This is a genomic window from Thioclava sp. NS-SX20 (assembly GCF_057380695.1).
This window is the reverse complement of record NZ_CM170816.1, coordinates 1,888,145-1,943,084: the sequence shown is the minus strand read 5'-3', so window position 1 is coordinate 1,943,084 and position 54,940 is coordinate 1,888,145. Positions and strand designations below refer to the sequence as shown.

56 protein-coding genes, 4 tRNA genes and 1 other RNA gene (2 of these 61 cut by a window edge) are annotated in these 54,940 nt (G+C 61.6%); 32 read left to right on the top strand and 29 right to left on the bottom strand.

Annotated elements, in window-relative coordinates:
* From AC2ISB_RS09410 to AC2ISB_RS09370, 9 genes are all read left to right on the top strand, one after another.
* A protein-coding gene (locus AC2ISB_RS09410; RefSeq protein ID WP_339107956.1) for a nucleoside deaminase crosses the window boundary here: on the top strand, positions 1-279 show its 3' portion. Its footprint begins 168 nt before the window's first position; only the last 279 of its 447 coding nucleotides appear in the window; its start codon lies off the left edge, out of view; it ends in the stop codon at positions 277-279.
* 125 nt (positions 280-404) lie between these two features.
* Positions 405-814: RNase P RNA component class A (rnpB, locus tag AC2ISB_RS09405), an RNA gene on the top strand.
* A gap of 191 nt (positions 815-1,005) precedes the next feature.
* On the top strand, positions 1,006-1,173 hold the full coding sequence (gene rpmG, locus AC2ISB_RS09400; RefSeq protein WP_339107955.1) for a 50S ribosomal protein L33: 168 nt from the start codon (positions 1,006-1,008) through the stop codon (positions 1,171-1,173).
* A 101-nt stretch (positions 1,174-1,274) separates the two neighbouring features.
* Positions 1,275-1,679 (top strand): DUF2268 domain-containing putative Zn-dependent protease, encoded by a 405-nt coding sequence (locus tag AC2ISB_RS09395; protein WP_486574804.1) that lies wholly within the window; start codon positions 1,275-1,277, stop codon positions 1,677-1,679.
* Between the two features lie 9 nt (positions 1,680-1,688).
* Positions 1,689-1,913: a hypothetical protein gene (locus AC2ISB_RS09390; RefSeq protein WP_486574803.1), complete on the top strand. Its 225-nt coding sequence runs from the start codon at positions 1,689-1,691 to the stop codon at positions 1,911-1,913.
* Positions 1,914-1,989: 76 nt separating this feature from the next.
* Positions 1,990-3,273 (top strand): imelysin family protein, encoded by a 1,284-nt coding sequence (locus AC2ISB_RS09385; protein WP_486574801.1) that lies wholly within the window; start codon positions 1,990-1,992, stop codon positions 3,271-3,273.
* Positions 3,274-3,383: 110 nt separating this feature from the next.
* Positions 3,384-4,802 (top strand): di-heme oxidoreductase family protein, encoded by a 1,419-nt coding sequence (locus tag AC2ISB_RS09380; RefSeq protein ID WP_486574799.1) that lies wholly within the window; start codon positions 3,384-3,386, stop codon positions 4,800-4,802.
* Positions 4,802-5,791, top strand: a complete 990-nt coding sequence (locus AC2ISB_RS09375; RefSeq protein ID WP_486574797.1) for an imelysin family protein — start codon at positions 4,802-4,804, stop codon at positions 5,789-5,791. The genes AC2ISB_RS09380 and AC2ISB_RS09375 overlap by 1 nt, the downstream gene beginning before the upstream one ends.
* Position 5,792: 1 nt before the next feature.
* Positions 5,793-6,869, top strand: coding sequence for a DUF1513 domain-containing protein (locus AC2ISB_RS09370; protein WP_486574795.1), 1,077 nt, complete (start codon positions 5,793-5,795; stop codon positions 6,867-6,869).
* On the opposite strand, the gene AC2ISB_RS09365 is transcribed toward AC2ISB_RS09370, so the two are convergent.
* The 4 genes from AC2ISB_RS09365 to choX form a co-directional block, all read right to left on the bottom strand.
* Positions 6,870-7,895 carry a hypothetical protein gene (locus tag AC2ISB_RS09365; protein WP_486574793.1) on the bottom strand — a complete coding sequence of 342 codons (1,026 nt, stop codon included), beginning with the start codon at positions 7,893-7,895 and terminating at the stop codon, positions 6,870-6,872.
* Between the two features lie 304 nt (positions 7,896-8,199).
* On the bottom strand, positions 8,200-9,270 hold the full coding sequence (locus AC2ISB_RS09360) for an FAD-binding oxidoreductase (RefSeq protein ID WP_339107949.1): 1,071 nt from the start codon (positions 9,268-9,270) through the stop codon (positions 8,200-8,202).
* Positions 9,271-9,274: 4 nt separating this feature from the next.
* Entirely contained in the window at positions 9,275-10,510 is a 1,236-nt protein-coding gene (locus AC2ISB_RS09355) for an aromatic ring-hydroxylating oxygenase subunit alpha (protein ID WP_406721168.1), read from the bottom strand.
* A 296-nt stretch (positions 10,511-10,806) separates the two neighbouring features.
* Positions 10,807-11,727: a choline ABC transporter substrate-binding protein gene (choX, locus tag AC2ISB_RS09350; RefSeq protein WP_339107947.1), complete on the bottom strand. Its 921-nt coding sequence runs from the start codon at positions 11,725-11,727 to the stop codon at positions 10,807-10,809.
* Between the two features lie 189 nt (positions 11,728-11,916).
* Between choX and betC the strand changes: the two genes are divergently transcribed.
* Both betC and AC2ISB_RS09340 read left to right on the top strand, forming a co-directional pair.
* The gene (gene betC / locus AC2ISB_RS09345) at positions 11,917-13,425 is read left to right on the top strand and encodes a choline-sulfatase (protein WP_486574790.1); all 1,509 of its coding nucleotides are present in this window, start codon (positions 11,917-11,919) and stop codon (positions 13,423-13,425) included.
* Positions 13,426-13,531: 106 nt separating this feature from the next.
* Positions 13,532-14,362, top strand: a complete 831-nt coding sequence (locus AC2ISB_RS09340) for an alpha/beta fold hydrolase (protein WP_486574788.1) — start codon at positions 13,532-13,534, stop codon at positions 14,360-14,362.
* Between the two features lie 217 nt (positions 14,363-14,579).
* Here the strand turns inward: AC2ISB_RS09340 and AC2ISB_RS09335 are convergent, their stop codons facing one another.
* Together AC2ISB_RS09335 and thyX are read right to left on the bottom strand one after the other, a co-directional pair.
* Entirely contained in the window at positions 14,580-15,005 is a 426-nt protein-coding gene (locus AC2ISB_RS09335) for a DUF1810 domain-containing protein (protein WP_339107944.1), read from the bottom strand.
* Entirely contained in the window at positions 15,005-15,919 is a 915-nt protein-coding gene (gene thyX / locus AC2ISB_RS09330; protein ID WP_339107943.1) for an FAD-dependent thymidylate synthase, read from the bottom strand. The genes AC2ISB_RS09335 and thyX overlap by 1 nt, the downstream gene beginning before the upstream one ends.
* Positions 15,920-16,108: 189 nt before the next feature.
* Between thyX and AC2ISB_RS09325 the strand changes: the two genes are divergently transcribed.
* Positions 16,109-16,543, top strand: coding sequence for a VOC family protein (locus AC2ISB_RS09325; RefSeq protein WP_486574785.1), 435 nt, complete (start codon positions 16,109-16,111; stop codon positions 16,541-16,543).
* A 99-nt stretch (positions 16,544-16,642) separates the two neighbouring features.
* On the opposite strand, the gene AC2ISB_RS09320 is transcribed toward AC2ISB_RS09325, so the two are convergent.
* From AC2ISB_RS09320 to ftrA, 3 genes are all read right to left on the bottom strand, one after another.
* A complete protein-coding gene (locus AC2ISB_RS09320) occupies positions 16,643-17,164 on the bottom strand; it encodes a hypothetical protein (RefSeq protein ID WP_486574783.1) in 522 nt (173 codons plus the stop codon).
* Positions 17,165-17,281: 117 nt separating this feature from the next.
* A complete protein-coding gene (pth, locus tag AC2ISB_RS09315) occupies positions 17,282-17,971 on the bottom strand; it encodes an aminoacyl-tRNA hydrolase (protein ID WP_406736175.1) in 690 nt (229 codons plus the stop codon).
* Positions 17,972-18,090: 119 nt separating this feature from the next.
* Positions 18,091-19,101, bottom strand: a complete 1,011-nt coding sequence (ftrA, locus tag AC2ISB_RS09310) for a transcriptional regulator FtrA (RefSeq protein ID WP_486574782.1) — start codon at positions 19,099-19,101, stop codon at positions 18,091-18,093.
* A 65-nt stretch (positions 19,102-19,166) separates the two neighbouring features.
* Between ftrA and AC2ISB_RS09305 the strand changes: the two genes are divergently transcribed.
* Complete coding sequence (locus AC2ISB_RS09305) at positions 19,167-19,562, top strand: rhodanese-like domain-containing protein (RefSeq protein ID WP_486574781.1); 396 nt, start codon at positions 19,167-19,169, stop codon at positions 19,560-19,562.
* 72 nt (positions 19,563-19,634) lie between these two features.
* Here AC2ISB_RS09305 and AC2ISB_RS09300 read toward each other — a convergent pair whose 3' ends face one another.
* From AC2ISB_RS09300 to trpA, 3 genes are all read right to left on the bottom strand, one after another.
* Positions 19,635-20,258 carry a 50S ribosomal protein L25/general stress protein Ctc gene (locus AC2ISB_RS09300; protein WP_406736178.1) on the bottom strand — a complete coding sequence of 208 codons (624 nt, stop codon included), beginning with the start codon at positions 20,256-20,258 and terminating at the stop codon, positions 19,635-19,637.
* Between the two features lie 109 nt (positions 20,259-20,367).
* Positions 20,368-21,531 (bottom strand): alpha-hydroxy acid oxidase, encoded by a 1,164-nt coding sequence (locus AC2ISB_RS09295; protein ID WP_339107936.1) that lies wholly within the window; start codon positions 21,529-21,531, stop codon positions 20,368-20,370.
* A 395-nt stretch (positions 21,532-21,926) separates the two neighbouring features.
* Positions 21,927-22,724: a tryptophan synthase subunit alpha gene (gene trpA, locus AC2ISB_RS09290; protein WP_339107935.1), complete on the bottom strand. Its 798-nt coding sequence runs from the start codon at positions 22,722-22,724 to the stop codon at positions 21,927-21,929.
* A gap of 163 nt (positions 22,725-22,887) precedes the next feature.
* Here trpA and ychF point away from each other — a divergent pair, with 163 nt between their 5' ends.
* Positions 22,888-23,985, top strand: coding sequence for a redox-regulated ATPase YchF (gene ychF / locus AC2ISB_RS09285; protein WP_339107934.1), 1,098 nt, complete (start codon positions 22,888-22,890; stop codon positions 23,983-23,985).
* A gap of 261 nt (positions 23,986-24,246) precedes the next feature.
* On the opposite strand, the gene AC2ISB_RS09280 is transcribed toward ychF, so the two are convergent.
* From AC2ISB_RS09280 to AC2ISB_RS09230, 11 genes are all read right to left on the bottom strand, one after another.
* Positions 24,247-24,798 (bottom strand): metal-binding protein ZinT, encoded by a 552-nt coding sequence (locus tag AC2ISB_RS09280; RefSeq protein WP_486576784.1) that lies wholly within the window; start codon positions 24,796-24,798, stop codon positions 24,247-24,249.
* 205 nt (positions 24,799-25,003) lie between these two features.
* A tRNA-Glu gene (locus AC2ISB_RS09275) sits at positions 25,004-25,078 on the bottom strand.
* Between the two features lie 25 nt (positions 25,079-25,103).
* A tRNA-Glu gene (locus AC2ISB_RS09270) sits at positions 25,104-25,178 on the bottom strand.
* A 25-nt stretch (positions 25,179-25,203) separates the two neighbouring features.
* Positions 25,204-25,278, bottom strand: a tRNA-Glu gene (locus AC2ISB_RS09265).
* 116 nt (positions 25,279-25,394) lie between these two features.
* Positions 25,395-27,149 carry a single-stranded-DNA-specific exonuclease RecJ gene (gene recJ, locus AC2ISB_RS09260; protein ID WP_486574780.1) on the bottom strand — a complete coding sequence of 585 codons (1,755 nt, stop codon included), beginning with the start codon at positions 27,147-27,149 and terminating at the stop codon, positions 25,395-25,397.
* Positions 27,150-27,258: 109 nt separating this feature from the next.
* On the bottom strand, positions 27,259-28,230 hold the full coding sequence (gene glpX / locus AC2ISB_RS09255; RefSeq protein ID WP_339107931.1) for a class II fructose-bisphosphatase: 972 nt from the start codon (positions 28,228-28,230) through the stop codon (positions 27,259-27,261).
* Between the two features lie 337 nt (positions 28,231-28,567).
* A complete protein-coding gene (locus tag AC2ISB_RS09250) occupies positions 28,568-29,872 on the bottom strand; it encodes a homoserine dehydrogenase (RefSeq protein ID WP_406721155.1) in 1,305 nt (434 codons plus the stop codon).
* A gap of 128 nt (positions 29,873-30,000) precedes the next feature.
* Positions 30,001-30,246 carry a hypothetical protein gene (locus AC2ISB_RS09245; RefSeq protein WP_339107929.1) on the bottom strand — a complete coding sequence of 82 codons (246 nt, stop codon included), beginning with the start codon at positions 30,244-30,246 and terminating at the stop codon, positions 30,001-30,003.
* A 127-nt stretch (positions 30,247-30,373) separates the two neighbouring features.
* Entirely contained in the window at positions 30,374-31,036 is a 663-nt protein-coding gene (locus AC2ISB_RS09240) for a TadE/TadG family type IV pilus assembly protein (protein ID WP_339107928.1), read from the bottom strand.
* Positions 31,033-31,608, bottom strand: a complete 576-nt coding sequence (locus AC2ISB_RS09235; RefSeq protein WP_339107927.1) for a TadE/TadG family type IV pilus assembly protein — start codon at positions 31,606-31,608, stop codon at positions 31,033-31,035. Before AC2ISB_RS09235 ends, AC2ISB_RS09240 begins: the two co-directional genes overlap by 4 nt.
* A gap of 17 nt (positions 31,609-31,625) precedes the next feature.
* The gene (locus AC2ISB_RS09230) at positions 31,626-33,425 is read right to left on the bottom strand and encodes a pilus assembly protein TadG-related protein (protein ID WP_406721153.1); all 1,800 of its coding nucleotides are present in this window, start codon (positions 33,423-33,425) and stop codon (positions 31,626-31,628) included.
* Between the two features lie 328 nt (positions 33,426-33,753).
* On the opposite strand from AC2ISB_RS09230, the gene dnaG reads away from it, so the two are divergent.
* From dnaG to fabI, 4 genes are all read left to right on the top strand, one after another.
* Positions 33,754-35,757 (top strand): DNA primase, encoded by a 2,004-nt coding sequence (dnaG, locus tag AC2ISB_RS09225; RefSeq protein ID WP_486574778.1) that lies wholly within the window; start codon positions 33,754-33,756, stop codon positions 35,755-35,757.
* Positions 35,758-35,889: 132 nt separating this feature from the next.
* On the top strand, positions 35,890-37,890 hold the full coding sequence (gene rpoD, locus AC2ISB_RS09220; RefSeq protein ID WP_339107924.1) for an RNA polymerase sigma factor RpoD: 2,001 nt from the start codon (positions 35,890-35,892) through the stop codon (positions 37,888-37,890).
* Positions 37,891-37,893: 3 nt separating this feature from the next.
* A complete protein-coding gene (locus tag AC2ISB_RS09215) occupies positions 37,894-38,385 on the top strand; it encodes a hypothetical protein (RefSeq protein WP_486574777.1) in 492 nt (163 codons plus the stop codon).
* Between the two features lie 160 nt (positions 38,386-38,545).
* Positions 38,546-39,310, top strand: coding sequence for an enoyl-ACP reductase FabI (gene fabI, locus AC2ISB_RS09210; protein ID WP_406721149.1), 765 nt, complete (start codon positions 38,546-38,548; stop codon positions 39,308-39,310).
* Positions 39,311-39,642: 332 nt separating this feature from the next.
* Here the strand turns inward: fabI and AC2ISB_RS09205 are convergent, their stop codons facing one another.
* The 3 genes from AC2ISB_RS09205 to AC2ISB_RS09195 all read right to left on the bottom strand — a co-directional run bounded on the left by AC2ISB_RS09205 (position 39,643) and on the right by AC2ISB_RS09195 (position 41,955).
* The gene (locus tag AC2ISB_RS09205) at positions 39,643-40,299 is read right to left on the bottom strand and encodes a 3-oxoacid CoA-transferase subunit B (protein ID WP_406721148.1); all 657 of its coding nucleotides are present in this window, start codon (positions 40,297-40,299) and stop codon (positions 39,643-39,645) included.
* Positions 40,299-40,952: a 3-oxoacid CoA-transferase subunit A gene (locus AC2ISB_RS09200; RefSeq protein ID WP_406721147.1), complete on the bottom strand. Its 654-nt coding sequence runs from the start codon at positions 40,950-40,952 to the stop codon at positions 40,299-40,301. Before AC2ISB_RS09200 ends, AC2ISB_RS09205 begins: the two co-directional genes overlap by 1 nt.
* Positions 40,953-41,103: 151 nt before the next feature.
* Positions 41,104-41,955, bottom strand: a complete 852-nt coding sequence (locus tag AC2ISB_RS09195; protein WP_486574776.1) for an SDR family oxidoreductase — start codon at positions 41,953-41,955, stop codon at positions 41,104-41,106.
* Between the two features lie 106 nt (positions 41,956-42,061).
* Between AC2ISB_RS09195 and AC2ISB_RS09190 the strand changes: the two genes are divergently transcribed.
* The 6 genes from AC2ISB_RS09190 to ribD all read left to right on the top strand — a co-directional run bounded on the left by AC2ISB_RS09190 (position 42,062) and on the right by ribD (position 45,474).
* Positions 42,062-42,433 (top strand): winged helix-turn-helix transcriptional regulator, encoded by a 372-nt coding sequence (locus tag AC2ISB_RS09190; RefSeq protein ID WP_339107918.1) that lies wholly within the window; start codon positions 42,062-42,064, stop codon positions 42,431-42,433.
* A 75-nt stretch (positions 42,434-42,508) separates the two neighbouring features.
* Positions 42,509-42,850, top strand: a complete 342-nt coding sequence (locus AC2ISB_RS09185; RefSeq protein WP_339107917.1) for a hypothetical protein — start codon at positions 42,509-42,511, stop codon at positions 42,848-42,850.
* Positions 42,851-42,880: 30 nt separating this feature from the next.
* Positions 42,881-43,363: a hypothetical protein gene (locus AC2ISB_RS09180; protein ID WP_486574775.1), complete on the top strand. Its 483-nt coding sequence runs from the start codon at positions 42,881-42,883 to the stop codon at positions 43,361-43,363.
* Complete coding sequence (locus tag AC2ISB_RS09175) at positions 43,360-43,779, top strand: secondary thiamine-phosphate synthase enzyme YjbQ (RefSeq protein WP_486574774.1); 420 nt, start codon at positions 43,360-43,362, stop codon at positions 43,777-43,779. The genes AC2ISB_RS09180 and AC2ISB_RS09175 overlap by 4 nt, the downstream gene beginning before the upstream one ends.
* A gap of 145 nt (positions 43,780-43,924) precedes the next feature.
* The gene (gene nrdR, locus AC2ISB_RS09170) at positions 43,925-44,386 is read left to right on the top strand and encodes a transcriptional regulator NrdR (protein WP_486574773.1); all 462 of its coding nucleotides are present in this window, start codon (positions 43,925-43,927) and stop codon (positions 44,384-44,386) included.
* Positions 44,386-45,474 (top strand): bifunctional diaminohydroxyphosphoribosylaminopyrimidine deaminase/5-amino-6-(5-phosphoribosylamino)uracil reductase RibD, encoded by a 1,089-nt coding sequence (ribD, locus tag AC2ISB_RS09165; protein WP_486574772.1) that lies wholly within the window; start codon positions 44,386-44,388, stop codon positions 45,472-45,474. Before nrdR ends, ribD begins: the two co-directional genes overlap by 1 nt.
* Here ribD and AC2ISB_RS09160 read toward each other — a convergent pair.
* The 3 genes from AC2ISB_RS09160 to AC2ISB_RS09150 form a co-directional block, all read right to left on the bottom strand.
* Positions 45,471-47,465, bottom strand: coding sequence for a capsular polysaccharide biosynthesis protein (locus AC2ISB_RS09160; RefSeq protein ID WP_486574771.1), 1,995 nt, complete (start codon positions 47,463-47,465; stop codon positions 45,471-45,473). The two genes, ribD and AC2ISB_RS09160, sit on opposite strands and share 4 nt — an antisense overlap.
* Positions 47,465-48,598: a polysaccharide biosynthesis/export family protein gene (locus AC2ISB_RS09155; RefSeq protein ID WP_339107911.1), complete on the bottom strand. Its 1,134-nt coding sequence runs from the start codon at positions 48,596-48,598 to the stop codon at positions 47,465-47,467. The genes AC2ISB_RS09160 and AC2ISB_RS09155 overlap by 1 nt, the downstream gene beginning before the upstream one ends.
* A 94-nt stretch (positions 48,599-48,692) precedes the next feature.
* Positions 48,693-49,979, bottom strand: a complete 1,287-nt coding sequence (locus AC2ISB_RS09150) for a capsule biosynthesis protein (protein ID WP_486574770.1) — start codon at positions 49,977-49,979, stop codon at positions 48,693-48,695.
* A 229-nt stretch (positions 49,980-50,208) separates the two neighbouring features.
* On the opposite strand from AC2ISB_RS09150, the gene AC2ISB_RS09145 reads away from it, so the two are divergent.
* The 8 genes from AC2ISB_RS09145 to AC2ISB_RS09110 all read left to right on the top strand — a co-directional run.
* The gene (locus AC2ISB_RS09145) at positions 50,209-50,814 is read left to right on the top strand and encodes a riboflavin synthase (RefSeq protein ID WP_339107909.1); all 606 of its coding nucleotides are present in this window, start codon (positions 50,209-50,211) and stop codon (positions 50,812-50,814) included.
* Positions 50,811-51,950 (top strand): 3,4-dihydroxy-2-butanone-4-phosphate synthase, encoded by a 1,140-nt coding sequence (ribB, locus tag AC2ISB_RS09140; RefSeq protein WP_406721139.1) that lies wholly within the window; start codon positions 50,811-50,813, stop codon positions 51,948-51,950. Before AC2ISB_RS09145 ends, ribB begins: the two co-directional genes overlap by 4 nt.
* Positions 51,951-51,962: 12 nt before the next feature.
* Entirely contained in the window at positions 51,963-52,514 is a 552-nt protein-coding gene (locus AC2ISB_RS09135; RefSeq protein ID WP_339107907.1) for a 6,7-dimethyl-8-ribityllumazine synthase, read from the top strand.
* On the top strand, positions 52,511-53,008 hold the full coding sequence (gene nusB / locus AC2ISB_RS09130) for a transcription antitermination factor NusB (RefSeq protein ID WP_339107906.1): 498 nt from the start codon (positions 52,511-52,513) through the stop codon (positions 53,006-53,008). The genes AC2ISB_RS09135 and nusB overlap by 4 nt, the downstream gene beginning before the upstream one ends.
* A gap of 329 nt (positions 53,009-53,337) precedes the next feature.
* Positions 53,338-53,664, top strand: coding sequence for a hypothetical protein (locus AC2ISB_RS09125; protein ID WP_486574769.1), 327 nt, complete (start codon positions 53,338-53,340; stop codon positions 53,662-53,664).
* Between the two features lie 93 nt (positions 53,665-53,757).
* Positions 53,758-54,222, top strand: a complete 465-nt coding sequence (locus AC2ISB_RS09120; RefSeq protein ID WP_339107904.1) for a GNAT family N-acetyltransferase — start codon at positions 53,758-53,760, stop codon at positions 54,220-54,222.
* Positions 54,223-54,469: 247 nt separating this feature from the next.
* Positions 54,470-54,547, top strand: a tRNA-Arg gene (locus AC2ISB_RS09115).
* Between the two features lie 323 nt (positions 54,548-54,870).
* Positions 54,871-54,940 carry the 5' end (the start) of a TonB-dependent receptor domain-containing protein gene (locus AC2ISB_RS09110; protein ID WP_486574768.1) on the top strand. Its footprint extends 2,120 nt past the window's final position, so only the first 70 of its 2,190 coding nucleotides appear in the window; it begins with the start codon at positions 54,871-54,873; the stop codon falls past the right edge of the window.

The window sequence follows — 54,940 nt, the reverse complement described above, 5'->3', positions numbered from 1 at the left end:
GCTTTGCGCGCGGCCTGTCATGCCGTCGGATCGGAGCGGCTGGTGGGGTATGATCTCTATGTCACGCTGGAACCCTGCCCGATGTGTGCGGCGGCGATTGCGGCGGCGCGGGTCGGGCGGCTGTATTATGGTGCGGCGGATGTGAAATCGGGCGGGGTGGCGCAGGGCGCGCGGGTGTTCTCGCATCCGCAATGCCATCATGCGCCCGAGGTTTATGACGGGATTTCGGCGGCGCCCGCAGAGGCGCTGTTGCGTGCTTTCTTTGCCGCGCGGCGATAGGGGGCGGGGTAAGGGGCTTTGCCCCTCTTCGACTGCGTCGAATTCACCCCAGGATATTTCGGGCAGCTGGAACGCAGGCGGTTTTGCTTGACGCTGTTGCGCGATCCGGCATATGGCGGGCTTGCGCAGGGGGTCGGATGACCGCGGCGATTACGTAGCTCTGTATCTGCAGACAGCCGGATCGCCGAGGAAAGTCCGGACTCCATGAAGTGACGGTGCCGGGTAACGCCCGGCGGGGGTAACCCTAGGGAAAGCGCCACAGAGAACAGACCGCCCTGCTTTGGCACGGGTAAGGGTGAAACGGTGGGGTAAGAGCCCACCGCGGGACTGGTAACAGGACCGGCATGGCAAGCCCCACCGGGAGCAACGCCGAATAGGGATCGCGTGCCGCAGGCATCTGTCTGACGGTAGGGGAGCTTCGCCCCGAGTGATCCGGGTTGGCAGCTTGAGCCTGCAGGCAACTGCAGGCCTAGAGGAATGGTCATCGACGGGGGTAACCCCTGAACAGAATCCGGCTTATAGACCGCCTGCGCAAATTCTGCCCTTTTCCGCCGTCTGCCAGAGGGGGCATGTCGTGAGAGAGCGGCTTTGGGGATGTGTTATGTCGAATTTCGGGAAGATCGCGCATTTGGCTGTTGACTCTGGGGTGAGTCTGACTAAAAGGCGGGCTTCAAGGATTTCGATGGTGGTCGCGCGATGCTGGCTGCCTGGCTCAGGAGATGAAACATGGCGAAGCCGACGACGCAAAAGATCCGTCTGACCTCGACGGCGGGCACCGGGCACTTCTATGTGACCAAGAAGAATGCCCGTACCATGACCGAGAAAATGGTCGTGAAGAAATACGACCCGGTTGTGCGTAAGCACGTCGAATATAAAGAAGGCAAGATCAAGTAAGATCTGTCTTTCTGACGAAGCGAAGGCCGCCCTCGGGCGGCTTTTTGCTGTTTGGCGGGGCGGGGTCTTGCGGGGGCGGGCCTTTGGTCCAGTCTGGCAGGATGCCCGACGCCTTTGCGCCCCATTTTCTGGATGCCCGTGATGCGTGTGGCGCGGCGCGGGAGCCGATTCTATCGGCGCTGGTGCAGGCCGAGGCGCCTCTGGCACCATGCCCGGTTTCTTCGGCGGATGTCGTCATGCGTGTGGTTGACTGGCTGCCGGAGCGATTCCGTTGTAGTCGCTTTGCTCCGGCGTCCGGTCTGATCGAGGTCTATCTGCATCCCCAAGTGTTACAGGATCCTGCGGCCTTGCGGGGCGATCTTTTGCGGGTGCTCTTGCATGAATATCACCACGTCCTGCGCGGGGACGGTCCGGGCTATGGCCGCAGTCTGGAGGAAGCTCTGGTGAGCGAAGGGCTGGCGCAGCTTTTCGTGCATCAGGTGCTGGATGTGCTGCCTGCGCCGTGAGAATTTGCAGTGAGTGAGGCGGAGCAGCGCCCCTATATTCCGCGGGAACTGGAGGGGTTTGGCCGTGCCTATGATCCTTCGGAGTGGTTCATGGGGAGGGGGCTGCCGCGTTGGCTGGGCGAGGCTTTGGGACGGCGGATTGTGGCGGCGGGGCTGGGCCATGCCACGCCCTACGAGGTGCGACCTCGGGCGGCAGGCACATTCCGTCCGGAGGTGCTGGCGCTTCCCGAGTAAAATAATCGGATTTACAAAGCTGACAAAATAGGTCACTTATGCGTGAAGTAGAAGTTTCACTGATATGAGGAATCCTATGTCCTGTCGTCTGCACGCGCTGATCACCAGTACTGCTCTTGTTGTGGCCCCTCTTATGGCTCCGGTGACGGCCTATGCGGACGCGCCAAGCGCGGAGGCGGTGATCAAGACCTATGCCGATATCGCACAGGCGGGCTATGAAGACAGTCTGTCGACGGCTCAGGCATTGGAAGCGGCTGTGGACACGCTGGTCAAGGCCCCCACGGAGGCGCATCTGAGCGCCGCGAAAGAGGCGTGGATCGCCGCCCGTAAGCCCTATCAGCAGACCGAGGCCTTCCGTTTCGGCAATGCGCTGGTGGATGACTGGGAGGGTCGTGTGAACGCCTGGCCGCTGGACGAGGGGCTGATTGATTATGTCGATGAGGATTCCGCCGCCAATAACGAGGAAAACGATCTGGCGCTGGCCAATGTGATTGCAAATAAATCGCTGACCATTGGCGGGCAGCCGGTGGATGCCAGCACGATCTCGCCCGAATTTCTGGCCGAGACCCTGCAGGAGGCCGAGGGCGTCGAGGCCAATGTGGCCACCGGCTATCACGCCATCGAATTCCTGCTTTGGGGGCAGGATCTGAACGGCACCGAGGCAGGGGCCGGTGCGCGCCCCTATACCGACTATGTTCAGGGCGAGGGTTGCACGGGGGGGAATTGCGACCGCCGTGCCGATTATCTGCAGGCCGCTTCCGCCTTGCTGGTCGCGGATCTGAAAGAGATGGTCGGTCATTGGGACGAGGACGGGGCGGCGCGCAAGGCCCTGACCGACGATGCCGAGGCGGGGATCACGACGATTCTGACCGGCATGGGGTCGCTGTCTTATGGCGAGTTGGCGGGCGAGCGGACCAAGCTGGGCCTGATGCTGCATGATCCGGAAGAAGAGCATGATTGCTTCTCGGATATGACCCATCTGTCGCATTACTATGATGCTGTCGGGATTCGTAACGTCTATACCGGCCAGTATACCCGCGTGGATGGTTCGGTTGTGGAAGGGGCATCGCTTTCGGGGCTGGTTGCGGCCAAGGATGCGGATGTGGATGCGCAGCTGAGCAAGGATCTTGATGCGTCGGTGGCGGCCGCTGCCGCGATCAAGGCCAAAGCCGAAAGCGGCATGGCCTATGACCAGATGATCGCTCTGGGCAATGACGAGGGGGCGGCATTGGTGACCGGCCTAGTGGATGCGCTGGTTGCCCAGACCCGCACCATCGAACGGGCGGTGACGGTGCTGGGGGCCGAGGTCGAGATCGAAGGGTCGGACAGTCTCGATAATCCCGATGCGGTGTTCCAGTAAAAGGGCAGGGTTGCCGGAAGATAGGCCCATATTTTCCGGCATCACGGTCCTGAATGTCCCGCGGCAGCGATGCCGCGGGCTTTTGTGATGTGAGGGTCATGATCAGGTCTTTGTTGTCTGCTTTTATTGCACCGGCCGTGCTTGTGCCCGTTCTGTGTCTGCCGGTGGCCGCCTGTGCGGGCGGGACGGAGGCGATATCGGTTGTGCAGCCTGCCCGCCAGTTCACGACCGCCGAGCGTTACGAGGCCAATCCGGGCGGGGCGGGCAGCCTTGCGACCCGCCGTTTTGACAGGCCTGCAGCTAGTCTGCCCGCTGCGCAGCGCATGACCTTCACCTTGGGCGAGGCGCTGTTTGAAAAGCTCTGGGTGCCCGCGCCCTCCAGCACGCGCGCCTCGGACGGGCTGGGGCCGCTGTTCAATGCCCGCGCCTGTGCCAACTGCCATCCGGGCAACGGGCGGGGCCGCCCCGAGGACGGGCAGGGGATTTCGGGCATGGTGCTGAAACTCTCGCGGCGTTACCGCGCGGAAGGCGGGGCCTTCGGGGTCGAGGGCTGGCACGGGATGATCCCCGATTATGACTTCGGCTGGCAGTTGCAGGATCGGGCGGTGCCATCGCTGCAGCCCGAAGGGCGGCTGGAGCTGGAGTGGATCGAGGCCCACGGCCTGCGCTATCCCGCGCCGCGCATTGATCTGCCGCCCGAGGTGCTGACCTCGCTGCGGGTGGCACCGCAGATCATCGGCTTGGGGCTGCTGGAGGCGATCCCCGAGGCGGATATTCTAATGCATGCCGACCCCGAGGATGCCGATGGCGACGGGATCTCGGGGCGGGCGCAATATGCCCCTGGCCCCGATGGTGCGGTCCGGTTGGGGCGGTTCGGGCATAAGGCAGGCATGGCGCGGCTGGTGGATATGACGGCGCAGGCGTTCAGTCAGGATATGGGCCTGTCGAGCGTGCTTTTCCCCGAAGGCTCGGGCGATTGCACCCTGACGCAGACGGACTGTCTGGAGCTGCCCGACGGCATCGATGTGGGGCTGCGCGACAATGCCGAAGTCTCCACCGAGGCGCTGCAAGCGGTCACTGATTACGTGACTTGGCTGGGGGTGCCCAAGCGCCGCGATGTGGCGGACCCGCAGGTGCTGCGCGGCAAGCAGGCCTTCTATCAGGCGCAATGCCATGCCTGCCATGTGCCGAAATTCGTCACCGCGACCAGCGAGGATCCGGTGACCTCTCATCAGCTCATCTGGCCCTATAGTGACCTGCTGTTGCATGACATGGGCGAGGGGCTGGCCGATCACCGCCCCGAAGGGGTGGCCTCGGGGCACGAATGGCGCACGGCCCCGCTTTGGGGGATCGGGCTGACACAGGAAAATACCGGCCATGCGCCGCGCTTTCTGCATGATGGCCGTGCGGCCACATTGGACGAGGCAATCCGCTGGCATGGTGGCGAGGCAGGGGCTGCCCGTGATAGATATCTGGCGCTGCCTGCCGCATCCCGCGCCGACCTGATCCGTTTTCTGGAGACCCTGTAATGCGTTCTATCCTGCTTTCCCTGCCGTTTCTTGCCTTGGCGCTGCCTGCTGTGGCCGATGTGCGCGCGACGGTTACCGATGATGTGCTGCCCGCATATGCCGCGCTGTCGGATGCGGCGGTTGCCCTGCAGAAAGGGGCCGAGGCGGATTGCTCGATTGCGGCGATGCAACCGCTCTGGAACACGGCCTTCGATGCATGGATGGGTGTCAGTTTCCTGCGTCTGGGGCCGGTGGAAGAGCAGGGGCGGGCGCTGGCCTTTGCGTTCTGGCCCGATGCCAAAGCCACGGGCCGCCGCCAGCTTTCGGCGCTGATCAAGGCGCAGGATCCGCAATTCACCGATGCCGCCGCTTTGGGCAAGGCCTCGATCGGGGTGCGGGGGTTCTTCGGGTTGGAACATCTGCTTTATGGCCCCTTGGCAAGCGATGAGGCGTATACCTGCAAGCTGCGCGCCGCGATGGCCGCCGATCTGGCGCAGATGGCGATCGACACCGAGGTCGGCTGGCAGAACGGCTTTGCCGACGAACTGCTTACCCCCGGTGCCGAGGGGCACAGCCTGTATCTGACCGAATCCGAGGCGCGGCAGGCGCTTTATACCCAGCTTGTGACGGGGCTCGAATTTGACAAGGATATCCGCTTGGGGCGTCCTTTGGGCAGCTTCGAGCATCCGCGCCCCGAACGGGCCGAGATGCTGGCCTCGGGGCGGTCTTTGCGCAATGTGATCCTGTCGCTGGAGGCGCTCAAAGGCTTTGCCGATAAACTGGCGCAGGGCATGGGCGAGACCCCCAAGACCGATGCGGCCTTCGCAAGGGCGATCGAGCTGGCGCAGGAGCTGGATGATCCGGTTTTTGCCGGTGTGGATGACCCGATGACGCGGCTGAAGGTCGAGATCGTGCAACAGCAGATCGGGCTGACGGTCGATGCCATGCAGGCCGAGCTGGGGCCTTTGCTGGGGGTGAATGTGGGCTTTAACGCAGCGGATGGAGACTAAGATGAAACGGCGTCATTTTCTTGCAAGCCTTGCCGCAGCGGTGAGCGTTCCACGTCTGAGCTGGGCCGATGCGGGCAATCCCGCCTTTCTGGCCGCCGCGAAATCGCCCGATGGCAGCTATGCGATCTGGGGGCTGACGGCAGAAGGCGCACCGCTTTTCACGCAACCGCTGCTCGGTCGTGGTCATGCCGCCACCGCCCATCCCGACCGCCCCGAGGCCGTGGCGTTTGCCCGCCGTCCGGGAACCTTCGCGCTGGTGATCGACTGTGTGACGGGTGGGCTTGTGGCGCGGCTGACCCCGCCCGAGGGGCGTCAGTTCAACGGCCATGGCGCGTTTTCGGGCGATGGCTCGCGGCTTTATACCTCGGAAGTAGTGGCCGAAGGGTCCGAGGGGCGGATCGGTATCTGGGATGTGGCGCGCGGCTATGTGCGGGTGGGGGAGTTCGCCTCGAACGGGATCGGCCCGCATGAAATCCTGCGCCTTCCCGGCCAAGAGGTTCTGGTGGTGGCCAATGGCGGGATCCAGACCGACCCCAGCGACCGTACGCCGCTGAATATCGACACGATGCGCCCGAACCTGAGCTATCTTTCGCCCGAGGGGGAGGTGCTGGAGGTCGTCGAGCTAGCGCCCGAGCTGTGGCAGAATTCGATCCGCCACCTGTCGGTGCGTGGTGACGGGCGGGTGGCGTTCTGCATGCAGTGGCAGGGCGATCTGATGGAGCCGGTGCCTTTGCTGGGCCTGCATGACCGCGGGCAGCAGGTTGTTCTGGCCGAGCCGCTGCCGGGCGAGGAATTTGCCATGAAGGGCTATGCCGGATCGGTGGCTTTCGGGCAGGGCGGGCGCGAGGTGGCGATCACCAGCCCGCGTGGCGGCATGGTGCAGGCCTATTCGGCGGAAGGCGAGGCGCTTTGGTCGGTGCGCCGTGCCGATGTCTGCGGCCTTGGGGTCTGCAAGCAGGGCGGGTTCACCGCAACCGATGGCGCGGGGCTTGTGTCGCAGATCACCGCTCAGGGTATCGTGCCGCTCAAGCGCTCGGATGTGGCATGGGATAACCACCTGATCCCGATCGGGGTCTGATTACAGCTTGCGCTCGAATTTCAGCGAGAGGTGGATCTGGTCGGTCAGATCCCCCTCGACCCCGTCCAGCCCGATGCGGGTGCTCAGATTGCCCAGCCCCTTGCGGTCCAGATCCAGCCCCAGCTCGACGCGCGAGGTAAACCAGTCGGTCGAGGGGTAGGCCTCGTCCAGCAGACCGGTGCCGACACTATGCTGGGCCACAAGCGCGAATTGTCCGGTCAGCCCCATCTTGGCCCAGTTGCTTTCGAGTGGATGCGAGAACTCCACCCCAGCCGAAAGCTGTGACAGGGACAGCCGGTCACCATCCACCAGCGCACCGCTGGCAATCTTGAACTGGTGGGCCACCTCATTGACATGGCTGGCGAAAATATTCGGCGTCAATTCTGTTGTGCCCATTTCAAAGCGGCCTTCCATGCGGGCCTGAAACAGCGTGCGTTCGGCGCGGGCACGGCGCTGGATCGAACCGTCGGGTGCGAATTGGTTGTTGGTGGCCCCGTGCAGCAGCCGCATCGACCAGTCCAGCTCGGTCTGTGGCACCTTGCCCGCCAGATAGGGGCCGACCAGAAAGCCATAGCCTTCGCCCGAGGCCCCATCATCGATACGGCGCTCTGCCGCATCCAGCTGGGCCATCGCGCCGACATAGATCTGCTCGTTCAGCTTGGTATGCCCGCCAAAGGCGACAAAGCTGTATTGCAACGCGGTCTCATCACTGCGGGTCCAGTTGGACTCGACCACCGCCCAGCTGCGCTGCCCCTTGGCGGTATTGAATTTCAGATCGCCGAGATCATCGGTCAGATGGGCATCGAAGATCCGGTCCTTGCTGTTTTTAAACATGAAATCCAGCACATTGGGCTGGCGCGCCAGAAGCCTGTCCTGACGCATCTTCTGCAATCCCGCAAGCGCGACAGAGGTTTCGCGCGCCGTCGGCCAATCGGCCTCGCTGGCTGTCGCCCTGAAAGGAGCAGCCATGATCCCGAATATGATCGCGGGCAAAAGAATGCCGCGCGCAAGCGTCCGTCCGTTCATGGAACGCCTCACTGGTTGCTTCGTGCCTGATAACGGATTGCGCAGGGCATGATGCCGAAATCTCTGCCACGCGCATGGCAGATCTGCGGGTCCGTTTTGTTATCGTCTTTTGGTATAAGCAGAAGGTAACAAAAACTCGGGGCAGGTGGCAAGTTTTCGCCGGACCGGAGGGGAAATTGTGATCGCGGCTGATGATCTTTTGGGCGCGGCGTCGCATTTTCTGCGATGATTCACGTGAAATGGCCGCACGGCACCGCCGCACGGCCTGACAGGTTGATCTGCCGTTGCTCAGGCCCTCAGGCCTTCAGGCGTCAACAATGACATGCCCGCGCGGATTGGAGCAGCAGGCGAGAATGTAGCCTTCGGCAATATCGTCTTCGGTGATGCCGCCATTATGGACCATATGCACCTCGCCCGAGACCTTCTTGATCTTGCAGGTGCCGCAGACGCCGAAGGTGCAGCCCGAAGGAATATTCAGCCCCGCCTGACGGGCAACCGCCAGAACCGTATCGGTCTCGGCGCATTTCTGTGTCACGCCGGAGCCGGAGAACTCGATTTCGGCGGTGGCCCCTTCCTCGGGCAGCTCGTCTTCGGGGATGTCGCGCACTTCCTCGATCGGGGCGCTGAAGCTTTCCTGATGGTAGTGGTCCATATCGAAGCCAAGGCCCGCCAAGGCTTCGCGCACGGCGGTCATAAAGGGTTCGGGGCCGCAGCAGAAGACCTCGCGTTCGAGATAGTCGGGCGCCATAAGGCCCAGCATCAACTGGTTGAAAAAGCCCTGATATCCGGTCCAGGGTTCGTATTTATCCGCCCCTTCGACAACCCATTTCAGGTCGATCCCGTGTACCCGCGAGGCCATATGTTCCAACCGTTCGCGGAAGATGATCTCTGACGGGCGGCGGGCGCAATTCACAAAGACAATGTCGCAATCGCGGCCCAGATCATACATATGCGTGGTCATCGACATCATCGGCGTGATGCCCGACCCTGCCGAGATAAAGAGATATTTTTCGGCAGGGTAATTGGCGTTGGTAAAGCTGCCGGTGGGGCCGATCGCCTTGATCCTCATCCCCGGTTTGAGGTTGTCGAACATCCAGCGGGTCCCGATGGACTCGGGCTGGGCCTTGACCGTCACGGTGATCGACATCGGCCGCGAGGGCGAGGACGAGATCGTATAGGTGCGGTACAAAGGCCCACCCGGCACCGGAATTTCCAAGGTCAGGAACTGGCCGGGCTGGTAGTCGAAGATCGCCCGTGAAGGTGCCTGAAAACAGAAGGTCATTACATTGGGCACCTCGGGCAGCACCGAGACGCATTCCAGCTCTTCTGAATCGTTCCAGATCTTGATCGCGGTTTCGCCGGGGATGAGGGTCATTAACTTACTCCGCTGCGAGCTTCACGGGGCCCACCCGCGAAGTCATGGTGTCACAATACCAATTCACGAACTGGATCACGCCATCCTCATGGGTTGGCGAATAGGGGCCGGGCTCATAGGCGGGCGAGTTGATGCCCTGCTGGTTGTCTTCGACCACGCGGCGATCCTCGTCATTGGTATGTTCCCAGACGGTGGTGAGGTTCTTGAGGTCATAATCCTGCCCCTCGACCGCATCCTTGTTCACCAGCCATGTGGTGGTGACCTCGGTCTCGGTCGGGCTGATCGGCGTCACGCGGAAGGTGATCGAATGGTCCGACAGGAAGTGGTTCCACGTGGTGGGGTAGTTGAACAGCAGCAAAGTGCCCGCATCCAGCACCGGCACGCGGCCCAGACGTTTTTTCACGGCGATCTTGCCATTCATCGTATAGCTTTCGGCACCATCCAAGAGCGGCATACGCGCCACGCGATATTCGCCGTTATCGGCCATCTTGAAGCGCGAGGGCGCACCCATGGCTTCCAGACGGTTGAAGTGGTTTTCAACCTTCTCTGGGAAGGTGCCATCGGCGCTGACACCGGTGATCGAGGGATCTTCGGGGTAGGTGCGGCACAGGTCGGGGTGGTTGCCCGCGCAGTGATAGCATTCGCGGTTGTTTTCCCACACCAGCTTCCAGTTGCCATTCTCGATGATGGTGGACTGGAAGGCGACCTTGGCATTGGACAGGTCATGCACCTCCAGATAGGGAGTGACGGTCTCGGCAAACGTGTCGAAATCGGGCGCATTCTCGGCCAGACAGATATAGATCAGCCCCGAGACCTCACGGCAGTTGACGGGCTTCAGCCCGTGTTTCGAGGCATCGAACTCCGGCCCCATATCGCGCGCCCATAGCAGGCGGCCATCCAGCTCGTAGGTCCATTGGTGATAGGGGCAGACCAGCTTGGCAGCGGTGCCCTTCTTGTGCTGGCAGATCACCGAGCCACGGTGGCGGCAGGTGTTATGGAAGGCGCGGATGACATCATCCTGACCACGCACGATCACCACCGTATAGGCGCCGACCTTATGGGTGACATAGGCGCCTTTCTTCGGCAGCTCGGCGCGCGAGGCGGTAAAGAGCCATTCCTTGTACCAGATCTGGTCGAGATCGGTCTGGAAGATCTCGGGAGAGGTGTAGAAGGCCTGTTCGAGCGCATGGCCGGGTTTGCGGCGGGCGAGAAGCTCGGGAAGGGAAGCGGAGGGTTGCATGGCCTTGTCTCCATGGCACGCTAGTGCTGCGCGGCTGTGGGTTTCAATGGACCCAGAGTAGTCACGATTAAGATTTGGCGAAGGCGCATTTGCGACCCCTGCGACGGGGATTTGCGACATAAGGGAAAAACTTGTCGCAAAAATTGCAGGATCGACCCTGTCGGGCAGGGGGCTGGCATGTGCCGCCGACTCAGGGGGGGCGTCGTCTCAAGCGGTTGAAGTTCTTGGAAGAACAGCGGGCCGCAAAAAGCCGCGCAAAGCGGGGCTTGCGCGGCTTTGTCGTTTTGAGAGCGGGGTCATAGACCCAGCGCGTCTTTCACAACCGGCAGGCCCTCTTTGCCGTCAATGGTTGTCACGCCGTCCAGCCACGGGGTGACGACATCGGGATGCGCTTTCAGCCATGCCGGAACCGCCTCGTCGGGGTCTTTGCCGTCATTGAGGATCGCCCCCATGATCTCGTTTTCCATCGGCAGGGTGAAGGTCATGTTTTTCAGCAGCTTGCCGACATTCGGGCATTCGGTCGCATAGCCTTTACGGGTCACGGTCTGCACCGTGCCTTCGCCGCCAAAGAAATCCTCGCCGCCGGTCAGGTATTTGATGTCATAGGTCGAATTCATCGGATGCGGGGCCCAGCCAAGGAACACCACCGCCTTCTTTTTCGGATAAAGACGCCCCACCTGCGCCAGCATGCCCTGTTCCGAGCTTTCGACAATCTGGAACCCCTCCAGAACCTTGCCTTTCTCGGTCAGGTCCATCAGGTAGCCATTGCCTTCATTGCCCGGCTCGATGCCGTAGATCTTGTGATCCAGCTCGTCGGCGAATTTCGGGATATCGGCATAGCTATGCAGCCCCTTGTCGTAAAGATAGGTCGGAACGGCCAGCGTGTAGTTGGTGCCGGTCAGGTTGGTGGTGACCACATCGATCGTGCCTTTGTCGAGATAGGGGCCGATGGCGGCCTGCTGCGCGGGCATCCAGTTGCCAAGGAAGACGTCGATATCATTCGAGGCCAGCGACGAGAAAGTGACCGGCACGCCGAGCACATCGACATTGACCTTATAGCCAAGAGCGGTCAGCACTTCTTTCGCGGTTTCGGTGGTGGCGGTGATATCCGTCCACCCGACATCGGAAAACCGTACGGTGCCACAATCTGCAAAAGCGGCAGCGGCATTGAGGGCGATGACAGAGGCGGTCACACCGCCCAGAAATTTGGCTTTCATTGTTACTCCCGGTTGCTTTGTGTTTTTTTGATTGACGAGTCAATTAGTGCATTCCTACCCTAACATGGCAATCCGTTTTTGTCATGCACATGGGTGGAACTGCGCAATCCGGTCAAAGAAAGCCGGTTCAAGCCTGCTTTCTGGGCAGGTCTGATGAGATTTTCAAATCAACGAGGAGTGGCCCCCGCGATGTCGCAACCGAATATCCTGATCTTTATGGTGGATCAGCTCAACGGCACCCTGTTCCCCGATGGTCCGGCAGAGTGGCTGCATGCGCCGAATCTCAAGAAGCTGGCGGCACGGTCGGTGCGCTTTGCCAATGCCTATACGGGCTCGCCGCTTTGCGCTCCGGGGCGGGCGGCCTTCATGTCGGGGCAGCTGCCCAGCTCGACGGGGGTGTATGACAATGCCGCCGAGTTCCGCTCCGATATCCCGACCTTCGCGCATCACCTGCGTCGGGCAGGCTATCAGACCTGTCTTTCAGGCAAGATGCATTTCGTGGGGCCTGACCAGCTGCATGGGTTCGAGAGCCGCCTGACCACCGATATCTACCCCGCCGATTTCGGCTGGACGCCGGATTACCGCAAGCCGGGCGAGCGGATCGACTGGTGGTATCACAATATGGGCTCGGTCACCGGCGCAGGCGTGGGCGAGATCTCTAACCAGCTGGAATATGACGACAATGTCGCCCATGAGGCGAAGATGAAGGTCTATGATCTGGCGCGCGGGTTGGACAACCGCCCGTGGATGCTGACCGTCAGCATGACCCATCCGCATGACCCTTACGTGGCGCGCAAGAAATACTGGGATCTCTATGAGGATTGCGAGCATCTGATGCCCACGGTCCCCGATATGGGCTATGACAATCAGGACAACCACTCCAAGCGCATCTTTGACGCCAATGACTGGCGCAATTTCAACATCACCCAAGAGGATATCCGCGACAGCCGCCGCGCCTATTTCGCCAATATCTCGTATTGCGACGATAAGATCGGCGAGATCATGGAGGCGCTGGAAAGCACCGGCCAAGAGGCGATCATCCTCTTTGTCTCGGATCATGGCGATATGCTGGGCGAGCGCGGGTTGTGGTTCAAGATGAACTTCTACGAGGGCTCGGCGCGGGTGCCATTGATGATGGCGGCCAGCGGGGTCGCGCCGCGTCTGGTCGAGACGCCTGTCTCCACCATCGATGTGACGCCGACGCTGTGCGATCTGGCAGGGATCGACCTGCAGGAAATCGCGCCTTGGCTGGATGGCGAAAGCCTGCTGGCCTTGGCCAAAGGCGGCACGCGCGAGACGGCGGTGAAGATGGAATATGCCGCCGAAGGGTCCTACGCGCCGCTCGTCAGCCTGCGGCAGGGAGATTACAAGCTGAACCTGTGTAAGCTGGACCCCGACCAGTTTTTCCATCTGGGGGCTGATCCGCATGAACTGGTGAACCTAGCAGGTGACCCCGCCCATTCGCAGGCCTATCACGCGATGAAAGCCGAGGCCGAGGCGCGCTGGGATCTGGACCGCTATGATGCGGATGTGCGGGCCTCGCAGGCGCGGCGCTGGGTGGTCTATGATGCGCTGCGTCAGGGCGGCTATTATCCGTGGGATTACCAGCCGCTGAAGGATGCCTCCGAGGCCTATATGCGCAATCACATGGACCTCAATGTGCTGGAATCCAACAAGCGCTTCCCGCGCGGCGACTAGGCGTCTGAAGCCAACGTGAAGGCGAAGGGGCGGCGGACCGCCCCTTTTTCATGGCGCTCGGGGCGCGCAGGCCTATCCTGAGCATAGGACATAGGAGGATTTCCCGATGACGCAATTCTTTACCGCCGCCGATGGTGCGAAACTGGCCTATCGTGACGAGGGGCAGGGGGTGCCGGTGCTGGCGCTCTCGGGGCTGACCCGCAATATGGCCGATTTCGACTATGTGGCGCCCTATCTGCTGGACATGGGCGTGCGGTTGATCCGCATGGATTACCGCGGGCGCGGGCAGTCGGAGTTTACGGGGGCTGCTACCTATACCGTGCCGCAAGAGGGGGCCGATGCGCTGGCGCTTCTGGACCATCTGGGGTTGGAGAAGGCGGCGATTCTGGGCACCTCGCGCGGGGGGCTGATTGCGATGTATCTGGCGGCTGTTGCGCATGACCGGCTGCTGGGGGCCTGCCTGAATGACGTGGGGCCAAAGCTTGAAACGGCGGGGCTGAATGCGATTTTCGACTATCTCGGGCGCAATCCTGCTGCGAAGACCTATGATGCTATGGCCGCGCGTCTGCCCGATCTGATGGTGGGCTTTGCAAATGTTCCCGCCAGCCGCTGGGCGCAGGAGGTGCGTCACCATTATCTGGAAACCCCCGAAGGCCTGCGCCTGCGTTACGACCCTGCGTTGCGCGAGCCTTTCCTGAAGGACTTCAAAGGTGATCTGCCCGAGGCTTGGCCGTTCTTCGAAGCTTTCGCAGAGCTGCCGCTTTGTCTGATTCGCGGAGCGAATTCGGTGCTATTGAGCGCGCAGACCGCAGCAAAAATGCAGCAGCTCAGGCCGGATATGATCTTCGCGGAAGTCGCGGATCGGGCGCATATTCCGTTTCTGGACGAGCCAAAATCGCTTGCGGCGCTATCAACATGGGTTGCCAAGCTGGCTTAACGTAACCCTGATAAGTAACTGAAAATTAAGCATTTTAATTGTTTTAATTTTACAAAACTTGTTTGCAGATGCTAAAACAAACATGCCTCGGAAATATATCGGGGCGGCGGCGGAGGCAATGTTTCAAGTGTTAACGAGTAACGCCTCCGCCGTGTGTCACGAGTAGACCGGTATATGTGTATTTAGCCAGTGCAGGGGAAGATATCGCCCCTGAAGGTTAAAGCTGCTCGAGCGTGCGAGGGCAGCGGCTGCCATTGTAAAAAGTGACAAGAACACGAGTGAATATGGCACCGCTGTCCGACTTTGCGTCGGTTTCAGCCATTTCGAACAGCGTCATGCAGGAGCGTAACTTGCGCGCATCGACCGTTCCCAGAATGTCGTCTATATCTTTTTCTGGATGTTGTAGCACGGCTTTGCAAGCGGCGCTGAGCCGTGTTTGCAAAGTCTGGTTGTCCAGATAGGCGCGGGCTTCCGACATATCGGCCAACCCGAATTCCTTTGATCGCGGCGATATGCCCAGACTGGCCAGTTGCGGAAAAATCCACCACATCCAGTGGCCGCGCTTGCGACCGGCCTGCAATTCCGAAAGCGCGACCGGAAAGTCGCGCTCCTGTTCTTTCAGAAAGCGTTCAAGCCCCGCCATCAGCCCCAGATGGCTTCGAATTCGCGCCATTCGCCTTTGGACATGCCCGAAGTCTCGGCGGTGACGGTTTCGCCCGCAAGGCGGCGCTTGAGCACCTCGACCGCGCGGCCTGACAGGTTGACCCCGCCCAGACGGTAATCCTCGAAGGCCTCATAGGCGGCAGGCACCCAGTCCTTGACGATATCGCACATGGTCTCGGCATAGACGCGGATCTCATATTGCGCATGGGCATCGGCACGCAGGCGCAGGAAGTGGAAGAGATTGTGCAGGTCTACCTTCCAATACCATTGGGTATAGATATTGGTGGGCAGGTTCATCCGCGCCAATTCGCGCGCCAGCCCCTGTTTGCCGGCGTCCTCATCGGCGGTCAGCATGTCCTCATAGTGGTCGTAGGACCGCATCGCATCCTCGCGCAGCATGTCCAGCACGCGTGCTGCCTCGGCGCCTTGCAGAACCGCGCCACGGCCCTGATGGTTGACGGTGGATTGCGCCGCCAGCTGGTCAGGCTCGGGGATATAGAACTCGCGGTCGAGGATCGAATAGCGCGCCGAATATTCATTCACATTGGCGGTGCGGTGGCGGATCCACTGGCGGGCGACAAAGACCGGCAGCTTCACATGGAACTTCACTTCGCACATCTCGAAGGGGGTCGAGTGCCAGTGGCGCATCAGATAGCGGATCAGCCCGCGGTCATCCGAGACCTTCTTGGTGCCACGGCCATAGCTGACGCGCGCGGCCTGCGTGATAGCATTATCATCGCCCATATAGTCGATGACGCGGATCAGCCCGTGATCGAGCACCGGATGCGCGGTATACAGGCGCTCTTCCATCCCCGGCGAGACCGCGCGGCGGGTCGGCTGCGACAGCGCGCGCTGTTCCTCGATATCGGCAAGCTGTTCGGGGGTAAGCGTCATGGCGGTCTCCGGTCTCTGGGTTATCTCTCCATTGGCGCGCCGGACCGCAGAATCGTCCGAGGCGCCAAATCTTTCTCCTGTTACGCGGAAAGGAAGAATTGGCCAAGTGCCTAGGGCCGACGACGCACGGACAAGTCTTGTCGTCGCAAGTTCATAAGCTAGGTTGCGCATGAACGAAAGGAGCCTGCGATGAAGGTCGAATATCTACACACGATGGTCCGCGTGCTGGATCTGGAAAAGACGATCGGGTTTTTCAAACTTCTGGGTCTGATCGAGCGCCGCCGTGTCGAAAATGACAAGGGCCGCTTCACGCTGGTCTTCATGTGCCCGCCGGGCCAAGAAGATGGCCGTGCCGATGTCGAGCTGACGTGGAACTGGGATGGTGATAGCGGTCTGCCCTCGGACAGCCGCCACTTCGGGCATCTGGCCTATCGGGTCGAGAATATCTACGACATCTGTGCCAAGCTGCAAGAGGCGGGCATCACGATCAACCGCCCGCCGCGCGACGGCCATATGGCCTTTGTGCGCTCGCCCGATAATGTGTCGATCGAGCTGCTACAAATGGGCGATGCCCTCGCCCCCGCCGAGCCTTGGGCCAGCATGGAAAACACGGGTCATTGGTGAGGTGATCCTTTGGCAAGCTCTGCCTTTTTGGCAGGGCTTGTCAGTCCGCATCGCGCGTCAGAAGGTCACTGTGGCGGCTGTCGTAGATACCCATAGCCACTAGCTGTCTGGCGTATCGGCCGTGTCGGCTGCGCTGCACACCGCTGTGATGGGTGGTGCCGACAATCTGGTCACACAATGCTCTGCTGCCGAGAACAGCGTTACGTAGCCAACAGAGAGGGCACCAGCGGCTTCGTATAAGGCGATATGAGACTGTGCGACCGGCGTAGAACTGGTCGAGAACTCGTTCTTTAGCTGCTGCTCTGTTTTTAATGCGCCTGTTCCCAAGGCTCGGGAAACAACGGTAAGCTCAGTTGCAAGGCTGGTTACGAAGGGTCGTGCATCTGCCGCAGTATAAATTTTATGCCGCGCATTTAGCAAAGCCTCGACATGCCGTGCTGCATCCGACACGAGGCCGATTGCTTCAGATGTACGCGCAGCCCTCATGGCTGATATCCATGCAGCCGCGCCGGCTATCAGCGTAGCCCCTGCGCCGATGAAGGTTGCCCATTGAGAGAAGAGTTCTGAGCGGAAATGACTATCGGCCAGCGCATAGGTGGTGATGGCCAGCAAAAAAGCCAATCAGAAGTCCGCTGACAAAGGGCGGGGTGTCTTTTAAGGCTTTGAAAAAATGCACTTGGAGCGATCCTTTTTTCTAACCGCTCCGAGCATAGATCAACGGCAGTCCTTGTCTGAGGACTATCTCCCGAACTTGTCTTTCAGCTTTTCCAGCGGCGAGCGGGTGTCTTCCGGCGCGGCGGCAGGTTTGGCGGGGCGCTCGGTCTGGATCTTTTCGGGGCGTGTGCCCGTTGAACTGCGGGGGGGCGCGGTGCGCAGGCTGACGGCGTTGAGGAATTTCTGCCCGTCGCCCGAGGCTAGAGCTGTGGCGCCGTCCGAGAGGCCGCGCATCAGGTCATCCAGCATCTGCTCTTCGGATTTGGCAAAATCGGCCAGCACATAGCCCGCCACGCGGTCTTTATGGCCCGGGTGGCCGATGCCCAGCCGCACGCGCTGGTAATCGGGCGAGAGATGCGCATGGATCGAGCGCAGCCCGTTATGGCCCGCATGGCCTCCGCCCTGTTTTAAACGGCATTTGCCCGGCGCGAGGTCGAGTTCATCATGGAAAACCGTCAGATCCGCCACGGTGAATTTGTAGAAATCGGCTGCCGCGCGGACCGACTGGCCGGAATTGTTCATGAAGGTCTCGGGCTTGAGCAGCACGATACGCTCGGAGCCCAAGCGGCCCTCGCTGATCTGGCCTTGGAATTTGGATTTCCACGGGCCGAAGCCGTGGTCTTCAGCGATGCGGTCAAGCGCCATGAAGCCGATGTTATGTCGGGTTCCGGCATATTTCGCACCGGGATTTCCGAGGCCTACCCAGAGTTGCATATGTTCTGTCCTTCGGTTCATGCGGCCCGTTGCCGTGAGGGGCTGGGGGCTCTGCCCCCTCTGGCGCGGTGCCCGCGCCATTCACCCCCGGGATATTTCGGGCAGCTGGAAAATTAGCGTCAGGCGCTTTCTATCTGGCCGAAGCGCTGACGCCAAGTGGCAGGGGCCACGCCATAGCGTTTGCGGAAGTGGTGGCGCAGGAGCGCGGCGGAGCCGAAGCCGCAGCTCTCGGCGATCTGGTCGATGCTTGGGGTGGGGGCTTCGAGGAGGAGGGCGGCCTGTCTGAGACGCTCTTCGTTGAGGAAGCGGATCGGGGTGGTGCCTGTGGCGTCGAGAAAGCGCCTGAGGAAAGTGCGCTCGCTCATGGCGCAGGCGTTGGCGAGGCTGCTGATGGTGGGGGTATGGGTGAGGTTCTGGCGCAGCCGGTCCAGCAGGGGCGCGATCCTGTCGGCCTCAGTGGCGCGCGGGACAGGGCGGGGCAGGAACTGGTTCTGCCCGCCATCGCGATGGGAGGCGATGACGAGGCGGCGGGCGACCGAATTGGCGGCCTCCGCGCCGAAATCCTGCCGTACGATATGCAGCCCCAGATCCAGCCCCGCCGCCGAGCCCGCAGAGGTATAAAGCGGGGCATCATCGGTATAGAGATTGTCGGCCCGCAGGGTGACATCCGGATAGCGGGCCGCAAAATCTTTGGCATAGCGCCAGTGGGTGGTGGCGCTGTGGCCGTCGAGCAGCCCCGTCTGGGCCAGCACAAAAGCGCCCGAACAGATCGTGGCAATCCGCGCTCCGCGCGCATGGGCTGCAATCAGCGCGGCTGTCAGTGCGGGCGGGGCGGGGGTATGCGCGCCGCGCCAGCCGGGGATGACAATCAGGCCTGCCTCCTCCAGCAGTTCCAGCCCGCCATCGGTACTGACACTCAGCCCGCCATGCGCGCGGAGCGGGCCCGGCTCGATCGCCGCTGTGCGGAACCGGTACCAATGCGGGCCCATCTCGGGACGCGGGAGGCCGAAAATCTCGGCGGTGACACCGAATTCGAAGGTGCATAGCCCGTCATAGATCAGCGCCACGACACGGTTATTGGCGATCGGCTGCAAAGGCAGAAGTGGCAGGATATTGTCTTGCGTTGTCATTCCGCCATCTTACGCGATGGGGCAGGGTCTGGCAATCTGGCCTTATCGAGAAAAGGAGTTTCGAAATGAATGCTGTTCTGTCCCGCCCGCCTGTTGCTGCCGCCGATGTCGTGGCGCTGCTGGAACCCCAATGCGCGCTGCATACCGATTGCCATGATGTGCACGACGCCGATGGCGGCTTCGTTCTGTTGCATGTGATGGGGACGCCGGACACCTATGCCCGCCGCCATATCCCGAACGCGGTGTTCATGCCGCATCGCATGATCACGGCAGAGCGGCTGGCTGACTGGCCGCAAGACACCCTTTTTGTGGTCTATTGCTCTGGTCCGCATTGCAATGCAGCCGAGCAGGCGGCGCTGGCGATTGCGCGGCTCGGGCGGCCCGTGAAGATCATGCTGGGCGGCTTGATGGGCTGGGAATATGAGGGGCTTGCCTTTGCGGGCGAGGCGGCGCTGGCCTGATCTCCTTCTCTTGCAATGCAAAACGCGGAGCCATTGGCCCCGCGTTCCGTCAGACAGAGGTCTGCGCGCAGATTATTCAGCTGCGGCTTCGCCTTCGGCTTCTTCTTCGTCGTCACCACCGCCAAGGCCTTTGGGCGCTGCGATGTTTGCGATGACGAAGTCGCGGTCGATGGTCGGTTTCGCGCCATTGGGCAGCGAGACTTCGGAGATGTGGATCACGTCGCCGATTTTCTTGCCGGTCAGATCGACAACGATCTGCTCGGGGATATCACCGGCCAGAACTTCCAGCTCGACTTCCTGACGCACGATGGTCAGAACGCCACCGCGCTTGAGGCCCGGTGCGGCTTCGTGGTTCACGAACTCGACATGCACGAAGAGTGCGATGCGCGAGTTGCGGTGGGTGCGCATGAAGTCGACGTGGGTCGGCAGGTCTTTGACGACGTCTTTTTGAACGCCGCGGCAGATCACGCGGACGTCTTCCTGACCTTCGACCTTCAGGTTGAACAGGGTCGACAGGAAGCGGCCTTTGCGCAGACGGGTCAGAAGCGGGTTGAACTCGAGGTTCAGTGCCAGCGGTTCTTTACCATCGCCGTAAACGATTGCAGGTACTTTGCCCTCACGACGTGCTGCGCGAGCGGCCCCCTTGCCCGTCCCCGAACGCACGACGGCTTCGATCGTTTCGATCTCTTTTGCCATTTTGCTATCTCCGAATATGGAATGTAAAAGGGCCGCCTCCAAGGGTGCGACCCATGAGCGCCTGCCATTAGGCGAGAATCCCCTTTATGGCAAGCCCAAAACGGCCGTCTCAGGCGTATTCGTCCAGGAAGCCCGTGGGCAGAAGCACGTTGTGACGCCCCAGATCATGCACGTTCTTCTCGCCGCACAGGGCCATGGTGATATCCAGCTCTTTGCGGATGATCTCCAGCGCCGTGGCCACGCCCTGCTCGCCCATCGCGCCCAGACCATGAATGAAGGCGCGGCCGATGAAGGTGGAATTGGCCCCCAAGGCCAGAGCCTTGAGCACATCCTGCCCCGAACGGATGCCGCTATCCATAAAGATTTCCATCTCCGGCCCTACGGCCTCGCGGATCTTCGGCAGCATACGGATGGCGCTCAGCGCCCCGTCCAGCTGACGCCCGCCATGGTTCGACACGATCATCGCATCGGCCCCGAAATCGCGTGCCAGTCGGGCATCATCCTCATCAAGGATCCCCTTCAGGATCAGCTTGCCGCCCCATTGGTCACGAATGCGGGCGATTTTTGACCAGTCGAGCTTGGGGTCGAACTGCTCGGCGGTCCAGCTGCCAAGGCTCGAGGCATCGCTCACGCCCTTCGCATGGCCCACGATATTGCCGAAGAAGCGCCGCTTGGTCTGCAGCATCTCGAAGCCCCATTGCCATTTTGTGGCCAGATCCAGCAGAACGGGCAGGGTCAGTTTCGGCGGGGCGGTCAGACCGTTTTTCAGATCCTTGTGCCGCTGGCCGAGGATCTGGAGATCCAGCGTCAGCACCAGCGCACTACAGCCCGCCTTTTTGGCGCGCTCCAGCGTGGCATCCACGAAGTCTTCGTCCTTCATCACATAAAGCTGGAACCAGAACGGATCGGTCGTATGGGCGGCCACATCCTCGATCGAGCAGATCGACATCGTCGACAATGTGAAGGGGACGCCGGCCTTTTCCGCTGCCCGGGCCGCCTTGATCTCGCCATCGGCGCGCTGCATCCCCGTTAGCCCGACAGGGGCCAGGGCGACAGGCATCGCGACATCGCGCCCGATCATTTTGGTCGCGGTCGAGCGCCCCTCCATATCTACGGCCACTTTCTGGCGCAGACGGATCTTCTGGAAATCGGTGGTGTTCTCGCGAAACGTCTGCTCGGTATAGGAGCCGCTCTCGGCATAATCGTAAAACATCTTCGGCGTGCGGCGTTTGTGAAGACGTTTAAGATCGTCGATGCAAGTGATAACGGCCATAGAAAACACTCCGAAAGTTAATTTTGTTCATGGCTTAGCAATGCCGCTCGGAGATGGCAATTGAACAATGCTGCATGGCAGAGATGTTGCGAAAGGGGGCTGTCTGCCCCCTTCTTGCGGCTGAAGCCGCAATTCATCCCCCGAGGATATTTCGGGCAGCTGGAAACATTAGGGTAAATTTAAGACTATTGTTTCAAAGTTGAGAGGCGGAACAGGCGGGGACGCCGATGGCCGTGCAGATGGACAGACGGGAGGCGCATGGGATTGCACCGCCGATGTATCAATGAGGCGGCCGATACGCCCATGCGTCTTTCCTGTTTTCCAGCTGCCTGAAATATCCCGGGGGAGGCGCCGTCAGGCGCTGGGGGCAGAGCCCCCTTTTCCGACGCGATGGATCAGGCGGAATGGGCACCCGCAGCAAGCGCTGCGACAAATGTTGCGATGTCTTCTGTGCCTTTGCCCGCGGCAACTTCCTTGACAATAGCTGAACCGACCACACAGCCGTCTGCAATAGCGGCAATGTCGCGGGCTGCATCGGGGGTGTTGATGCCAAAGCCCACGATCACCGGCAGATCGGTCGAGGCCTTGATGCGGGCCACTTCGGGGGCTACGTCGCGCGGTTGGGCTGCCGCGGCACCGGTGATGCCGGTAACCGATACGTAATAGACAAAGCCGGAGGTGTTCTGCAGCACTTTGGGCAGGCGCTTCGCGTCAGTTGTGGGGGTGGCCAAACGGATGAAGTTGATTCCGGCTTTCTGCGCCGGAATGCACAGCTCTTCATCTTCTTCGGGCGGCAGGTCCACGACGATCAATCCGTCAATTCCTGCCGCTTTGGCGTCGATCAGGAACTTGTCCACGCCGCGCGAATAGATCGGGTTGTAATAGCCCATCATCACAATCGGGGTGGTATCATCGGTTTTGCGGAATTCCGTTGCCATATCCAGCGTTTTCTGCAGCGTCATGCCGCCATCCAGCGCGCGTTGGCCGGCAAGCTGGATGGTGGCCCCATCCGCCATCGGATCGGTGAAGGGCATGCCCAGTTCGATAATATCCACGCCGGCGGCGGGCAGGGCTTTCATGACCTCGAGAGAGTGTGCCACATCTGGGTCGCCGCCCATGATATACGCGACAAAGGCTTTCTTCCCTTCGGCTTTCAGGGCCGCGAACTTGGTATCGATGCGGGTGGTGGTCATGACATGCTCCCTAAGCTTTGCGCCTCTTTTCGCGCAAGGCGCGGGGCTTGTCTAGCGCCCGCAAGGCCGGATTGCCTTCAAGCGCGGGTCAATCTTGCATGAAATGCGCCTGCGCTTTACTAGGGGGCGAGAATTTCAGGACCGTTTTGCCAAGGAGAGCGTGATGGGCTTCAAGATGGGTATCGTGGGTCTGCCGAATGTCGGCAAGTCGACCCTGTTCAACGCGCTGACCAAGACGGCAGCGGCGCAGGCGGCGAATTTTCCGTTCTGCACGATCGAACCGAATGTGGGCGAGGTCGCAGTTCCCGATCCGCGTCTCGATAAGCTGGCTGAGATCGCGGGGTCGAAAGAGATCATCCCGACTCGTATGACCTTTGTCGATATCGCGGGTCTGGTGAAGGGCGCGTCCAAAGGGGAAGGTCTGGGCAACCAGTTTCTGGCCAATATCCGCGAGACCGATGCCATTGCGCAGGTGCTGCGCTGTTTCGAGGATGACGATGTGACCCATGTCGACGGTCGCATCGATCCGGTGGCCGATGCGGAGACCATCGAGACGGAGTTGATGATCGCCGATCTCGAGTCGATCGAGAAGCGTCTGGCCAATCTTGTGCGCAAGATCCGCGGTGGCGATAAGGAAGCGAAAGAGCAGGAGAAACTGCTGCTGGCCGCGAAAGAGGCGCTGGAGGCGGGCCGTCCGGCACGCACGGTGCAGGTTTCGGAAGACGACCAGAAAGCGTGGCGCATGCTGCAGCTATTGACCTCGAAGCCGATCCTCTATGTCTGCAACGTGGAAGAAAGCTCGGCCTCCACCGGCAATTCTCTTTCAGCCAAAGTGGCCGAGATGGCGGCGGCGCAGGGCGCGGGCACGGTGGTGATTTCGGCCAAGATCGAGGAAGAGATCAGCCAGCTCGAGGCCGAGGAAGCCGAGATGTTCTTGGGCGAAATGGGGCTTGAGGAAGCGGGTCTCGACCGTCTGATCCGCGCAGGCTACGAGTTGCTGGGGTTGCAGACCTATTTCACCGTTGGGCCGAAAGAGGCGCGTGCATGGACGATTCCGCAGGGCACGCTAGCGCCGCAGGCGGCAGGCGTGATCCACGGCGATTTCGAGCGTGGTTTCATCCGTGCCGAGACCATTGCCTTTGATGACTATGTCGCGGGCAAAGGCGAGGCGGGGGCCAAGGAGGCTGGCAAGTTCCGCGTCGAGGGCAAGACCTACGAGGTCAAGGACGGCGACGTTCTGCATTTCCTTTTCAACGCCTGAGTGAAGTGCGCTGGCGGTCGGGCGATCGTCCTTGTGAAATCACCCGCGTAATTTTGCCCTCGGGGGGGGTCGGCTGCCACTTGGCGGGTCTTGCTCTGTCATCGCTGGCGAAGCTATCGGTTTCGGGTGAACCAGAAAACGCCGCTCCGGTTGGGGCGGCGTTTTGCATGAAGGCGATCTGTGTTGGCCATGCCCGCCTGAGGGCCATTGGTCCGTGCTGGGGGCAGAAAGAGAAGGCCGGAGATGTTCCGGCCCTTTGGTTCAATGGGCCAGCATATCCTGCACGATCTGCGCACCGCTGAGCGCGGTGGGATAGTAGGTCGGCCAATTTGTCAGCTCCTTGAGGACGCTGGCGCGGTCATTGCCCCAGAACAGATGGAAATGGACCGCGTTCTGCGGTGCAATGGCATGGTCGGAAAACTGGATGTAGTCAGGGGCTTGCATATCACCTGCGGCTTTCTTGAAGATGAAGCGCACACCGCGATTGCCCTTTGCATAGGTCAGGGTTTCATGCCCATCGGCGCGATAGGTGCCGCTATAGGACGAGGAGCCGGTATGGAAGGTCACGGTGTCGCCCTTGATATCAATTTGTTCGACGTCGGTCTTATAGCCTGTATCGTAATAGGCGCGGTACTCGGCGGCGGATTTATCTCCGCTTTCGGCTTTATGGGCAATGACGGGATCCAGTGTGCCATCCTTGAGATAGGGGTAAACCGATTGCCAGCTTCCGTCCCAGTCCGAAAGGTTGCGATCTGCAATTTGCGAATCCTCGAAATAGCCATGATAAATATCATCCGAGGCATGGGTATGCATATGGCTCTCGGCGGCGGCTGTATGGGCAAGGCCCAAGGCGAAGATGCCAGTGAGGGCGAGGCGGAAGAGGGTCATGAAAAGCTCCGTTGGTCAATATTTTGCAATGTAATTACATTACTAAAATTTGACGTAAGGATCCGCAATGTGCAAATAGTGCCAAGGCGTGCTTTGCTAATGTTTTCATGGTGGTGAGAGTGAAATGCGCTGGCAGCCCGTAGGGGAATCGAACCCCTCTTTCCAGGTTGAAAACCTGGCGTCCTAACCGATAGACGAACGGGCCACTCTGGCGTGTTCGGCGGTGTCAGTGGCAGCCCGTAGGGGAATCGAACCCCTCTTTCCAGGTTGAAAACCTGGCGTCCTAACCGATAGACGAACGGGCCATTTCTGACACGCCTGCGTTGCAAGTGGCAGCCCGTAGGGGAATCGAACCCCTCTTTCCAGGTTGAAAACCTGGCGTCCTAACCGATAGACGAACGGGCCATGCTTGCGGCGTGGGGCGGTAGATAGTCGAGGTTTCTTCGCCGCGCAAGAGGTTTTTTCACGATATTCTCACCTGTCGTAGCGCGCGGGGAAAACACCCATGAAAATATGCGCTTTCAAAGGGTTTCAATAGCGGGTGCGGCGTCCTCCAGCCGCAGTTGAACCTTGCTTCTGCCGCCCCAGGTGTTGATTTCCAGTCGGCCGGCCAGATGGAATCGTGTCGCCCCCGGCTTGGCAAGGGCCGGACCGATGGCGCTATCAAAGGCCCCGAAGGCGATGGCATCGCGTTTCTGGCCCAGACCATCCCCGAAAGAGAATCGCAGATGCGATTCGCCAACCTGACGCGCGCCGGTAATTTCCATCGCGGGGAAGGCAAAACGCGGGGCAGGGGCGCCCTGACCGAAGGGGCCGGCCTGTTCGATCTGCTCGATCAGGTCGGTTGTGGCCGCACCGGGCATCAGCAGCGTGTCGATGCGCAGATCACGCGGCCCACCGGCCCCCGCGCCCTGCTTGGCCAACAGCTCTGCCAGACGCTCCATCGCGGCCTCCAGCTTGCCTTCCTCGACCGTCAGACCTGCGGCCATTTTATGCCCGCCGCCTTTCAGCAACAGCCCCTCGGCGGCCACACGCTGGATAGAGGCACCAAGGTCCACCCCGTTGACCGAGCGCGCCGAGCCCTTGCCGATGCCCTTATCCAGCCCGATCACCACGGCGGGGCGGTTGGTGGCCTCTTTCAGGCGGGCGGCGACAATGCCCACCACGCCCGGATGCCAGCCCTCGCCTGCGGCCCAGACCAGAGGCGCATCCAGCCCGCGGTCTTCCGCCTGTTTCAATGCGGCCTCGCGGACGCGGTTCTCGATGTCGCGGCGGTCGGTGTTGAGCTGGTCAAGCCGGTCGGCCAGCGCCTGCGCCTCGGCCTCGTCGGTGGTCGATAGAAGACGCGCGCCCAGATCGGCGGCACCGATCCGCCCGCCCGCATTCAGCCGTGGCCCCAGCAGGAAACCCAAGTGATAGGCATTGGGCGCCTGATCCATACGTGAGACATCCGCCAAGGCGCGCAGTCCCACACGGTCGCGCCGCCCCATCACCTTCAGCCCCTGCCGCACCAAGGCGCGGTTGCAGCCGATCAGCGGCGCCACATCGGCCACCGTGGCCAGTGCCACCAGATCCAGCATGGCGATCAGGTCCGGCCCCTTCAGGCCCTCGCCGCGCATCAGCCGGTTCACATCGACCAGCATCAGGAACACCACCGAGGCCGCACAGAGATGTGCCAGATCCTTGGTCTCGTCCTGCCGGTTGGGGTTCACGCAGGCCACGCAATCGGGCAGGGTCTCACCGCCCAAGTGGTGGTCAAGGATAATCACATCCGCGCCCTTGGCGGCTGCGACCGGCTCGTGCGAAAGCGTGCCGCAATCGACGCAGATGATCAGGTCATGATCGCGCGCAAGGGCCTCCATCGCGGGTACGTTCGGGCCATAGCCCTCGTCGATCCGGTCGGGGATATACAGCGTCGGGTCCAGCCCCATCTGCCGCAGCCAGACCAGCAGCAGGGCGGCAGAAGAGCCGCCATCCACGTCGTAATCGGCAAAGATGGCGATGCGCTCGCGGGCCTTCACCGCGGCCAGAAAGCGGGCCGAGGCTTTCTCCATATCCAGCATCTCGCGCGGATCGGGCAGCAGGTCGCGCAGGGTGGGCTCAAGGAAGCTTGCGGCCTCCATCGGCGGCACGCCACGGGCCACAAGAATACGGGCAAGGGGATGGGGCAGGCGGGTTTCCTGCACCATGGCTTCGGTCAGCCGATCGGATTCGGGGCCGGGGCCCACCCAATGGCGATTGGTCAGGGATTGTTCGACATTCAGAAAGGCGCTCATGGCGGCAGTCCTAGCCAAAAGGGGCGCGCGCCGCCAGAAGAAACCGGCAGGCCCGGGGGATCGCCGCCTTGGCAAAGTAAAACGGCCCCCTGAGGGGCCGTCTGTGGGGTTACTTGCGCTTGGTGGGGTTGCGATAGATCATCCGGCGCACGGAGCCGGTTTTCGAACGCATCAGCACCGTTTCGGTTTCGATGTAATCGGGCTCGCGCTTGACGCCCTTCACGATCGAGCCATTGGTCACGCCGGTCATCGCGACGATCACATCCGAGGTGACAAGCTCGTCACGCGAATAGATCTTGTCGAGATCGGTGATGCCTGCCTTGGCCGCGCGGCCCTTCTCGTCGTCATTGCGGAACAGCAGCTTGCCCCACATCTGGCCGCCCATGCATTTCAGGGCCGATGCCGCCAGAACGCCCTCGGGCGCGCCGCCGGACCCCATATACATGTCGATGCCGGTGGCCTCGGCTTCGGCGCAATGGATGACACCTGCCACATCGCCATCGGTGATCAGGCGGATCGCCGCGCCGGTCGAGCGGACTTCCTTGATCATCTCCTGATGACGCTCGCGGTCGAGAATGCAGACGGTGATATCGCGGGGGGTGACGCCTTGCGCCTTGGCCAGCGCGTTCACCCGCTCGGCGGGGGACATCTCGAGCGAGACCACGTCTTTCTCGTATCCCGGACCGATGGCGAGCTTTTCCATATAGACGTCGGGCGCATGCAGTAGCGTGCCGCGCGGCGCCATCGCGATGACGGTCAGCGCGTTGGGCATGTCGAGCGCGGTCAGCGTGGTGCCTTCCAGCGGGTCAAGCGCGATATCCACAGCGGGGCCTTGGCCGGTGCCGACTTCCTCGCCGATATACAGCATGGGCGCTTCGTCGCGCTCGCCTTCGCCGATCACGACCACGCCTTTGATGTCGAGCATGTTCAACTGCTCGCGCATCGCATTCACGGCGGCTTGGTCGGCGGCTTTCTCGTCGCCACGACCGATCAGGTCGGCGCTGGCATGGGCGGCCGCTTCAGACACACGGGCCAAGCCCAGCGAAAGCATACGGTCATTGAAATCTACGGGAGTGTTCATTTCTTGTCCTGTTTCTTGCGCGTATTCGCGCAGTGCAAATGGGCCAGCGCCAAGAAAACCCGTTCCGGCAGGTAGGGCAACCCCCGTGATCGCTAACAGAAGAAAGTTAATTCAGGGACTTGGCGGTTTTTTGCAGGTCGAATGTTTTGTGACGCTGCGACGGGCCATATTGCTTCAAGGATGGGCCGAAGAGAATCGTCGGACCGGTTGCTCCGGGCAAGAGACCGAACGCAGGAGACTGGGCGCAGGAAACTGGGCGCAGGAGACTTGCGCAGGGGGGGACGCAAAAGGGCGGGATCGCCCCGCCCTTGTTACGCCCTGTTTTAGAGGATGTCTTTCAGAGATCTTCGATACGCAGCGCCACGGGGTCGCCCTGAACCACGCCGGTTTGCGGGAAGGTGGCGATGGCGTGCTCGATTGCATCGCTGGTGGTCTTATGGGTGACAATCAGCACCGGAGCGGCGCTGTCGGCATGGCCATATTGACGCATCCGCGAAATCGAGATGCCTGCATTGCCCAGAGCCTGCGCAACCTTGGCCAGTGCGCCGGGTTTGTCGGACAGGTTGATGCGCAGATAATAGGAGGCGGGCGCGGTGGCGACCGCTGCGGTGGCCTCGGTCAGTTGCGAGGCCGGAATGCCGAAGGTGGACAGGCGCAGGCCCCGCGCGATATCGGCGACATCGCCCATGACGGCGCTGGCGGTTGGGCCTTCGCCCGCACCCGCCCCGCGCAGCACGATCTGGCCGACGCTATCGCCTTCGACGACAACCATATTGGTGCCACCGCTCAGTTGCCCCAAGGGCGAGGTCGCGGGCACAAGGCAGGGGGTCATCCGCTGTTCCAGCCCGCGACCGGTCATTTGCGCCACGCCCAACAACTTGATCTTATAGCCCATGTCCCCCGCGCGACGGATGTCGTCGATAGAGATGCGACCGATGCCTTCCAGTTGCACATCATGGAAAGCGACTTTTGTGCCGAAGGCGATCGAGGCCAGCAGCGACAGTTTATGGCCCGCATCGATGCCCCCGACATCAAGGTTGGGATCGGCTTCCAGATAGCCCAGCTGGCGCGCCTCTTCGAAAACGGTCGCATAGGGCAGGCCCGCGTCTTCCATCCGCGTCAGGATGTAGTTGCAGGTGCCGTTCATGACGCCCATCACACGGCGGATCTGGTTGCCTGCCATGCTTTCGGTCAGGGCCTTGATACAGGGAATGCCACCCGCCACCGCGGCCTCGAAACGGATCACGCGGCCAAGGCTTTCGGCCATCTCGGCCAGCGCCTGACCGTGATGGGCCAGCAGGGATTTGTTGGCGGTCACGACATCCTTGCCGCTGGCCAGCGCGGCCTCGGTGGCATCTTTGGCCACGCCTTCATGGCCGCCCATCAATTCGACGAAGACATCGATATCCTCGCGCTTGGCCAGATCGACGGCGTCGCTCTCCCATGCATAGCCGGACAGATCCGCATCGCGGTTCTTGTTGCGGTCTCTTGCGCAGACGGCGGTGATTTCCACCTTGCGGCCGGTGCGGGCGGCCAGCAGGTCTGCATGGCGCTGGACGATTTTGACCACGCCGATGCCCACTGTGCCAAGGCCGGCAATGCCTAGACGAAGAGCGGGGCCGGTCGAGCGTTGTGCGGACATGAGATACCTCATCGGGATTGGTCTGAGTTGTGGTCTGTTAGCCGGAAATCCCCCTTGGTGCAACGCGCATCCGGTTCTGGGGCATCCGGTTGGCGCAGGCGGCGGGGAGGCTTTGGCGCAGGGGGCGCTTAATTGGTGCCCTGCGACGTGCCGTCTGTGGGTTCTGCGCGCAGGGCTGCGGCCTTGGCGCGCAGGGCGGCGGCGCGGGACTCCAGCGTGCTGGTGCCCGCGTAATCCGGTTCGCTTGTGTCGTTAAGAAGTTGATCGAGCGGCAGAAGTTCGGGGTATCCGCCTTCCATCATCGGGCCGCCGCCACAAGCTGCAAGCGTCGCGCAAAGCAACGGGACCAGAGCGAGGCAGGGCAGATGTCGCATCGATTCTCCTTTCGACGGGGCAGGGCAGACCATAGGCAGGCGCGGATTGCTTGACCAGCCCGTTTGCATGGCCTCCGGCGATCTGCGCGGCCTGTGGCCTTGGGGGAGGGGCTGGGGCGCGCAGGCGTCAGGAGGACGGGTCCCACTGGATGGGGGTGCCACGACGTCGGGTCACGACGAAATTGCCGATTGGAATGCCGTCTTTGGTTTGTGCCATGCCGACCTTTACGGCATCCGAGCTGCCATTGCCGCCCGGCAATAACAGTGTGAGATTGCCGATATTGAACGGAGGACGGTAGCGGTAGAGTGTTTCCACGATCACCGCCGTATCGCCCGCTCCCATGATCGGGATGCGGTCGGCCTCGTTATCCAGTGAGGCCTGTGTTTGCGCTTTCAGCCCGCCCGTGGCAGGCACAGGATACGAGCCGATCAGGGTGGCTTTTTTCGTGACCCCGTCGCAGTTGTCCGTATCCTGGGCGGTTGTGTGGCATTCGATCAGGGTGACCCGCATCATGGTCTGCCCGTCGAAGCTTTTGCGGGCGGCGAAATCATAGACCTTCTTCATGCCGGCCAGATAGCTGGGGCCGATGGCCGAACGTTCGCGCGACAGAATATCGGCCACGGCATAGGCGGCACGCGATACCTCGCCTTTTTTGCGGAAGGCGTCGTAGAACTGGAAGGCCAGAAAGATCCACACGGTCAGGATCAGATAGGCGAAGATCGCTTCGATCGGGATCGAGCCGTCTTCATCGCGGTGCATCTTGTGCAGGGACAGGCGCAGAGGGGTCATTGCTGGATCGGTTCGTTGGCAAAGACGGTGGTCGAGATGAGATTGAGTTCGCCGTCATCATCCTTGGCCAGCATTGCCCATCGCAGCAGGCCTGCGGCAGAGGCGGACATGATCGTGTCGCTGACAAGGGCGGGCACTTTCAGGCAGGCGCGCATCAGCATGATCTGGTTATCCGTGCCTTTTTGCAGCACGGGTTCCGCATCAAGGGCCTTGCCGTCACTATAGTCGTGGCAAAGGGCCTGTCTGTTCCAGTTCGGCGCGGTCCATGTGCTGCGGTCTACAGCCACCATCTCGATGGTCAGCTGGTTCATGCAGTTTTTGATAAAGCCGATATTGCGGCACATATTGCTTTTGATCTGGTTCTGCGTCGGAAAAAGGGTGCCATAGGTTTGCAGCCTGAGGTTACGCGCGGTGATTTCCAGCCCGCGATCAAGCATGGTCTGCTTGCTCTGCAAGACGAAGATCTGGGCCGCAGCGACCACGAAGATCAGGAAAAAGGGCAGCATGATGACCGCCGCCACCGTTCCGGCACCGGTATCGTCACGAAAGAACTTGCGTAGGAAAGAGGTCATGACGCGCCTTGCGGTTTCTAGTTTGTCAGCCGGAGCGAGTTGATCGAGGCGGCGATCTTCGAGAAGGCATTGGTCAGCTCGTCCGAGGTGATGTCGTAATAGAACCCGTCCCCCGAAGAGCAGGATTTCAGCACTGCGGCCCCGTCCGAGGGCGCATCGACCGCGAGTGTATAGATCAGGATGTCATTGGCCTTGGCCGCCGTGCAGACCGCATCAAGGGCGGCATCCTTTTCATGCTGGTCATCGGTGATATTGCTGTAGGTCGCGGCCCGTTCAGATTGCTCCGAGAAGAGTTCGTAGATCTCCTTGCTCGATTTATTGGCCCCCAGCGCATCGTAGAGCGGTTTCATGAATGTCTTGATGACATATTCATGCGGCACGCTGTTCCGGCTCCAGACGGTGCTCCATGCAATCTGGCGCAAGGTGCCGGGGCTATTGGTGGCCGACCACTGGCCGCTATAGGGAGAGCCCGATTTGCGATACCATTGCGAGCCGTATTTGTAATACCAGTAACGGTCGGAATACCGGTAATAGAGATTGGCGTCGATCGCGGTCATATTGGCAAAGAGCGCGTTATAGGAGTTCTGGTCCGTGCCGAAGGCGGTCGAGGACGCGGTGGAATAGAAGAAAGATCCGCCGGAGCGATAGGCCGATTTGATACTGTAAGAGCCGGTATTCTGGCCATCGGTCATCAGCACCATCACCTTGATCGCGCGGTCATTCGAGGCCTTCGACCCTGTCAGATCATACGCGTAGGGGCGGGCGGACAGGTCGGAGCTGACCGCGCCCTTGTTGATCAGGCTGTTGACAATGGGTTTGGCGGCAGGGTCCAGCAGCGCCAGCCCCCAACGGGCCCCGACATCGATTGCCGTATCGCCACCAGCCTGCAAGCCGGAGATCTTGTTCTTGATGGCCGTTTGCGAATTCGAGAATGGCAGCACGGTGGCATAGCTGTTTTGCGGGCAGTTCAGGACGCTGATTTCGTCGCTGATATACCGGTCGTCGTTATATTGGCGCGTGTAATCGAAACTGTCGCCATACATCGTGCGCTGGATGGGCGTGGTGGGGCTGATGGCGATGCTGGAGCTGGGCAGCAGGAAAACATCGCCACAGGTGGTCTGGGTCTGGTCGGTCGAGAGGTTGAACTCGTCGGCAAGCGTGCTGCCCAGCACCACTTGCTGGTTATAGGGGATGATCGAAATCGAGAGCCTGCCCGCTGGAGCGGAGGCCGGCTGAACCTTGGTGAACATCAGGTCGACAAAGGTCGAGGCGCTGCTGCGCAAGGCCGAGATACGGGTGGTGTTCCGGCCCACCGAAGTGCCCATAGACCCGGAGACGTCCAGCACCATCGAGACTTCGACATTGCCAATCGCCTCGGTGGCTTGGCTTGAAATATGGGTGGATAGCGTCTTGATGCCGATCTGGCTGAGCTTGCCCATGAAGCTGGTATCCATCGTATCGACCGCATCGATACGGACCTGACGCCATTCGCCCCATGTGCCCTGTTCAACGGTGACGGTGGTGTCCAGCCCGTCAAGTCCGGCCTTCTTGAGATAGTCCTCGACCACCAGTTTCGGATCCAGATCCTGGCTGAGCGAGGCCGCCGCCAGAGAGGCGCGGTCGAGAGCGGCCAGAATTTCCGTGCGCCGTGCCTCGAACCGCATGAAATCCAGTGCGACGCCGGACAGCACCAGCAGCACGGTCAGCAGCACGATGGTCATGGGGAGGATGGCGCCGGTTTCATCGTGATGCAGGCGCAGGGGCCGCCGCAGGCTCCGACGGGCGAGACCGGTCAGACAGGGGCGGCGATGGGCCATAAGCAAACTCCGGAAACTGGAACAGGGACTGCCGGTCAGCAGCAAACATTCACAAGTTCTTAATCTTTAAGCTGCGGCGAAATTGGGGCAATTCTCGGGCGGGATTGGTGCGTATGGAAAAGATGGCCTGAAATGATTGCGATTGGGCGAATTTTGCCATGATAGTGTTTAGGATTTTCTATAATTTGTAACCGCTTGCAGGGGAACGCGGCATCGGGTGGCGAATCATCCTTCCGTGAAAATCCATTGCGTGTCGCAAACATTTTTTTGCGTGGACAGGGGGGCTGCCCCTCTGGACAGGGGCGCAAACTGGGCCGATATACTCTGTATGAGCTTGCCACCCGGATTCCTTGATGAACTGCGTACGCGCATCTCGATCACTCAGGTGGTCGGGCGCAAGGTCATGTGGGACAATCGCAAGTCCAATCAGGCCAAGGGTGACATGTGGGCCCCTTGCCCCTTCCATCAGGAAAAATCCGCGTCTTTCCATGTAGATGACCGCAAGGGATATTATTACTGCTTTGGTTGCCATGCCAAAGGGGATGCTGTTACTTTCGTGCGTGAAACCGAGAATGTCGGGTTCATGGAGGCCGTCGAAATTCTGGCGCGGGAGGCAGGCATGCAGATGCCTGCCCGAGATCCGCGTGCACAGGAAAAGTCGGACCGTCGCACCGAGCTGGCCAAGGTCATGGATGAGGCCGTCAAATATTATCGCCTGATGCTGAATACGCAGGCAGGGCAGGCCGCGCGCGACTATCTGGCCAAGCGCAAGCTCGACCCCGCCGCGCAGGCGCGCTTCGAGATCGGTTTTGCGCCGGATGGCTGGCAGGGGCTTTGGGATACGCTGCGGGCCAAAGGGATTGCCGAGGATCTGATCTTGGGCGCTGGGCTGGCCAAGGCGTCGACCAAGGGCAAACAGCCCTATGACGTCTTCCGCAACCGCATCATCTATCCCATCCGCGATCCGCGCGGGCGCTGCATCGCTTTTGGCGGGCGGGCGATGGATCCTAATGATAATGCGAAATATCTGAACTCGCCCGAGACCGAGCTCTTCGACAAAGGGCGCTCGCTTTACAACCACGGACCTGCGCGCGAAGCCTGCGGCAAAGGTGCGCGCTTGGTGGTCTGTGAAGGCTATATGGACGTGATCGCGCTGGTCGAGGCAGGCTTTGGCGGCGCGGTGGCCCCTTTGGGCACAGCGGTGACCGAACATCAGCTGCAACTGCTATGGCGTATCCATGACGAGCCGGTGATCGCGCTTGACGGCGATACGGCGGGCATTCGGGCCGCGCATCGGGTGATCGACCTTGCCTTGCCGCTTCTGGAGGCGGGCAAGGGGCTGCGTATCGCGATCATGCCAGAGGGGCAGGACCCCGATGACCTGATTAAGGCCAAAGGGCGTGAGGCGATGGCCGAGGTGCTCGAGACCGCCCGTCCGATGATTGACCTGATGTGGAACCGCGCGATCGAGGGCAGGGTCTTTGACAGCCCCGAGCGCAAGGCGGCTCTGGATAAAGAGCTGCGCGCCGCGATCTCGCAGATCAGGGACCCCTCGATCCGCGCGCATTATGGCGAGGAGATCAGGGAAAAACGTCTGGCTCTTTTCGGAATGGGCCGCGGCCGCGACGAGGGTGGCGGCGGGGCCTCGCGTGGGAATTATCCACAGGCTTACCAACAGGGCTCTGGGGGTAACTTCCGCCGGAGTTATCCACAGGGGCGCGGGGCTTGGGGAAAACTGCCCGCATTGCCGCTGGAGCAGACCCGCAATTCCATGCTGGCCGTGGCGCAGGATGCTGCCGTGGCCGAGCGTCTGCGTGCCGCGATGGTGCTGGCGATCTGCGTGTCGCATCCCGCGCTGGTGGCGGAGTTCGAGGCGCAGTTGGAAAATGCGCCGCTGGCGGATCCCGATCACGACCGTTTGCGCAATCTGATGCTGCGAAATCTGGGGGCAGGGGCCGAAGAGATGGCACGGCTCTTGCAAAATCAGATGGGAGACTATCTTGAAAAAATGATGAGATTGCCCCATCTCCGAAGCGCACCACCTGTTGTAAAGGTGACAGATACGGCACTTGCGCGTATGTGCTTGGCCGAAGAACTGGCCAAACTGGATGCAGACCGTGCTGTACGCGCCGAGGTGGAAGATGCGATGGAAGACTTGGAGGGCGCCGCCGATGAAGGGCTCACATGGCGTTTGAGCCAAGCAACGCGACAAAGACAGAAGGCGTCGCGATCCAAGCTGGACGATACGAGTGATATGGGGGAGGACAGGGCAGCCCTCTCCGCCTATTTGCAATCGGTGATCGATCAAGAGATATGGCGGAAGAAAAAATGACGCCGTGATGCAACGCCCTGAATATGATCGATTCACCCCTCTGTGATTCGGTTCAATGATTCGATAAAACAGCGGGATATGATTCGTTCCCGCCCTAGCCGTGCTACAGCCCAAGCCGATCAAGGAGCGCCCATGGCCGCCAAAGACATCGACGATAACAAGCCTAATACCGCCAGCGACGATGGTACGTCCTTCGACATGTCGAAGACGGCGGTCAAACGCATGATCGCCGAGGCCAAGGAAAAAGGTTACATTACCTATGACCAGCTGAATGCGGTCATGCCGCCCGATCAGGTATCGGGTGACCAGATCGAAGACGTCATGTCGATGCTCTCCGAGATGGGGATCAATGTGATCGAGGATGAAGAGGCCGATGAAGACGGCTCTGACGATAATAACAGCTCGTCGGGCGGTGCGCTGGCCACGACCGGTGGCGGCTCGCGCGAGGTTGCGCTGTCCTCCGGTTCGGGCGAGACGCTGGACCGCACCGATGACCCCGTGCGGATGTATCTGCGCGAGATGGGGTCGGTCGAACTGCTGTCGCGCGAAGGCGAGATCGCGATTGCCAAGCGCATCGAGGCAGGCCGCAACACGATGATCGCGGGGCTGTGCGAAAGCCCGCTGACCTTCCAGGCGATCACCATCTGGCGGGACGAACTTCTGGAAGAAGATATTCTTCTGCGCGACGTGATCGACCTTGATGCGACTTTCGGGCGCTCGCTTGATGAAGAGGGCGAGGATGACGAGCCCGTGGTCGGCACGATGGGCGAAGAGCAGCCGCGCCAGACCGAGAAATCGCAGGAATTCGATGCCGACGGCAATCCGATCGACTCGGATGACGAGGATGATGATGACGCGCCGAACATGTCGCTTGCCGCTATGGAAGCGACGCTGAAGCCGCGTGTCCTCGAAACGCTCGAATCCATTGCGCTGCTTTATGACGATCTGGCCGAGATGCAGGATATGCGGATGTCGGCCACGCTGAACGAGGATGGCACTTTCTCGGTCTCTGACGAGGCGGCCTATCAGAAGAAGCGTTCCGAGATCGTCGAACTGGTGAATTCGCTGCATCTGCATAACAACCGGATCGAGGCGCTGATCGACCAGCTTTACGGCATCAACCGCCGTATCATGTCGACCGACTCCGCGATGGTGAAACTGGCCGATCAGGCCCGTATCAACCGCCGCGAATTCATCGAATCCTATCGCGGATACGAGCTTGACCCGACTTGGGTCGATGCGATGGCCGCCAAGCCCGGTCGTGGCTGGCAGACCCTGATGGAGAAATACCGCGACAAGGTCGAAGAGCTGCGTGGCGATATGGCCCAGATCGGGACCTATATCGGTGTGGATATCACCGAGTTCCGCCGCATCGTGAATCAGGTGCAAAAGGGCGAGAAAGAGGCGCGTGCCGCCAAGAAGGAGATGGTCGAGGCGAACCTGCGTCTGGTGATCTCGATTGCCAAGAAATACACCAACCGTGGTCTGCAATTCCTCGATCTTATCCAAGAGGGGAATATCGGTCTGATGAAGGCTGTGGATAAGTTCGAATACCGCCGCGGCTACAAGTTCTCGACCTATGCGACATGGTGGATCCGTCAGGCGATCACCCGCTCGATCGCGGATCAGGCGCGCACCATCCGTATTCCGGTCCATATGATCGAAACGATCAACAAGCTGGTCCGCACCGGTCGCCAGATGCTGCACGAGATCGGCCGCGAGCCGACGCCGGAAGAACTGGCCGAAAAGCTGCAGATGCCGCTGGAGAAAGTCCGCAAGGTGATGAAAATCGCCAAGGAGCCGATTTCTCTGGAAACCCCGATCGGGGACGAGGAAGACAGCCAGCTGGGCGATTTCATCGAGGACAAGAATGCCGTGCTGCCCTTGGACAGCGCCATTCAGGAAAACCTCAAGGAAACCACCACGCGGGTTCTGGCCTCGCTTACCCCGCGCGAGGAACGGGTTCTGCGGATGCGCTTTGGCATCGGTATGAACACCGACCATACGCTGGAAGAAGTGGGCCAGCAGTTCTCGGTGACCCGCGAACGTATCCGGCAGATCGAGGCGAAGGCGCTGCGCAAGCTCAAGCATCCGTCGCGCTCGCGCAAGCTGCGGTCCTTCCTCGACCAGTAAGCTATGTGGCCTGAAACGATTGATGGCCCGCTAGATCGTATCGCGCGCGTGGTGGAAGCTGCGCGCGCGGCGCATTTTAGCGAAGAGGTCGTGTTGGAAAATGCCCATTGGGGCGAGGACCTGGATGCGCGCTTCCCGTGGGAATGCGGGGTGATCTATCTGATCGAGGATCTGGGTGACCCTGCCGAGACCGCCGAGGCCTTCACCCGCTACCGCCAGAACCTGACGCCGCAGAACCGCCACCGGTTGAAGATCCTGCAGCCCACCGGCAGCGGGTCGCAGGTGCTGCACGTGGGGGCCTGTAGCCGCAATCTGCGCGGTGCGCTGCGCCAGCATGTGATGTCGATCACCGCCGCCACGCCTGCGCTGAAACTCAGCTGGTGGTTTGCGCCGCGCCCCTACCGCATCCACCTGCGCCGCTATGATGTGGAGCCGCCCGTGCTGGATCTGATCCGCTCGGCTATGGTCGAGGATCTGCGCCCCGCTTTTGCCTGATCCGCTCGGATTTTCTGCAATGCAGCAAAAACGGAGTGGCATTTTTCGCGACTTCGGGCATGATACGGTCATCCTATCGGGTTTGGTTTTACGATGTTTCAGGGCAGAGGCTGCGGCGTTTGCGATCCAATTTCAGGACATGCCACCACGGGAGCAGACCATGTTTTCATTGAAGGGGCAGAAGGCGCTGGTTGTCGGGGTCGCCAACGAGACCTCGATCGCCTATGGCTGCGCGCAGGCGCTGCGGGCGCAGGGTGCCGATCTGGCGATAACCTATCTCAACGCCAAGGCTGAGCCCTATGTTCGGCCTCTGGCGCAGGCGCTCGGGGCCGAACTGATTGCACCGCTGGATGTCGGGATGCCGGATCAGATCGAGGCGCTGTTTGCGCAGATCACGCAACAATGGGGGCGGCTTGATACGCTTGTGCATTCTATCGCCTTCTGTCCCAAAGAGGATCTGCATGGGCGGGTCACCGACTGTTCCCGCAGCGGATTGGCGCAGGCGATGGATATCTCGGTGGGCAGCTTCATAGAGCTGGTCCGCCGTGCCGAGCCGCTGATGGAAGGGGGCGGCACCTGTATGACCGTCAGCTTTTACGGCGCCGAGAAGGTCGTGCGGGATTACAATATCATGGGGCCGGTCAAGTCGGCGCTGGAATCCGCGACACGCTATATGGCGGCAGAACTGGGGCCGAAGGCCATTCGCGTGCATGCGCTGTCGCCCGGGCCGCTGAAAACCCGCGCAGCCTCCGGCATTGCCCATTTCGACGAGATGATGGAGGCCGCCAGCGCCCGTGCGCCCACCCATCAGCTGGCCACCATCGAGGATTGCGGGGCGTTTGCCGCCTTTCTGGCAAGCCGCGAGGCCGCCAATCTGACGGGCGGGCTGCATTATATTGATGGCGGGTTCAATATTACGGGCTAGGCAGCAGGTGCGGGGCGTTTATGGCAGCATTTGTGGCGGCGACCCGAAAAAGCCGCGGGCGTCCCGTTACAGGTCGGGGAAGCGCAGGCTTGATCGCGCGGCTCGGGGCACCAGCCGCAAGGCGGCATTCGGCCACGGGTTTGGCGGTTGCCATTGGCTGGAGGTCCGCGAAATCGGCATTGGGGTACAGGTCCGGAGCCTCCGGCCCTGCTGCTGCTCTCAGCAAGCGCGTGATCCGTCATCGGGCCCTTTTCACCATAGGGGAGATTCCCCCAGATCTCGCAAGGAAGGTCCAGTGGCAGGGGCATCACGGCTGCTGGATCGGGGGGGGGCTACGGCCGGAGGTGCATCTCCGGCACTTCGCCTGCATGGATCAGCGGGGCCTCGGTCTGGGCTTCGATCTCGGCCACACTGACGCCGGGGGCGCGTTCCAGCAGATGCAGGCCGTTTTCCTGTGGCGCAATCACCGCGAGTTCGGTGACAATCAGGCTGACACGACGTTCCGCCGTCAGGGGCAGGGTGCATTCGGTCACGATCTTGGCCTCGCCCTTGGCAGAATGCTGCATGGCGACGATGACCCGTTTGGCCCCCGCCACCAGATCCATCGCCCCGCCCATGCCGGGGATGCGCTTGCCGGGCACCATCCAGTTGGCCAGATAGCCGCGCGCATCCACCTGCAGCCCGCCCAGCACGGTCACATCCAGATGGCCGCCACGGATCAGTCCGAAGCTCATTGCGCTGTCAATCGAGGCCGCCCCCGGCACGGCGGTCACAAAGCCGCCCCCCGCATCGGTCAGATCGGGGTCTTCCATCCCGTCTGGCGGACGCGAGCCAAGGCCGATCACGCCGTTTTCGGCCTGAAAGAACACATTCATTTCCTGCGGCACATAGCTTGCCACCAGCGACGGCAGCCCGATGCCCAGATTGACCAGCGATCCGGGCTGGATTTCCTGTGCGACACGGCGGGCGATCAGTTCCTTGGCATCCATCAGTGCAGCCTTTCCAGCAGGTGGTCGACCAATACGCCCGGGGTCTTGACCCCATCGGGCGGGATCGCGCCCACAGGCACGATCAGCCCCGGCTCGGCGATCACCGTAGTGGCGGCCATCGCCATGACCGGATTGAAGTTATGCGCGGTCATCGAATAGGTGAGATTGCCGACATAATCGGCCTCATGCGCGGCAATCAGGGCAAAATCCGCCGCCAGCGGCTTTTCCAGCAGGAACGCCTTGCCGTCGATGGTCAGGACCTCTTTGCCCTCGGCGATCTTGGTGCCCACGCCCGTAGGCGTCAGCACGCCGCCCAAGCCTACGCCCGCGGCGCGGATACGTTCGACCAGAGTGCCCTGCGGCACCAGCTCGACCTCGATCTCGCCCGCGATCATCTGGGCTTGGGTCTCGGGGTTCAGCCCGATATGCGAGACAATCGCCTTGCTGATCGCGCGGGCCGTGATCAGCCGGCCAATACCGTCATCGGGGCGGGCGGTGTCATTGGCGATCACGGTGAGGTCCTTGACACCGGCTGCCACAAGGGCATCGATCAGGCGGCGCGGTGTGCCCACGCCCATGAACCCCCCGATCATTACAGTGGCCCCGTCAGGGACAAGGGCTGCGGCTTTTTCGGCAGTCAGGGCGGGCTTCATGGCGATGTCCTCCGGTCTCGCTGCGGGCGATATGTCAAATGAAACGTCTGAAATAGGTGCTTTGACTATTCCCGAAGAGCCCGCATATTTCAACGCATGATTGACCGGATGTGCAGGAGGGGCGCATGGCCCCTCCCTCCTTCATGCGTAATTATAGCGCATTGCGGACTGTGACGGCCATCGGTTCGGTCGGGTGGCCCAGCAGGCGCGACAGATCCTTCGAGCGGTCGTCGAGCCAGCCTTCGCCCGCACGTACAGAGCTGTCGACCAGCACGTCGGCAAAGCCGTCCGGAATGCCTGCGCCCACAAGCGCGGCCTTATACTCGGTGGGGGGCAGGTCGATATAGGTCACAGGTTTGCCGGAGGCCTGCGCGATCATTCCGGCCAGTTCCGCGCCGGTATAGCTTGCATCGCCGGCCAGTTCGTAGATCTTGCCTGCATGGTCGCCGCCTGCAAGCACGATTGCGGCGGCCTCGGCGTAATCGTGGCGCGGCGCAGAGGCATAGCGGCCTGTGCCGGAGGCCCCGATCATGGTGCCATTGGCAAGCGCATGGTCCAGCCCCGCCAGCATGTTCTCCGAATACCAGCCATTGCGCAGCAGGGCATACGGCACACCCGAGGCCGCCAGTGCCTCTTCGGTGGCCTTATGCTCGGCGGCAAGCAGCATGGGCGAGCGATGGGCCTGCAGCAGCGAGGTATAGGCAACAAAGCCCACGCCTGCCGCTTTGGCCGCAGCGACCACATTGCCATGCTGGCGGGCGCGCTGGCCAACTTCGGACCCCGAGATCAGCAACAGCCGGTCGATCCCGTCAAATGCCTTGGTGAGCGCGTCGACATCGTCATAAGAGGCAATGGCGGTGTGGTAGCCCTGTGCCGCCAGCGCCGAGGCCGCATCCTCGCGGCGCACCAGCGCGGTGATGTCGGCTTTCGGGATGCGCGCCGACAAGGCGGCCAGAACATGTGTGCCCAACTGCCCCGAGGCACCGGTGATCATATAGCGCATTATCTTTCCCTTCGGTTGCAACAAGAGTATAGGTCTCGGATAGAGACCTTTTCCTGCGCTGTGAAGGAGGCAGGTTTTCGGTACAAGGTAACAGGAAGGGAACCCCATGCTGCAAGAACGGCTGTTCGATCCTCAGGGGCGTGATCTGGCCGATTGTCCGGTGCGCCATGTGCTGGACCATCTGGCGGCGAAATGGACCACGCTGATCGTGCTGGAGCTGGCCTCCGGCCCCCGCCGGTTCTCGCAGGTGTCAAAGGCGCTGCCGGATATCTCGAAGCGGATGCTGACCCAGAGCCTGCGGGATCTGGAGCGCGACGGGCTGATCCGGCGCACGGTCTTTCCGACCAAGCCGCCCAGTGTGGAATACGCGCTGACCGCGATGGGCCAGTCATTGCTGCCGCCGCTTCTGGGGCTGATCGAATGGGCGCAGGCGCATGAGGTGCAGATTGCAACGGCGCGGCGGGCCTATACGGGCTGAGCGGATGTGCGGGCTAAGGCTTCCCCTTGGCCTCCGGTCTTGCTATGCCGGAACCATTATAGCTTCGAGGTGAATATGTCCCGCAAGATTATGTCTTTGCTCGGTCTGCTCGTGCTCTCTGCCTGCGTGGTGGATGAAAACGGGCATCCGGTATTTGCGACCCGCCCGACCGGGCCTTCGATGGATCAGGCTGGCACCTGTTTTCTGTATGTCGAAGATGCCAAGGATGGCACCTATAATCTTGTGAACGGCATCGGCAATGGCACCAAGACCCCGCTGGCCACGCGCCAGACAGGTCTGGATGCGGCGGCTTTGGATGCGGCTTGGGCAAAAGAGCGCAAGATCATGGATATCAACCCCGAATGTCTTGCGATTTCGGCGCGTGATCGCAGTGCGGCGCGTCCGGTTTCGGGCTAAGCGGTGACAGTTCGCGGGCGGCGGGGGCCTATGCTGGCCCTGCTGGTGGCCGGAATGCTGGCGCAGCCCCTGGCCGCGCAAAACCTGCTGAATTGCCGGATCGAGGGGAAGGCGGCGCAGCTGTCGCTCACGCTGGAGGGCGGGGTGCTGACCTATCGTTACGGGCCGCAGGCCGCCCCCGATCTGGTGCTGACCCGTCCGGTCGAAGAGGTCACCTATCAGCCCTGGCCCGGTGTCGGCGCGACCATCTGGGAGCAGGTGACCCTGACCAATAAGGGCGTCGATTACAGTGTTTTCGATTTCGTCGAGCGCGCTGTCCAAGGGGATGAGGTCCGGCTGGCGCGGGGAGCGGGCGTGGATGTGTCACGCGGGGGGCAGCCGCTTGCGCGACTGGACTGTGCCGGTACGCCCGAAGCCGATTTTTCCGCGATCGGCGAGGCGCTGATTGCAAAAGGGTATTGCCATGCGCCGGACGGCTGGCATTTGGGCGCAGGAGGGTGGTTCTGCCAATGAGTACACGCGAATTCCGGATCGGCACGAGGGGGCAGGGGCTATACGAATTTACCCGCGACGTGGCCGAATGGGTCGAGGAGGACGCGCCCGATGAGGCCGTGCTGACGCTGTTTGTCCGTCATACCTCGGCCAGTCTTGTCATTCAGGAGAATGTCGACCCCGATGTGCAGACCGATCTGCACGGGTTTTTCAACAGGCTGGTGCCGCCCACAACCCATCCCAGCCAGTCCTGGATGGTCCATACCTATGAAGGCCCCGACGATATGCCCGCCCATGTGAAGGCGGCGCTGCTGCCTGTTTCCTTGCAGATCCCCGTGGTCGCGGGGCGGATGGTGCTGGGCACGTGGCAGGGGATTTACCTCTTTGAACATCGCGACCAGCCCCATAGCCGCCATGTCTTCGCAATGCTGCGCTGAGTCGGATCGGCCACAGGTTCCGTCTTCCCGTATTTGGTAGACGCACTTTATGGCTACCCAATGATTCGCGTCTCGCCTATAGTCTTGTGGATAAGTGGGGCATGAGACCCCATAGAGGCGGATTTTACAGGAAAAGGGGGACGCGATGCGCTGCCCGTTTTGCGGAAATGTTGATACCCAGGTGAAGGACTCGCGTCCGGCCGAAGATCATGTCGCGATCCGGCGCAGGCGTTTTTGTCCCGCATGTGGCGGACGATTTACGACCTATGAGCGGGTCCAGTTGCGCGATTTGGTGGTGGTGAAGACCTCCGGCAAGCGTGAGGATTTCGACCGTGACAAGCTGGAGCGTTCCATCCGGATCGCCATGCAGAAACGTCCGGTCGAGCCGGAACGCCTTGACCAGATGATCTCGGGTATTGTGCGGCGGCTGGAAAGCATGGGCGAGACGGATATCCCCTCCAAGACAATCGGCGAGATTGTCATGGAAGCGCTCGCCCGTATCGACACGGTGGGCTATGTCCGCTTTGCCAGTGTATACAAGAATTTTCAGGAAGCGGATGATTTCGACAAGTTCGTATCGGAACTGCGCCCCGGCGCGTCGGACTGATGCAGCCTGACGAACGATTCATGCGGTTGGCCCTGTCGCTTGCGCGGCGGGGTCTTGGCAATACATGGCCCAACCCTGCGGTGGGCTGCGTGCTGGTCAAGGGGGGCGTCATTGTCGGTCGGGGCTGGACCCAGCCGGGAGGCCGCCCCCATGCCGAGCGCCGCGCATTGGCGCAGGCAGGCGCGGCGGCCCGAGGGGCTACGGCCTATGTCACGCTGGAACCCTGCTCGCATTATGGCAAGACCTCCCCCTGTTCGCTGGCCCTGATCGAGGCCGGTGTGGCGCGGGTGGTCTCGGCGCAGACAGACCCCGATCCGCGGGTTGCCGGACGCGGCCATGCGATGCTGCGGGCGGCGGGGATTGCTGTCACGGAAGGCACATTGGAGCCCGAAGCGCGGGCGCTACAATCCGGTTTTCTGTCACGGATCGAACATGGGCGGCCTTGGCTGGCCTTGAAGCTGGCCACGTCCTTCGATGGCCGGATCGCCCTGTCCAACGGGCAGAGCCAATGGATCACCTCGGCGCAGGCGCGTGCCCATGTGCATGCGCTGCGCGCCGAGTTCGATGCGGTCATGGTCGGGGGAGAGACGGCCCGCGCCGATGATCCGCTTTTGACCGTGCGCAATTTCACGCCCGTTCAGCAACCCGTGCGGGTGGTTGCAGCCTCGCGGCTGGACCTGCCGCGCGCCCGATTGGCCGGTTCGCTGGATCAGGCGCCCCTGTGGCTGGCACATGGGCCGCAGGCCCCTGAACAGGCGCGCGCCTATTGGCAGGGGCGCGGGGCCAATCTGTTCCAGGTGCCGCTTGCCGAAGGCGGGATGGACCCGCATGCGCTTTTGCAGGCGCTCGGGGCGGCTGGGCTGACGCGGGTCTTCTGCGAGGGGGGCGGGCGCTTTGCCGCCGCGCTGATGCGCGCGGGGCTGGTGGACGAGCTGATCGGCTTTACGGCTGGGATGGTTCTGGGCGGCGATGGCCGTGCCGCGATCGGTCCAATGGGGATCGCGCAGTTGGCTGGGGCACCGCGCTACCGGCTTGTCTCTCAGCGCGAGATCGGCGGCGATGTGCTGCATCGCTGGCGGCGCGATTAACGGCGGACCGGTTTCGCAAGATCCTGCAGCCTCGACAGGAGGCGAAGGGAAAGCCCTGTGCGCAGAGGCTGGGCCAGCCGCTCTACCGCGATTTCGGGCGGGCAGGGCAGGCCGGTCAGCGGGTCCATATAACGCGGATAGGCAATCAGCGCCGCATGGGCCAGTTGCCACAGGTCGGGCCGTGCCTGACGGCGTGGGGGCTGTGGCATCAGATCGCGGGTCAGGCCCCAGCCCGCATAGAAGGGCATCCCCAGACAGGTCACAGGCTTGCCGCGCAGAAGGGCCTCGAACCCCATCAGCGAAGTCATGGTCCAGACTTCGTCACAGGCCTCGATCAGCGCAATCCCGTCGGTCTTTTGGCACACCAGATCGGCCAGCCGCGCCAGATCATCGGCGGGCACGCTGCCTTTGCGCAATCCCGCCTCGACATCGGGATGTGGCTTATAGATGATCACGGCATCCGGATTTTCGGCACGGGCGCGGGTAAGCAGGGCCAGATTGCTGCCGGTTTCGGGGCTGCCCATGCGGATCGAGGCATCATCCTCGACCTGACCGGGCACAAGGATGCGATGGCCGCGCGGCAGGGCGGGGGCGGTGCCTGCAAGATTGTATTTCGACAGCCGCGCCTTGCGGATGTCGCGCAGCAGCCGCTCGATGCGCAGCCGGTCGTGATCCGGCAGCGGTTGCGCGATCAGTGCTTCCAGATCGGAAGGGGTGGTCGGGTCATAATAGATCCCCTGCCGATCCGTCACCAGAGACAGGGGGGGCGTCAGCTTGGCCCCCAAACCGCGCGAGCGTAAAAAGCCGTCCTCCATCCGCCACGCGCCGGTCGGGCGGTCGGGTTTGCTGGCCCAATGGACAGGCTGGCCCGCGCCTGAGCCTGAGCCCGCGCCTGAGCCAAAGCGCACCGGCCCGTATCCGCCATAGAAGCGGCGCAGGTGTTTGTGTTTCCAGCGGCTCATGCCGGTCATCGCATAGCCGTGGCCGTCCTCGCGATAGGCGCGGGTCTGGGCGGCAAGCTGGTCCACCGCCTCTTCGAAGCTGCACAGGCGCGCGCGGCAGGGGTCGAACCATGTGGGCGCAAGCAGATGCGAGACGGCAAAGATCTGGGCGCGTGTCAGGCGGCGCTCGCGCCGTGGAGGCGGGGCCTCGTCTTGGCTCAGTCCCCATCCGGCATAGAAAGGCTGGCCGAAAACGCGGGGGCGGTGCCCTGCAAGAATGGCCTCGTAGCCCATCAGGGACGACACGGTATAGACCGCGATCGCCCCCTCCAGCAGCGCCCAAGGGGAATGGGGGGCGGTGACAATCTCGGTCAGGGCATCGCCATCTGCGGCGCTGTAATGCCCCGCCCTGAAGCCTGCGCGGGTTTCGGGGTGGGTCTTGATCAGGATGCGGGCCTTGGGGTTTTCGATCCGCGCCACGGCCAGCATTTCGCGGAAGGTGCGGGCGGAGGCCGCGCCATGCGTGATCGAGGCATCGCCCCGCGTCTGGTCGATGACCAGCACATAGCCCGGAGCGGGGGGCGGCAATGCGATGTCGAAATCGTTGTATTTCGAGAGGTCGAGCGCCTTGAGGCGGGCAATCCCCTGCCGTGCCCGTGCCAGAAGCGCCCCGTCATCCAGAGCGGCTTTCTGCAGCAGTCTTTCGATCCGCGAGGGGCGCGCGCCATCGAAATGCACCCCGACAGGGTCGATGATCAGCCCCAAGGGGGCTTCTCCTGCGCGCCCCGTGCGGACCGAACGCAAAAACGCATCTTCCAGCCGGATCAGCGTTGCGCCGGTTCGCGCGGCGATAGCCTCGCCGCGATTTGCATAGGGCGAGCGCCCCCAGACCACGACCCCGTCTTCGGCGCGGGGCAGGCCCAGATGCAGGCTATGGCCTGCCGCCTTCAGAATGTGGCGCAGACGCGGCTGACGCAGAAAGCCGCCGTTATAAAAGAAAAGCCGCCGGGGCACCCCGGCGGCCATATCCTCTGCGTCAGACAGCGGCATTAATTGGCCAGATTGCTGATCGTATTGACCGGACCCAGCGACCCTGTCAGCGCCGAAAGCGTTTTCGACCATTGGACATAGGGCGCTTCGGTCACATAGACGGTATCGCCGTCACGGATGGCGAAATCGCGCGCCATGAACATGCCGTTGGGCTCGGTCAGGTTGAGCACATAGACCATACGCTGATCCCCCACGAGGTCATCGCGGCCCAGCACGGCGCGGGCGATCTCTTGCGGTTCGTTGCGGAACACGAAGACACCGGTCGGGTCGGCGGTCTGCGTCTGCAGGCCTCCGACGGTGGCAATCGCCTCAAGCGCGGAAAGGGTCTTGGTTTCGAAGGGCACGCGGGCCTGCGTGCCGGTGGCGCCAAGTGCGGTAAAGGCGCGGGTGTCCTGTTCCACAAGGATCTTGTCGCCATTGCGCAGCGCGATATCCATCTGTGGATTGTCGTAAAGATCCGACAGCCAGACAGTGCCGCTCTGGCCGTTTTTGCGCGTGACGGTGATTTTGGCGATATCGGGGTTGATCGACACACCACCGGCGCGGGCAATCATGGCCGAAAGCGTGCGGGTCGGGCGTTCGATCGCATAGACACCCTGACCGCCAATGGCACCGGTCAGCGACACGGTCGACCCGTCGCCTGCCACCCGTGACACGGCCACCTGCGGATCGGGGGTCTGGGCATCCAGCTTTTCGGTGATCAGGCGGCGCAGCCCGTCGGGGGTGTTCCCCGCAGCCTTGATGCGGCCTGCATAGGGCACGAAAATATAGCCTGCGCCATCCACCTGTACCTCGGTGAGCTGGGTGGCGTTGGTGCCTTGCTGGACCAGAAGCCCGTCATCGACGTTTTCCCAGATGGTCAGCGAGAGCGTATCGCCGGCATTGATGGTATCCGACCCCAGAACGCCAGCGTTGCGGAAGCTCGAGGAGAATCCCAGAGCCGGCTGGACGGCGGTTGCGCGGGCAACATGGTCATTGACCGAGACGATGAAGGCATCGCCCTTGCGCATGACCGAGCCTGCAAAGATTTCACGCTTGTTCGGGCCCGAGCGCGGCAAAGCGCAGGCGGCCACGCTGAAGACCAACGCAGACAGAACCAGCACACGCGTGGCTTTGGAAAAATTCGTCGTCACTGCTCGAGCTCCTCTTTCGGGATGCTTCTCATAGATATGCGTTATGCATTTTGACGGGCAGCGTGGCAGAAAGCCTGAGTAAAATCCAGTTGTGTCACTTGATTACGCGCAACTGTTGCCGTGGTGCCGCTGTTCCCGAGGTCAGGGCGTCGTAAGGGTCTTCGGTGGAGAGCATCATGTCCACGACCTGCCGCAGCAGCGTGCGCCGCCCCTTGGCGGAATAGAACCCGCCCGGAATCTGGCTGGTTTCCAGCAGATAGTGGCGATAATCGCGATAGGCACGGGTATCGGGGCGTGCGGGGGTCGCGAAGAATTCGGGCAGGGGCTGGGTCGAGACGAATTCGGGTTTGTCGAACACCGCCCGCCCGAATGCCTTGAGCGGCAATCCCCGCCAGAGCACCTGCTGCGCTGCGGTCGAATTGACGGTAACGGCAGAGCGCGCCTGCGCCAGAAGATTGGCCAGCTTGCCGCCGCGCACGAAATGCACGCGCCCCCTGAGCTCGTAGCGGGCAACGCCCTCGCGGATGGCGGCCTCGATGGGCGCGCGCCCGTCTTCCAGCGGATGGGCCTTGAGCACCAGATGGTGGTGCGAGGGCGCCCCTTCGGCAAAGCCCCTCATCACCAGATCCAGAAATTCGGTCTGGCTTTTGAACGGGGAATGCATGACAAAACTGCTGTCATGTTCCAGTTGCATCAGAACGAGGTGATAGGGAAAGCCGCCATATTTCACCTGAGAGGTCGCGATCCAGCGCTGCACCATATGTAGGGGCATGCGGGTCATGCGGCGCAGATAAAGACGGAATTCGTCCAGCACGCTGACCCCGCGATGGGGGCGGAAATTGGGCCAGCGTCGCGCCCCCTTCATCACAAGGAAATGGTAGAGCGCGCCATAGAAGACATGCTGGCGCATATCTCCCCAGCGGGGCGGGGCATCGGGGAAGTCGATATCGGATTGAGCAAGGGCTGTGCGCATCTCGGCCACGCCCATGTCCATCAGCCGCGAATGCCCGTTCGAGCCGCCGCGCTCGTAGGTGACCCAATAGGGGCGCAGATAGCCTTCCTCGAAGACATGCACACGCAGGCCCTGCGCCCGTGCGGCAAGGATGGCCTGCGCGTGGATGGCGCGAGTGTCGCCATATAGCACGATATCGGTGATCCGTTTTTCCAGAAGCAGGTCCGAGATCGCTTCGGGCCAGTCCTCGGCTTTGCCCTGCCACGGGATGAAGCGGGCATCATCGTTCCAGAAGGCGGCATCCCCGCCGTTGAACCCCACACGCCAGACCGTGGCACCGGCGCGGCCCAGCATCTCGCCCAACTGGCGGAAGAAGGGGCCGTGCGGCCCTTGCAGAAGCAGGAAATGACGGTTGTCAAACAGGGGCATAGGCGGGGCGGGTCCGGAACTGGTGACAGGCGGTACAACGGAGAATCGCGACAATTCCCTTGGGTAAGGTGAATATGTGTCATAAATCGGGCGGCTTGTAGATTATTATTTAGACATTCCGCCCGAAGGCGCGGTTGTGCCCAGATGATGTGCACATATGTAACGGCAGCAGTTCTTGCACCGCCCCCCTTGCCAAGTTAGGGGAAAGGGGACCGAAAAGGAGATCAGGATGTTCACCGGGATCATTACCGATATGGGCGAAGTTCTTGCGCTGGAACAGCAGGGCGACCTCTGGGCGCGGATCGGCACCTCTTACGATGTCGACACGGTGGATATCGGCGCGTCCATCGCCTGTGACGGCGTCTGCCTGACCGTGATCTCCAAGGGCAAGGATCCGCAGGACTGGTTCGATGTGCAGATCTCGGCGGAAAGCGTCGCCAAGACCAATATCGGGCGCAATTCCTGGCATGTCGGGCGCCGTCTGAACCTTGAGCGCGCGCTGAAGGTGGGCGACGAGCTGGGCGGCCATATCGTGGCGGGCCATGTCGATGGCGTGGCCGAGATCGTGTCGATCCGCGACGAGGGCGACAGCTCGCGCTTTACCTTCCGCGCGCCTGATGATCTGGCGAAATTCATCGCGCCGAAAGGCTCGGTGACGCTGAATGGCACGTCGCTGACGGTGAATGAAGTGTCGGGCGCGGAATTCGGGGTGAATATCATTCCGCATACCAAGGAAGTGACGACATGGGGCGCGGCCAAAGCCGGTGACCCGATCAATATCGAGATCGATACGATGGCGCGTTACGTCGCGCGCCTGCAGGAGTGGAACGCATGAGCGAGATCAAACCCGTAGACAAATCCGGCACCCATGATGTTCCGGGCCCCGTCGAGGAAAGCTATCGCGAGGCGATCTCTTCCATCGAGGAAATCATCGAGGATGCCCGCAACGGGCGCATGTATATCCTTGTCGACCATGAAGACCGCGAGAACGAGGGCGATCTTTGCATTCCTGCGCAGATGGCGACCCCCGATGCGATCAATTTCATGGCGACCCACGGGCGCGGGCTGGTCTGCCTTGCGCTGACCTCGGATCGGGTGGATGCGCTGGGGCTGCCGTCGATGGCGGCCTCCAACAGCTCGCGTCAGGAAACCGCCTTTACCGTCTCGATCGAGGCCCGCGAGGGGATCTCGACCGGGATCTCGGCGCATGACCGTGCGCGCACCGTGTCGGTGGCGATCGACCCGATGAAAACGGGCGCCGATCTTGCCTCGCCGGGCCATGTCTTTCCGCTGCGCGCCCGTGATGGCGGCGTGCTGGTGCGGGCAGGCCATACCGAAGCCGTGGTCGATGTCTCGCGTCTGGCGGGGCTGAACCCGGCCGGTGTGATCTGCGAGGTGATGAAGGAAGACGGCACCATGGCCCGCCTTCCCGACCTGATCGCCTTCGGCCAGAAATACGGCATCAAGATCGGCACGATCTCCGATCTGATCGCCTATCGCCGCCGTTACGATAACCTTGTGACCCAGACGGCCCAGAAACCCGTGACCTCGGTGCATGGGGGCGATTGGGCGATGCGCGTCTTTACCGACGATCTGGAGGGCGCGGAACATATCGTGCTGTCCAAAGGGGATCTGACGGGCGGGACACCGGTGCTGGTGCGGATGCATTCGCTGGACCCGCTGGGCGATGCGCTGGGTCTGGTGCCGGGACGCGATGGCGATATCGGGCGCGCTCTGGAGGCGATTGCCGCCGAAGGCCGCGGTGTCTTTGTGGCGCTGCGCGATCCGGGAATGAAATTGCCGCTGGTGGGCGAAGACAGCCCCAGCACGCTGCGCCAATATGGTCTGGGGGCGCAAATTCTGGCAGCCCTCGGCCTGTCGAAAGTCGAGCTGCTGACCAATTCCCCCATGCCCAAAGTCGTCGGGATTGATGGCTACGGGCTCGAAATCTGCGCGACGCGTAAATACTGATAGGACAAGACGATGGCCGAATCCGAGACCCATTACACCCTTCCTGCGCCAAGCTTCGACAAGCCCGTGCGTATGCTGATCGTGGTGGCCCCTTATTACAAGGAGATCGCCGATAATCTGGTCAGGGGCGCGCGCGAGATGGCCGAAAGCTGTGGCGCGGTGGTCGATGTGATCGAAGTGCCGGGCGCGCTGGAAATTCCGACGGCAATCAAGCTGGCCGCCCGGATGGCCGATTACGACTGTTTCACCGCTCTTGGCTGTGTGATCCGTGGCGAGACCACGCATTATGAGACGGTCTGCAACGACAGTTCGCGCGCGATCCAGTTGATGGGGCTTGAGGGGATCCTGATCGGCAACGGCATTCTGACGGTGGAAAATTACGAACAGGCCGATGTCCGCGCCGACACCGCGCGGTCAAACAAAGGTGGCGGCGCGGCTGCTGCGGCCTTGCATTTGCTGGCTCTATCGCGCAAATGGGCGAACCGGACAAAAGGGATCGGCTTCCGCCCGCAAGGCGAGTCGTTCCGCATTGCCGGTGAAGCCGAAGGAAACCAGACCGCATGACCGAAGATATGCCCGCCGAAAAACCGCGCAAACCCTCGCTGGAGGAGAAGCGCCGTATGAAATCCGCAGCAAGGCTGTATGCCGTGCAGGCTCTGTTCCAGATGGAAGCGGGCGGGCTGTCTGTTGATAAGGTGCGGGCAGAATTCGAGAATTTTCGCTTTGGGGCGGTGATCGATGATGTCGAGATGTCCGAAGGCAATGTGGATCTGTTCCGCCGCATCCTCGATGATGCGGTGATGTGGCAGGGCAAGATCGATAAGGCCACCGATAAGGCGCTTCTGGAGAGCTGGCCGCTGAACCGGATTGATTCGGTTCTGCGGGCGCTGTTCCGTGCGGCAGGGGCCGAGCTGGTCAATCCGGCGACACCACCGAAAGTTGTGATCAATGAATTCGTCGAAGTCGCGCGCGCTTTCTTCCCCGATGGTCGCGAGCCGAAATTCGTCAATGCGGTGATCGACAATATGGCCCGCCAGCTGCGCGACGATCTGGTCTGATCCGTTGTGCGACAGGTATTGCAGAAAGCCGGGGGGAGACCTCCGGCTTTTGCTTGTCCGGCCAGTGTATGGGGAAAGGCCAGTGCGCGGCATTGCCGTGAGGGCAGGGCGGGGTGCCCAAGCCAGCAGGACGCATGACAGAGCTGCCACAAACGCCGCGCTCCTACCGCAACAGCGCCGGTCAGGCTGGCAGGCGCTTATGCCCGAGGGGGGCTCCGTCCGCGCTGTCCAGCCGCTGTTGTTGACCAATTTCTAAGCAAAAACAAAATCGGCTCTTGGTTTTTGAAATTGATGCGTTACATTGAATGTAACAACCGGAGGGAGCTGTCATGCCGCAACTCGTTCGTCTGTATATCCGTAACGTCCTGTTCGGATTTGCCCTTGCTGTTGCCTTTGTCGCAACGCTTCTGGCCTTTAACGTGGCCAATCTTTGGCAGCTTGTCTCGACCTCGGATATGGGCGTTCTGGCCGTAGCGATGCTGGTGGTTTTCAACACGATCGTTTTTGCGGGCGTGCAATTCGCGATCAGCATCATGGCGATGGCCGAGGATGAGGATATGCCGGCAGGTGGTCTGCGTCAGCACGATATGCAGTTGCAGCCGATTCCGGTTCGGGTTGACCCGCCAAGCCGTCTGCAACGCCAGCTCCGTCGCTGAGATATCCCTTTGTTCAAATTATAGGGCGCGCCTTGCGGTGCGCCTTTTTGCTGTGCAAAACTGGACGGGCAATGTTCGGCAGAGGAGGCGGATATGATTACCATTTTGCGTGAACATCCGGTGCAGGAAAATCTGGCGCTTTTGCACAAGCGACATTCCGACGCGATGCATGCCGATACACCTCCTGAGTCAATCCATATGCTGCCGCCCGATGCGCTGGCGGCACCTCAGGTCCGCTTTTTCGTCATGCGTCAGGAAGGCCGGGCGATTGGCATGGGGGCGTGGAAGGCGCATTCTGCCACGCTGGCGGAACTGAAATCCATGCATGTGCTTTATGAAGAGCGCGGGCGCGGTCTGGCCCGTATGATGCTGCGCCACCTTCTGTCCGATATCCGCGAGGCGGGCTTTGCCGAAGTGCGGCTGGAGACAGGGTCGCAGGAAAGCTTTTCCGTCGCGCGTGCCCTGTACGAATCGGAGGGCTTTGTGACCTGCGATCCTTTCGCCGATTACCGCCTTGATCCGATGAGCGTCTATCTGGGACTGTCGCTGCACGCCTAGCCTTGTGTTTCGCACAAGACTTGCCGTGCTGGCAGGTCTCAGGGGCTGGGGCGCATTTGCGGGCGGGGCTAAAACAAGACCCGTGGCAGGGGATCTGCTGCGTGGCTGCACGGGGCAGGCTTGCGCGGTTTCCCAGCTCATGGAACCCAGAGATCCAGTTCCCGTGGGGTCCATTTCTGGCGGGGATCCTTTTCCCTTGGCAAGTTGACAATATGCGCGTTTTGTCTGATACGCTTTGAGAAAGTGCGGGCCGTTAGCTCAGCTGGATTAGAGCAGGGAACTTCTAATTCTCAGGTCGGGGGTTCGAGTCCTCCACGGCTCGCCAAAATTCCTCTTTTCTGCAAAGAGACCCGAGCGGCTGGCGCTTCGTGTCTTTGCGCCCCAAAGGGCCTCTGACGTCTATCGGGTTCCGGTCGTCGCGGGGCATAATCCCTGCGGTTTTTCAGAAAATTTCAAATTCAGGCTGAGGTGGCGGGCTGTGGCAGACGTCTATTCTCCAGCAACGCTCGTATGTCTGCGCGCGCGAAGATTTTGAACTGGGACCTATCCATGAAACTGAGCCGTCTTTCCTGCCGCCCTTATAGCCGTTTCTGCGCGAGTCTGGGTTTTCGAGTCATGGCGTCCACGGCCATACTCGGGGGGGCTGCCGTGATTTCGCCCGCAGGGGCACAGGTGACAGTGTCCTATGCGATTGCGCCGGGTCCGCTTGGGTCCGTGC

Excerpts from the sequence above, each read along its gene's own strand:
- AC2ISB_RS09385 (WP_486574801.1), top strand. The coding sequence starts at position 1,990 with ATGTCCTGTCGTCTGCACGCGCTGATCACCAGTACTGCTCTTGTTGTG.
- AC2ISB_RS09205 (WP_406721148.1), bottom strand. The coding sequence starts at position 40,299 with ATGGATGCCAAGGAACTGATCGCCCGCCGTGTCGCACAGGAAATCCAG.
- rpoD (WP_339107924.1), top strand. The coding sequence starts at position 35,890 with ATGGCCGCCAAAGACATCGACGATAACAAGCCTAATACCGCCAGCGAC.
- AC2ISB_RS09195 (WP_486574776.1), bottom strand. The coding sequence starts at position 41,955 with ATGCGCTATATGATCACCGGTGCCTCGGGGCAGTTGGGCACACATGTT.
- dnaG (WP_486574778.1), top strand. The coding sequence starts at position 33,754 with ATGAGCTTGCCACCCGGATTCCTTGATGAACTGCGTACGCGCATCTCG.
- AC2ISB_RS09335 (WP_339107944.1), bottom strand. The coding sequence starts at position 15,005 with ATGGCGGGGCTTGAACGCTTTCTGAAAGAACAGGAGCGCGACTTTCCG.
- betC (WP_486574790.1), top strand. The coding sequence starts at position 11,917 with ATGTCGCAACCGAATATCCTGATCTTTATGGTGGATCAGCTCAACGGC.
- fabI (WP_406721149.1), top strand. The coding sequence starts at position 38,546 with ATGTTTTCATTGAAGGGGCAGAAGGCGCTGGTTGTCGGGGTCGCCAAC.
- AC2ISB_RS09135 (WP_339107907.1), top strand. The coding sequence starts at position 51,963 with ATGGCCGAATCCGAGACCCATTACACCCTTCCTGCGCCAAGCTTCGAC.
- thyX (WP_339107943.1), bottom strand. The coding sequence starts at position 15,919 with ATGACGCTTACCCCCGAACAGCTTGCCGATATCGAGGAACAGCGCGCG.
- AC2ISB_RS09240 (WP_339107928.1), bottom strand. The coding sequence starts at position 31,036 with ATGACCCCTCTGCGCCTGTCCCTGCACAAGATGCACCGCGATGAAGAC.
- nrdR (WP_486574773.1), top strand. The coding sequence starts at position 43,925 with ATGCGCTGCCCGTTTTGCGGAAATGTTGATACCCAGGTGAAGGACTCG.
- AC2ISB_RS09175 (WP_486574774.1), top strand. The coding sequence starts at position 43,360 with ATGAGTACACGCGAATTCCGGATCGGCACGAGGGGGCAGGGGCTATAC.
- AC2ISB_RS09185 (WP_339107917.1), top strand. The coding sequence starts at position 42,509 with ATGTCCCGCAAGATTATGTCTTTGCTCGGTCTGCTCGTGCTCTCTGCC.
- AC2ISB_RS09180 (WP_486574775.1), top strand. The coding sequence starts at position 42,881 with ATGCTGGCCCTGCTGGTGGCCGGAATGCTGGCGCAGCCCCTGGCCGCG.
- nusB (WP_339107906.1), top strand. The coding sequence starts at position 52,511 with ATGACCGAAGATATGCCCGCCGAAAAACCGCGCAAACCCTCGCTGGAG.
- AC2ISB_RS09120 (WP_339107904.1), top strand. The coding sequence starts at position 53,758 with ATGATTACCATTTTGCGTGAACATCCGGTGCAGGAAAATCTGGCGCTT.
- AC2ISB_RS09370 (WP_486574795.1), top strand. The coding sequence starts at position 5,793 with ATGAAACGGCGTCATTTTCTTGCAAGCCTTGCCGCAGCGGTGAGCGTT.
- trpA (WP_339107935.1), bottom strand. The coding sequence starts at position 22,724 with ATGACCACCACCCGCATCGATACCAAGTTCGCGGCCCTGAAAGCCGAA.
- AC2ISB_RS09160 (WP_486574771.1), bottom strand. The coding sequence starts at position 47,465 with ATGCCGCTGTCTGACGCAGAGGATATGGCCGCCGGGGTGCCCCGGCGG.
- AC2ISB_RS09230 (WP_406721153.1), bottom strand. The coding sequence starts at position 33,425 with ATGGCCCATCGCCGCCCCTGTCTGACCGGTCTCGCCCGTCGGAGCCTG.
- AC2ISB_RS09340 (WP_486574788.1), top strand. The coding sequence starts at position 13,532 with ATGACGCAATTCTTTACCGCCGCCGATGGTGCGAAACTGGCCTATCGT.
- AC2ISB_RS09235 (WP_339107927.1), bottom strand. The coding sequence starts at position 31,608 with ATGACCTCTTTCCTACGCAAGTTCTTTCGTGACGATACCGGTGCCGGA.
- AC2ISB_RS09250 (WP_406721155.1), bottom strand. The coding sequence starts at position 29,872 with ATGTCCGCACAACGCTCGACCGGCCCCGCTCTTCGTCTAGGCATTGCC.
- AC2ISB_RS09325 (WP_486574785.1), top strand. The coding sequence starts at position 16,109 with ATGAAGGTCGAATATCTACACACGATGGTCCGCGTGCTGGATCTGGAA.
- AC2ISB_RS09295 (WP_339107936.1), bottom strand. The coding sequence starts at position 21,531 with ATGGCCGTTATCACTTGCATCGACGATCTTAAACGTCTTCACAAACGC.
- AC2ISB_RS09365 (WP_486574793.1), bottom strand. The coding sequence starts at position 7,895 with ATGAACGGACGGACGCTTGCGCGCGGCATTCTTTTGCCCGCGATCATA.
- AC2ISB_RS09125 (WP_486574769.1), top strand. The coding sequence starts at position 53,338 with ATGCCGCAACTCGTTCGTCTGTATATCCGTAACGTCCTGTTCGGATTT.
- AC2ISB_RS09245 (WP_339107929.1), bottom strand. The coding sequence starts at position 30,246 with ATGCGACATCTGCCCTGCCTCGCTCTGGTCCCGTTGCTTTGCGCGACG.
- ribB (WP_406721139.1), top strand. The coding sequence starts at position 50,811 with ATGAGCGAGATCAAACCCGTAGACAAATCCGGCACCCATGATGTTCCG.
- AC2ISB_RS09360 (WP_339107949.1), bottom strand. The coding sequence starts at position 9,270 with ATGACCCTCATCCCCGGCGAAACCGCGATCAAGATCTGGAACGATTCA.
- AC2ISB_RS09200 (WP_406721147.1), bottom strand. The coding sequence starts at position 40,952 with ATGAAGCCCGCCCTGACTGCCGAAAAAGCCGCAGCCCTTGTCCCTGAC.
- rpmG (WP_339107955.1), top strand. The coding sequence starts at position 1,006 with ATGGCGAAGCCGACGACGCAAAAGATCCGTCTGACCTCGACGGCGGGC.
- ribD (WP_486574772.1), top strand. The coding sequence starts at position 44,386 with ATGCAGCCTGACGAACGATTCATGCGGTTGGCCCTGTCGCTTGCGCGG.
- AC2ISB_RS09395 (WP_486574804.1), top strand. The coding sequence starts at position 1,275 with ATGCCCGACGCCTTTGCGCCCCATTTTCTGGATGCCCGTGATGCGTGT.
- AC2ISB_RS09375 (WP_486574797.1), top strand. The coding sequence starts at position 4,802 with ATGCGTTCTATCCTGCTTTCCCTGCCGTTTCTTGCCTTGGCGCTGCCT.
- AC2ISB_RS09355 (WP_406721168.1), bottom strand. The coding sequence starts at position 10,510 with ATGCAACCCTCCGCTTCCCTTCCCGAGCTTCTCGCCCGCCGCAAACCC.
- choX (WP_339107947.1), bottom strand. The coding sequence starts at position 11,727 with ATGAAAGCCAAATTTCTGGGCGGTGTGACCGCCTCTGTCATCGCCCTC.
- recJ (WP_486574780.1), bottom strand. The coding sequence starts at position 27,149 with ATGAGCGCCTTTCTGAATGTCGAACAATCCCTGACCAATCGCCATTGG.
- AC2ISB_RS09145 (WP_339107909.1), top strand. The coding sequence starts at position 50,209 with ATGTTCACCGGGATCATTACCGATATGGGCGAAGTTCTTGCGCTGGAA.
- AC2ISB_RS09215 (WP_486574777.1), top strand. The coding sequence starts at position 37,894 with ATGTGGCCTGAAACGATTGATGGCCCGCTAGATCGTATCGCGCGCGTG.
- AC2ISB_RS09150 (WP_486574770.1), bottom strand. The coding sequence starts at position 49,979 with ATGCCCCTGTTTGACAACCGTCATTTCCTGCTTCTGCAAGGGCCGCAC.
- AC2ISB_RS09305 (WP_486574781.1), top strand. The coding sequence starts at position 19,167 with ATGAATGCTGTTCTGTCCCGCCCGCCTGTTGCTGCCGCCGATGTCGTG.
- ftrA (WP_486574782.1), bottom strand. The coding sequence starts at position 19,101 with ATGACAACGCAAGACAATATCCTGCCACTTCTGCCTTTGCAGCCGATC.
- pth (WP_406736175.1), bottom strand. The coding sequence starts at position 17,971 with ATGCAACTCTGGGTAGGCCTCGGAAATCCCGGTGCGAAATATGCCGGA.
- ychF (WP_339107934.1), top strand. The coding sequence starts at position 22,888 with ATGGGCTTCAAGATGGGTATCGTGGGTCTGCCGAATGTCGGCAAGTCG.
- AC2ISB_RS09300 (WP_406736178.1), bottom strand. The coding sequence starts at position 20,258 with ATGGCAAAAGAGATCGAAACGATCGAAGCCGTCGTGCGTTCGGGGACG.
- AC2ISB_RS09280 (WP_486576784.1), bottom strand. The coding sequence starts at position 24,798 with ATGCATACCCATGCCTCGGATGATATTTATCATGGCTATTTCGAGGAT.
- glpX (WP_339107931.1), bottom strand. The coding sequence starts at position 28,230 with ATGAACACTCCCGTAGATTTCAATGACCGTATGCTTTCGCTGGGCTTG.
- AC2ISB_RS09190 (WP_339107918.1), top strand. The coding sequence starts at position 42,062 with ATGCTGCAAGAACGGCTGTTCGATCCTCAGGGGCGTGATCTGGCCGAT.